Annotated in this window: 35 protein-coding genes, 3 tRNA genes and 1 pseudogene (1 of these 39 only partly in view); 17 read left to right on the forward strand and 22 right to left on the reverse strand. The window is 38.7% G+C overall.

The genetic code is table 11. The features are described from left to right. Positions 1-2757 carry the 5' portion of a multidrug efflux RND transporter permease subunit gene (locus tag AWW73_RS12910; RefSeq protein ID WP_016146203.1) on the reverse strand. Its footprint begins 339 nt before the window's first position, so 2757 of the gene's 3096 nt are visible here — the first part of the coding sequence; its start codon is at positions 2755-2757; its stop codon lies off the left edge, out of view. A gap of 263 nt (positions 2758-3020) precedes the next feature. Here AWW73_RS12910 and AWW73_RS12915 point away from each other — a divergent pair, with 263 nt between their 5' ends. Further along, positions 3021-4163 carry a glycerophosphodiester phosphodiesterase gene (locus tag AWW73_RS12915; RefSeq protein ID WP_062849846.1) on the forward strand — a complete coding sequence of 381 codons (1143 nt, stop codon included), beginning with the start codon at positions 3021-3023 and terminating at the stop codon, positions 4161-4163. A 45-nt stretch (positions 4164-4208) separates the two neighbouring features. Here AWW73_RS12915 and AWW73_RS12920 read toward each other — a convergent pair whose 3' ends face one another. Further along, on the reverse strand, positions 4209-5171 hold the full coding sequence (locus AWW73_RS12920) for an MBL fold metallo-hydrolase (protein ID WP_062849847.1): 963 nt from the start codon (positions 5169-5171) through the stop codon (positions 4209-4211). 106 nt (positions 5172-5277) lie between these two features. On the opposite strand from AWW73_RS12920, the gene AWW73_RS12925 reads away from it, so the two are divergent. Continuing rightward, positions 5278-5652, forward strand: a complete 375-nt coding sequence (locus AWW73_RS12925) for a diacylglycerol kinase (protein ID WP_061875296.1) — start codon at positions 5278-5280, stop codon at positions 5650-5652. A gap of 173 nt (positions 5653-5825) precedes the next feature. On the opposite strand, the gene groL is transcribed toward AWW73_RS12925, so the two are convergent. The 5 genes from groL to AWW73_RS12950 all read right to left on the reverse strand — a co-directional run bounded on the left by groL (position 5826) and on the right by AWW73_RS12950 (position 19619). Then, positions 5826-7460, reverse strand: a complete 1635-nt coding sequence (gene groL / locus AWW73_RS12930) for a chaperonin GroEL (protein ID WP_016146207.1) — start codon at positions 7458-7460, stop codon at positions 5826-5828. Positions 7461-7518: 58 nt separating this feature from the next. Further along, positions 7519-7809, reverse strand: coding sequence for a co-chaperone GroES (locus tag AWW73_RS12935; protein WP_002120604.1), 291 nt, complete (start codon positions 7807-7809; stop codon positions 7519-7521). Between the two features lie 240 nt (positions 7810-8049). Then, positions 8050-17637 carry a biofilm-associated Ig-like repeat protein Blp1 gene (gene blp1, locus AWW73_RS12940; RefSeq protein ID WP_062849848.1) on the reverse strand — a complete coding sequence of 3196 codons (9588 nt, stop codon included), beginning with the start codon at positions 17635-17637 and terminating at the stop codon, positions 8050-8052. 304 nt (positions 17638-17941) lie between these two features. Then, positions 17942-18700 (reverse strand): metallophosphoesterase family protein, encoded by a 759-nt coding sequence (locus tag AWW73_RS12945; protein WP_062849849.1) that lies wholly within the window; start codon positions 18698-18700, stop codon positions 17942-17944. Then, a complete protein-coding gene (locus AWW73_RS12950) occupies positions 18681-19619 on the reverse strand; it encodes a diacylglycerol/lipid kinase family protein (RefSeq protein ID WP_016146209.1) in 939 nt (312 codons plus the stop codon). The genes AWW73_RS12945 and AWW73_RS12950 overlap by 20 nt, the downstream gene beginning before the upstream one ends. A 391-nt stretch (positions 19620-20010) precedes the next feature. Here AWW73_RS12950 and AWW73_RS12955 point away from each other — a divergent pair, with 391 nt between their 5' ends. After that, positions 20011-21843 carry a phosphoenolpyruvate carboxykinase (GTP) gene (locus tag AWW73_RS12955; protein ID WP_002115528.1) on the forward strand — a complete coding sequence of 611 codons (1833 nt, stop codon included), beginning with the start codon at positions 20011-20013 and terminating at the stop codon, positions 21841-21843. A gap of 41 nt (positions 21844-21884) precedes the next feature. On the opposite strand, the gene glpD is transcribed toward AWW73_RS12955, so the two are convergent. Beyond that, on the reverse strand, positions 21885-23402 hold the full coding sequence (gene glpD, locus AWW73_RS12960) for a glycerol-3-phosphate dehydrogenase (protein ID WP_062849850.1): 1518 nt from the start codon (positions 23400-23402) through the stop codon (positions 21885-21887). A gap of 153 nt (positions 23403-23555) precedes the next feature. Then, positions 23556-25064 carry a glycerol kinase GlpK gene (glpK, locus tag AWW73_RS12965; RefSeq protein ID WP_062849851.1) on the reverse strand — a complete coding sequence of 503 codons (1509 nt, stop codon included), beginning with the start codon at positions 25062-25064 and terminating at the stop codon, positions 23556-23558. Between the two features lie 370 nt (positions 25065-25434). Between glpK and AWW73_RS12970 the strand changes: the two genes are divergently transcribed. After that, entirely contained in the window at positions 25435-26766 is a 1332-nt protein-coding gene (locus AWW73_RS12970) for an MFS transporter (protein ID WP_079748503.1), read from the forward strand. A 117-nt stretch (positions 26767-26883) separates the two neighbouring features. After that, the gene (locus AWW73_RS12975) at positions 26884-27306 is read left to right on the forward strand and encodes a hypothetical protein (protein ID WP_061875302.1); all 423 of its coding nucleotides are present in this window, start codon (positions 26884-26886) and stop codon (positions 27304-27306) included. Positions 27307-27329: 23 nt separating this feature from the next. Here AWW73_RS12975 and AWW73_RS12980 read toward each other — a convergent pair whose 3' ends face one another. Both AWW73_RS12980 and folD read right to left on the reverse strand, forming a co-directional pair. Continuing rightward, positions 27330-27998, reverse strand: coding sequence for a class I SAM-dependent methyltransferase (locus AWW73_RS12980; RefSeq protein ID WP_025470246.1), 669 nt, complete (start codon positions 27996-27998; stop codon positions 27330-27332). Positions 27999-28254: 256 nt separating this feature from the next. Next, positions 28255-29103 carry a bifunctional methylenetetrahydrofolate dehydrogenase/methenyltetrahydrofolate cyclohydrolase FolD gene (gene folD / locus AWW73_RS12985; RefSeq protein ID WP_016140185.1) on the reverse strand — a complete coding sequence of 283 codons (849 nt, stop codon included), beginning with the start codon at positions 29101-29103 and terminating at the stop codon, positions 28255-28257. 152 nt (positions 29104-29255) lie between these two features. Here folD and AWW73_RS12990 point away from each other — a divergent pair. Both AWW73_RS12990 and AWW73_RS12995 read left to right on the forward strand, forming a co-directional pair. Beyond that, positions 29256-29329: transfer RNA gene (locus tag AWW73_RS12990), tRNA-Cys, on the forward strand. Between the two features lie 11 nt (positions 29330-29340). Next, positions 29341-29426: transfer RNA gene (locus tag AWW73_RS12995), tRNA-Leu, on the forward strand. Positions 29427-29530: 104 nt separating this feature from the next. Here AWW73_RS12995 and AWW73_RS13000 read toward each other — a convergent pair. Then, on the reverse strand, positions 29531-31333 hold the full coding sequence (locus AWW73_RS13000; protein WP_062849852.1) for an alkaline phosphatase D family protein: 1803 nt from the start codon (positions 31331-31333) through the stop codon (positions 29531-29533). A 196-nt stretch (positions 31334-31529) separates the two neighbouring features. Here AWW73_RS13000 and AWW73_RS13005 point away from each other — a divergent pair. Together AWW73_RS13005 and AWW73_RS18970 are read left to right on the forward strand one after the other, a co-directional pair. Next, a tRNA-Leu gene (locus tag AWW73_RS13005) sits at positions 31530-31615 on the forward strand. A 40-nt stretch (positions 31616-31655) separates the two neighbouring features. Next, positions 31656-32033: a hypothetical protein gene (locus tag AWW73_RS18970; RefSeq protein ID WP_240491656.1), complete on the forward strand. Its 378-nt coding sequence runs from the start codon at positions 31656-31658 to the stop codon at positions 32031-32033. On the opposite strand, the gene AWW73_RS13015 is transcribed toward AWW73_RS18970, so the two are convergent. From AWW73_RS13015 to rlmE, 4 genes are all read right to left on the reverse strand, one after another. Continuing rightward, entirely contained in the window at positions 32034-32348 is a 315-nt protein-coding gene (locus AWW73_RS13015) for a DUF5713 family protein (protein WP_062849853.1), read from the reverse strand. Positions 32349-32482: 134 nt separating this feature from the next. Then, on the reverse strand, positions 32483-33334 hold the full coding sequence (gene folP / locus AWW73_RS13020; protein ID WP_062849854.1) for a dihydropteroate synthase: 852 nt from the start codon (positions 33332-33334) through the stop codon (positions 32483-32485). A gap of 133 nt (positions 33335-33467) precedes the next feature. Then, positions 33468-35363 carry an ATP-dependent zinc metalloprotease FtsH gene (ftsH, locus tag AWW73_RS13025; protein WP_005803954.1) on the reverse strand — a complete coding sequence of 632 codons (1896 nt, stop codon included), beginning with the start codon at positions 35361-35363 and terminating at the stop codon, positions 33468-33470. A gap of 133 nt (positions 35364-35496) precedes the next feature. Beyond that, positions 35497-36147: a 23S rRNA (uridine(2552)-2'-O)-methyltransferase RlmE gene (rlmE, locus tag AWW73_RS13030; RefSeq protein WP_016146218.1), complete on the reverse strand. Its 651-nt coding sequence runs from the start codon at positions 36145-36147 to the stop codon at positions 35497-35499. Between the two features lie 199 nt (positions 36148-36346). Between rlmE and yhbY the strand changes: the two genes are divergently transcribed. Together yhbY and AWW73_RS13040 are read left to right on the forward strand one after the other, a co-directional pair. Then, positions 36347-36670, forward strand: a complete 324-nt coding sequence (gene yhbY / locus AWW73_RS13035) for a ribosome assembly RNA-binding protein YhbY (protein WP_002115576.1) — start codon at positions 36347-36349, stop codon at positions 36668-36670. A 16-nt stretch (positions 36671-36686) separates the two neighbouring features. Next, positions 36687-37223 carry a DOMON-like domain-containing protein gene (locus AWW73_RS13040; protein ID WP_062849855.1) on the forward strand — a complete coding sequence of 179 codons (537 nt, stop codon included), beginning with the start codon at positions 36687-36689 and terminating at the stop codon, positions 37221-37223. A gap of 58 nt (positions 37224-37281) precedes the next feature. Here AWW73_RS13040 and AWW73_RS13045 read toward each other — a convergent pair whose 3' ends face one another. Both AWW73_RS13045 and AWW73_RS18730 read right to left on the reverse strand, forming a co-directional pair. Continuing rightward, positions 37282-37869: a hypothetical protein gene (locus AWW73_RS13045; protein ID WP_005072962.1), complete on the reverse strand. Its 588-nt coding sequence runs from the start codon at positions 37867-37869 to the stop codon at positions 37282-37284. A gap of 29 nt (positions 37870-37898) precedes the next feature. Further along, positions 37899-38057 carry a hypothetical protein gene (locus tag AWW73_RS18730; RefSeq protein WP_079748505.1) on the reverse strand — a complete coding sequence of 53 codons (159 nt, stop codon included), beginning with the start codon at positions 38055-38057 and terminating at the stop codon, positions 37899-37901. 124 nt (positions 38058-38181) lie between these two features. On the opposite strand from AWW73_RS18730, the gene carA reads away from it, so the two are divergent. The 5 genes from carA (at position 38182) to AWW73_RS13070 (ending at position 44399) form a co-directional block, all read left to right on the forward strand. Then, on the forward strand, positions 38182-39321 hold the full coding sequence (gene carA / locus AWW73_RS13050; protein WP_016146221.1) for a glutamine-hydrolyzing carbamoyl-phosphate synthase small subunit: 1140 nt from the start codon (positions 38182-38184) through the stop codon (positions 39319-39321). A gap of 14 nt (positions 39322-39335) precedes the next feature. Next, a complete protein-coding gene (carB, locus tag AWW73_RS13055) occupies positions 39336-42566 on the forward strand; it encodes a carbamoyl-phosphate synthase large subunit (protein ID WP_016146222.1) in 3231 nt (1076 codons plus the stop codon). An 88-nt stretch (positions 42567-42654) separates the two neighbouring features. Further along, positions 42655-43131, forward strand: coding sequence for a transcription elongation factor GreA (gene greA, locus AWW73_RS13060; RefSeq protein WP_016146223.1), 477 nt, complete (start codon positions 42655-42657; stop codon positions 43129-43131). A 75-nt stretch (positions 43132-43206) separates the two neighbouring features. Beyond that, positions 43207-43839: a CatB-related O-acetyltransferase gene (locus AWW73_RS13065; RefSeq protein ID WP_062849856.1), complete on the forward strand. Its 633-nt coding sequence runs from the start codon at positions 43207-43209 to the stop codon at positions 43837-43839. 122 nt (positions 43840-43961) lie between these two features. After that, positions 43962-44399 carry a universal stress protein gene (locus AWW73_RS13070; RefSeq protein ID WP_062849857.1) on the forward strand — a complete coding sequence of 146 codons (438 nt, stop codon included), beginning with the start codon at positions 43962-43964 and terminating at the stop codon, positions 44397-44399. Between the two features lie 174 nt (positions 44400-44573). Here AWW73_RS13070 and AWW73_RS13075 read toward each other — a convergent pair whose 3' ends face one another. After that, complete coding sequence (locus AWW73_RS13075; protein ID WP_079748510.1) at positions 44574-44903, reverse strand: MGMT family protein; 330 nt, start codon at positions 44901-44903, stop codon at positions 44574-44576. Positions 44904-44984: 81 nt separating this feature from the next. Here AWW73_RS13075 and AWW73_RS13080 point away from each other — a divergent pair, with 81 nt between their 5' ends. Further along, positions 44985-45701: a zinc metalloprotease gene (locus AWW73_RS13080; RefSeq protein WP_062849858.1), complete on the forward strand. Its 717-nt coding sequence runs from the start codon at positions 44985-44987 to the stop codon at positions 45699-45701. Here AWW73_RS13080 and AWW73_RS13085 read toward each other — a convergent pair. The 3 genes and pseudogenes from AWW73_RS13085 to AWW73_RS13095 form a co-directional block, all read right to left on the reverse strand. After that, complete coding sequence (locus tag AWW73_RS13085; RefSeq protein ID WP_062849859.1) at positions 45698-47428, reverse strand: CapA family protein; 1731 nt, start codon at positions 47426-47428, stop codon at positions 45698-45700. The two genes, AWW73_RS13080 and AWW73_RS13085, sit on opposite strands and share 4 nt — an antisense overlap. Further along, on the reverse strand, positions 47425-49080 hold the full coding sequence (locus AWW73_RS13090; RefSeq protein ID WP_062849860.1) for a glycoside hydrolase family protein: 1656 nt from the start codon (positions 49078-49080) through the stop codon (positions 47425-47427). The genes AWW73_RS13085 and AWW73_RS13090 overlap by 4 nt, the downstream gene beginning before the upstream one ends. A gap of 145 nt (positions 49081-49225) precedes the next feature. Further along, positions 49226-54043: pseudogene (locus tag AWW73_RS13095) on the reverse strand (beta strand repeat-containing protein); the annotation flags it as partial. Positions 54044-54250 lie beyond the last annotated feature (207 nt).

A 54250-nucleotide genomic window follows, 5' to 3' on the forward strand; every position in this document is an offset into this window, starting at 1 on the left:
ATACACATCATTGGGTAGTCCAAAAATATAAGAGAAAATGACACTCCCTCCCACACCAAGCGGAATAGAGGTCATTACCGCTGCGGGGATGCTTAAACTTTCATAGAGTGCAGCTAAACATAAGAAGATAAAGCCTGCCGAAATTAAATATAACCAGACGGCCTGATTTGTCGACTTCTGTTCTTCAAAGGATAACCCTGTCCATGCCAAGCCAACATCCTTTTGCTGATTTACAAGTTGTTCAACATCTTTCATTGCCTGCCCCGAACTGCTACCACTCGCCACATCGGCTTGTAACTGTAAGGCGCTATAACCCATATAACGTTTTACGATTTCAGGAGCACCGCCCCAACTGAAGTTAGCAAATGAACTAAAAGGTACCATTTGATTTTGGTTGTTACGCACAGACCAATTATATAAATCTTCCGGTTTTGATCTGAACTCGGCATCACCTTGAATCATAACGCGCTTGATACGGCCACGGTCAATAAAGTCATTTACATACGTTCCACCCCATGCACTCGACAAGGTATTGTTAATCGCGGGTAACTCTAATCCATTTGCTAATGCTTGTTTCTGATCAATCTTAATATTGAGGTTTGTTTTACTATCAGTTGATTGCTTATCAAAGTTTTCAAAACTTGAATAACCTTTGCTCTGTGTTTGCAACTGACGGAAGGTATTATCTAGAAAATCTTGCCCTTGCCCATTCAAATCTTGAATCCATAAATCCAGACCATCGGTTTGGCCTAAACCATTGACTGAAGCAGGTAATGTCACATTAATTTGTGCATTATTGAATTGACTAAAATATTTCATCGCACGCTTTTGTATAGCATCCGCCGAATTTTCTTTACCAGTACGCACATCCCAAGGTTTTAAAGCAATAAATCCTTGTGCCAAGTTCTGCCCTGTACCAGAATAATTTCGGCCATAGCGAATCAAAACCAGATCCACATTCTTATCTTCTTGAGTTAAGAAATATTGACGGACTTGTTCTCCAATTTTCTGACTTTGCGAGATTGGAGCGCTATCAACAAGCTTAATTTGAACACTTAAAATGCCTTGATCTTCTTTAGGAATAAATCCACTTTTTAAACCACTATAGAACAGTGCAAAAACAGCAATCAAAGCCACAAAAATTACGATAACCGATTTACTGTAACGAATGCTTGTCTGGACGATTTTTATATATTGATTTTTAAGTTGGTCAATTTTTCGATTAAACCAAATTGCCCAACGCTTAGGCTTTGGATTCGGTTTTAAAATTAAGGCACACAAAGCGGGTGTGAGGACCAAGGCAACGACGAGCGATAACGCCATAGCGGCAACTAAAGTAATGGAAAACTGACGGTAAATCACGCCAATTGAACCACCTAAAAATGACATTGGAATAAAAACAGCAGTTAAAACCAAAGTAATTCCCACTAAGGCACCACTAATTTCTCCCATCGACTCAATGGCTGCTTCTTTTGGCGTTAAATGCTGCTCATGCATAAGCCGCTCAACATTCTCAACCACCACAATCGCATCATCGACTAACAAACCAATGGCAAGCACTAATGCAAATAGCGTTAAGGTGTTAATACTAAAACCGAGCACATATAAAACAGCAAAAGTTCCTAAAATAACAACAGGCACGGTAATACTCGGAATGAGTGTAGCGCGCCAACTTTGTAAGAACAGGAACATCACCAAAATAACTAAAATAATCGCTTCAATAAGTGTTTTAACAACTTCTTTAATTGACTCTTGAACAAACGGCGTATTATCTCGTGGATAAACAATTTTATAGCCGGCAGGTAATTTAGTTGTAAGCTGATCTAGAGTTTGATGGATGAGTTTAGAAGTCTGAATTGCATTTGCACCCGAAGATAGCGAAATACCTAAACCAGCGGCTGGATAACCATTAATGGTGTTAAAAGACTGATAATTTTCTGCCCCTAATTCCACTCTAGCAATATCTTTTAAGTAGACATAGCTGGCTGTTTGATTTGCTTTCACTACAATATTTTGAAAATCTTCGACTGTTTTTAGTCGAGAACCTGCAGTGACTTTAGTATTTAAATATTGTCCATCAATGACGGGTAAATCACCGATTGCACCTGCGGCAACTTGGGTATTTTGAGCAGTGATTGCATTCGCTACATCACTTGGCATTAGATTATATTGTTTTAATTTCTCTGGATTTAGCCAGATTCGCATTGCATATTGCGAACCGAAAACATCAGACTCACCCACCCCTTCAATACGGTTTAGGTTATCTACTACATGCGTAGTTAGATAGTCTGATAGCTCAATATTTCCCGATTTACCTGTCGAATCATATAAACCTACCACCATAAAAGTATCGCCGAGTGACTTACTCACGGTCACCCCTTGGCGTTGTACTTCATCGGGTAAACGTCTTATGACGCCACTAATACTATTTTGTACTTGGACCTGTGCTGTATCTGGATTTGTTCCATTATCAAAACTAATGGTGATTCGGCTACGTCCTGATGAATCACTGGTAGAGCTGAAATAAAGTAAATTATCAATACCTTGTATTTGTTGTTCTAAAATCTGAGTAACACTTTGTTCAACCGTTTGTGCATCTGCACCACTATAACTTGCCGATACTGTAATTTTAGGAGGAGCAATATCAGGATAGCGCTCTACGGGTAAATTCAGCACCGAAAAAATACCAAATGCCATAACAATAATTGCGAGTACACTGGCAAAAATGGGACGCTGAATAAAAAATTTAGATAGCATGGCTGCTCAGAATTAGGTCGTCAATTAACAAATGGCAATACCAAATTTGCCCTCTTGATCATCAACGAGCGATATAAAAAAGACAAGTAGAATTAACACAATAAATGCAATTAGAACAAAAACAAAGCAAGAACTCGTATTTCCTACAAACCCATAAACAAGGTTTTAACAAGTGTCACTGAAAATTCATGAATTCTTCATGATCATGTCAAGTTCAATCATCAGACTAAATGCGTTTCGACTAAAACAATATGAGTAGAATTATGTTTAAAAGAGCACTTTTATGCTTAAGTTTAATTAGCTTGGTTGGTTGTAATGATGACGATAAAACTGAAAACTCACCAACCACACCAGAATATCAACTTCCTAAAATTTTAGTGGTAGGCCACCGTGGCGCTAGCGCTTTACGTCCAGAACACACATTAGCTTCATATCAAAAAGCCATTGATGATGGTGCAGATTTTATTGAACCTGATCTAGTCTCTACAAAAGATGGCGTATTGGTTACTCGCCATGAAAATGAGATTGGTGGAACAACCAATGTAAGCACTTTAAGCCAGTTTGCAGATCGTAAAACAACAAAAAATATTGACGGTAAAGATTTAACAGGCTGGTTTACAGAAGACTTCACATTAAGTGAATTACAGCAACTTAAAGCACGCGAACGTATTCCTGAGTTCCGCCCAGCAAACACAGCCTATAACAACCTCTACCCTGTCCCGACGCTAGAGCAAGTAATTGAACTGACTGAAGCAAATTATAAGAAAACGGGGAAAATTATTGGTTTATATATTGAAACCAAACATCCGACTTATTTTAAAAACCAGAAGCTGGAAATAGAAGATACCCTGCTTAAAACCTTAGCTAAATATGAATATACACGTGATATTGCACCTGTCTACTTACAGTCGTTTGAAGTGAGTAATTTAAAATATTTAAAAGACCAGCTCGACCTTCATAAAACGATTAAACATGCACAAATCATTCAATTATATGATGCTAAAACCTCTCAACCAGCCGACTTCGTTGAATCTGGTGAAACTAAAACTTATGCCGATTTAGCCACAGCACAAGGCTTAAAAGACGTAGCTAAATATGCAAACGGTGTAGGGCCAAGTAAAGGCTACATTCTGAACTTTAATGACAATGGTTCAGTTCAGACGACTTCGTTTATTTCTGATGCACATACGGCTGGCTTAAAAGTACATCCTTATACTTTCCGCCCAGAAAATAATTATTTACCAAAGCCTTTAAAATGTAGTCAAGATAAACCAGCTGAACGCTGCCCATCTGGTGCTTTAAAAGAGTTTGAAGCCTATTTCAAAGCTGGTGTTGATGGCGTCTTTACAGATGACCCAGCACTTGGCCGTGAAGCCGTTATTAATTTTGAGAAAGCCGCAAAATAAATAAAGTTAGTAAGAAAAAACAGGGCAATAAATGCCCTGTTCTTTTTATTTCTCTACGACATTATCGAAATAGAGAGGAATCCACTGATATTGCTGTGCATTTACTTTGTAAACGTGACCAATGCCTGGGAATGGTAAATGTGGTGCTGCAACCCATTGCTGTTTATTTGAAATTTCAGCAAACATTTTTAGACGGGTATTAATTGCCTGCTCAGAATTCACATCAAAATCTACCCCAGTTTTTGGAGCATCAAATTGCAAAGAATGTGAATGAACGATGTCTCCAACAAAAATGATTTGCTGATCATTACTTTTTAAGCGAAAGCTATGATGGCCTGGTGTGTGACCACGAGTATCAATCACCTCAAAACTTTGAATAACATCGCCATCTTTAAATGTCTTAAAAGCTTTTTTTGCTTGATATGGAGCAAGAGCAGTTTTTACGTTTTTAACGGTGCCCAAATAACTTTCTTTTTTGTCTGCTGGCACTGTTTTTTCAGAAGCAGGATTTAACCAGTAATCAGCTTCACGCTCATGGGCATATACAGTTGCGTTAGGAAATACGGCTTTTCCATTTTGAGCAATCCCACACACATGATCTGGGTGTAGATGAGTAAGCAAAACAGTTTTTACATCAGCAAGCTTATAACCTGCCAATTCAATATTTTTTGCAATCGAACCAAGTTGAGGACCAAAACAACTTGCTGCCCCACTGTCTACAAGCGTTAAGCTTTTACCATCATCTACTAAAAATGCATTTACCGAGGTCTGAATCCCTTTCTCATTAACAGCAGCATATTTAGTTAAAATTTTAGTTTTCTGAGCTTGATTTAAATTTTTGAATAAATCAGGCTTTAAATAAATTGTACCATCAAGCAAAGAGGTAATGCGGTAGTTGCCAAATTGATGGTGATAATATCCCGGTACTTGCGAGGTTGCAGTTGGCTCAGCATAACTTGCATGTATGCTACCAATTGCAAGGCCCAAAGCGACACATAATTTTTTCATCTATTCTTCTCTATTCAGTTATAAAGTCGAAATCTTTAAAAAAGATTTAATAATTTTTTAAGACCCAAATTATATAATGCATGAAAAGTGTCAGAAATATAAGTAAATGAATAGCTATTCTCCTTATAAGGGTAAAAGTGGTCTTAAGCGTATATTGAATGCGATGGGCTACTCTATTTCAGGATTTAAAGCAGCTTATAAAAATGAGGCCGCTTTTCGCCAAATTGTTTTAATTAATATTATTTTGATTCCAGTTAGTTTTTTTCTAGATGTGAGCCGTAGCGAACATATATTACTGATTATCGTATGTCTTTTTGCAATGATCGTGGAGCTATTCAACTCGGCTATTGAGGCAGTAGTTGATCGAGTCTCTCTTGAAAAACATCAGCTTTCCAAAAATGCAAAAGATATGGGAAGTGCTGCCCAATTTGTTGCACTTTCTATCATTACTATTACATGGTTAATTATTTTATTAGGCTAAAAAAAACCATGCCTACAAGTAAATAAGCATGGTTGTAACAAAAGAGGAACTTCTAGCTGCTGTTCCTGTTTTTTAATATAAATAGTTAAACTTAATTATTTCTTAAAATCACATGAAAAAATAAAAAAATCCCTGCATAAGCAGGGATTTTTGGTTAAAGCGTTGATGCGTTATTACATCATTCCGCCCATACCACCCATACCGCCCATATCTGGAACAGCTGGTTTATCTTCTGGAATGTCAGTAATCATACATTCTGTAGTTAACATTAAGCCAGCAACAGAAGCTGCATGCTCAAGTGCAGAACGAGTTACTTTAGCTGGGTCAAGGATACCCATTTCTAACATATCGCCATATTCACCAGTTGCAGCGTTGTAACCAAAGTTACCTTCACCACCTTTAACAGCATTAATCACTACAGATGGCTCATCACCAGCATTTGCAACGATCTGACGAAGTGGAGCTTCGATCGCACGGCGTAAAATATTGATACCTGCTGTTTGATCTTCATTAGCGCCTTTTAAGCCATCTAATGCATTTACCGCACGTACTAGAGCAACACCACCACCAGCAACAACACCTTCTTCAACTGCTGCACGAGTTGCATGAAGTGCGTCGTCTACACGGTCTTTCTTCTCTTTCATTTCAACTTCAGTCGCTGCACCGATTTTAATTACAGCAACACCGCCTGCTAATTTAGCAACGCGTTCTTGTAATTTTTCACGGTCATATTCTGAAGTAGATTCTTCAATTTGAGCACGGATTTGCTGAACACGCTCAGCAATACCAGCAGCATCACCAGCACCATCAACAATAACAGTGTTTTCTTTAGAAACAGTGATCTTGTGCGCTGTACCTAAATCTTGAAGAGTTGCTTGCTCTAAAGACATACCAACTTCTTCAGAAATAACAGTTGCGCCAGTCAAGATTGCGATGTCTTGAAGCATTGCTTTACGACGGTCACCGAAACCAGGAGCTTTAACAGCACATACTTTGATAATACCGCGCATGTTGTTTACAACAAGCGTAGCAAGCGCTTCACCTTCAACATCTTCAGCGATGATAAGAAGTGGCTTACCAGTTTTTGCAACTGCTTCTAAAACAGAAATCAATTCACGGATGTTGCTGATTTTCTTGTCAACAAGAAGAATGAATGGGTTTTCAAGTTCAGCAGTTAAAGTATCTTGCTTGTTTGCGAAATACGGAGAGATATAACCACGGTCAAACTGCATACCTTCTACAACATCTAACGCGTCTTCGAAGCCAGAACCTTCTTCTACAGTAATTACGCCTTCTTTACCTACTTTTTCCATCGCTTGAGCGATAAGCTTACCAACAGTAGTATCAGAGTTAGCAGAGATAGAACCTACTTGTTCGATCGCTTTGAAATCGTCAGCTGGTTTTGAATTTGAACGAATATTTTCAACTACAGTTTTTACTGCGATATCGATACCACGTTTTAAATCCATTGGGTTCATACCTGCAGTTACAGATTTGATCCCTTCATTCAAAATTGCTTGAGCGAGTACAGTTGCAGTTGTCGTACCGTCACCAGCGATGTCATTAGTTTTGCTAGAAACTTCACGAACAAGTTGAGCCCCCATGTTTTCAAACTTGTCTTTTAATGAAATTTCTTTAGCAACAGTTACACCGTCTTTAGTGATGTGCGGAGCACCGAAAGAACGGTCAATAACAACGTTACGACCTTTAGGGCCTAAAGTCACTTTAACCGCATCTGCAAGTACGTTTACACCTGCAATCATTTTTGAGCGAGCTGAATCACCAAATTTTACGTCTTTAGCTGACATATTAAACTCCGAATCTTTTTAAATACTGAATCTGATAATGAATTGAGTTATGGATTGATTAGCCTTCCAACACAGCTAAAATGTCTGACTCTTTCATGATTAAGAGTTCTTCACCACTTACTTTCACTGTTGTACCTGCATAAGTACCAAACAATACTTTGTCACCAACTTTAACATCCAAAGCACGTACGCCATTCTCAGTGATTTGACCATTACCTACTGCAATTACTTCACCTTGAGATGGTTTTTCAGCAGCAGAACCTGGAAGTAAAATACCACCAGCAGTTTTGGTTTCTTCTTCTACGCGACGAATTACAACGCGATCATGTAATGGACGAATGTTGCTCATAATTAACTCCATCAGACTAAGTCTTTTTGATTAATCGTTATTGCTTTAATCCAGAGCAATAACAAAATATTTAGATGTCACTTTTGTGGGGATGAAAAAAAAGGCTTCAAGGGGAAAATGAAAAAAAACTTATCTTTTTTGGTCATTTTTTAACAGGTTGTGAAGAGTTTTTATTAAATTTAAAGCACAAAATAAAAGAGGCTATTTTCATAGCCTCTTTTATAAAGATAAATTTTAATGTTAAACAAAGAGTTGCTGATTATTCAACAATTCATCTAATGTTGTATTTACCTGATTTAAAGTTATCAATGAAACACTACTAAACATTGCACCTTCTCCATCTCGGTCAAGACTAATAGTCGTGTTTCCAGCATCTTGCTCTACAGTAATAAATTTCGCTAATGTGCTCACATCTTTAGAATAGTCAATTAATAGTTCACTTAAATCAATTTTGTCTGCTTGAGCATCGGTTCTTACATCACCTAAAGTAAAATCTAACACCGTGTCATGTCCATTCCCGCCAGTCGCATCTTGGTTATTTAGCAATTTGAACAAAATGGTATCAGCACCTTCATGAATCATATAGGTATCGTTACCTTCACGCCCATTTAACACGTTATTACCAGAGTTACCTGTTAAAAGATTATCTAAAGTATTGCCTGTTGCATTTAGATGAGCAGAGCCAACTAACTCCAAGTCTTCAACATAACGACCACTTTCTATATTTGTCGACCAATCAGAATATCCAACCAGACTATAACTCACAGAGCTAATTATTTTATCGTGTCCACCAAAATCGGCATCTCGGTAGCCTGATTCGACAAGCTGGTTCTCCCAATAGCCACTTTCTACCCAAACATCTTGATAGTGGCTAGTATCTACCCAAATATCTTCATAACGACTTGTATCAATATAAACATCTTGATAATGGCTGAATTCAATATAAACATCTTCAAAATGACTAGTATCAACCCAACCTTCCTCTGAGCGGATATAAGTCAGTTCATAGCCTTCTTGCCATTGCTTATTTACAGCATCATAATGTTGTTCTACATATCGACTATAGTCGCTCTCTGCCGTGCCATTATCTATATAAGTTATATTATCTTGATTTACATATATTTTTTGTATAGTCGAATAACCACTTATGATCCACTGCTTTTCATAATATACATCTGTTATTAATTGTTGTTCATAATATCCATCAACAAGCCATATTTGTTCATAATGCCCTTCATTAACCCATTCTGGATACATATAGCTATTATCAATCCAGACATCTTTATATATTGCATACGGCTCAACAATATATTCTTGAACAAAATCACTTATATGATCAACTATATAAATATTATCAGTAGCATCACCTATAAACTGATCAACAGTGATGGTAGGTAAATCATTAATCGCTTTGCTGATAGTTTCACTACGATTTCCTGCACGATCAATAACAGTAATATCAAATGATGTCGCATTCTCATACATATAAGTAGAGAAAGTTCCATCTGCCATGACCGTAGTACTCGTTACAGAAGGTTCTTGATTGGCAAAATAATAAGTGACTTCAACAGTAGCATTGCTTTCGGCATGTCCTACCAGCCAATTACCCCATTCATTTATGGCAAGCTGGGTGACCACTTTCGGTGCTGTTGTATCATTTATAGCAACAACCGTTGTACCCACACTCACATTTTGATTGGTATCAACTACTTTTACCGTCAATGTTTCGCCATGCCAATATTGTGACCATAATTGTGTTAAGAAACTACCTTCTCTTCCGACAGTAGTTTGCCCAACCTGATTATTATTAGCATCAAAAATATTAACAATTGAATATGCTTCCGCTTGTCCTGAAAGTACATTTCCATCTTCTAACACAAGCTGAGTTGCTGCGTTTGGCGCGACGATGTCTATAGGTGCTTTAATGTCGGTATATGCACTTTGATAGCCATTTTGTTCCACAACAATGCGTAAAATTTGTCCATTCGCCTGAGGTGGGTATAACGGAATATTAAAGTGTCCTACTTCATCTACATAGCCACTGGCAATAGCATTATTATGGACATCAAAAATCCGCACCTCACTATTTAGTGAAGCTGTTCCCTCAATAAAGAAACCATTTTCAGATACAACGACGTGTTCTACGGATGGTGGTGCATTAGAGTCTGGATTAAAAGTAATATTAAGTGGGGTACTTATATTTTTGGCTAAATCGATTGCCGTGATAAATAACTGCTCTCCACGTAATAGGGGTGGATAAATATTAGCATTGAAATATCCTAATTCATCCGATTGAGATTCTGCTCGTAAATTCCCATCCTCATCCATTACCTGAATGATTGCTTTTGAATCAGTGTGGCCTGAAATTCCCTGACCATCATTGTTAATCACCACATCGTCAATCACTGGAGCAATATTGTCTAAAGGCGCAATAATTTCAGAGATTGGGCTATATTGATTTGTATTTTGGTCATAAACTCGAACTTGTAATATCTGTCCCTTTAGATAATAGTCATTTAACTCAATAGCAAAACTACCATCTTCGTTCACGACACTGTTCCACCCCCAATTAATGCTTTGACCATCCGCAGATGTAACAACAATCGTCATTCCTACTGTCGCCTTACCTGTAAGAATATGGCCATCAACATCCAATTTTAGCTCTGTTGCAGCAATTGGTGAGTTCGTAAATACAGGTACTAATTCATGAGCAACTTCACTTCGGTTGCCAGCAATATCTTTAACAACAATACTCAAATTTTGTGTCTGATATTGACTCAGATTGATCCATTGATAAAATTTTCCATCATATCCAACATACATCGTTGTGATAATTGCACCATATTGATCAATAATTTCAACAGTTGTATTTGGTTCAGCCTCACCAAAAAGCAATCCGTCTGAGGCTAATGTAATATTTGCAGCAGCTGGCGGTGCGACATCATCAATTAAAGCATTTTGTTTAACCTCAATACTTCGGTTACCTGCTATATCTACAACGATGAAAGTTAATTCCTCTCCTTGTAAATAGACTTGATTAAAATAACCTGACACATTACCAGCACCATCTACATAACCAGAACCTATCACCTCACCCGCAGCATTTTTGACTTCAATCCGAGTATTTACTTCTGCTTGCGCCGTAAAGTTTTGACCGTGTGAGTCGAGCACAATATTCTCAATCGGATTTGGTGCGATATCATCAATCAAAGCATTCTGCTTGATCTCTGTACTGCGGTTACCCGCTCGATCAACGACAACAAAAGTGAGCTCTTCGCCATGTAAATAGACCTGATATAAGTAACCAGAAACATTACCCATGCTATCGGTTGAACCAGATCCCACAACCTCACCAACAGCATTTTTAACTTCGATTCGACTATCTGCTTCCGCTTGCGCTGTAAAGTTTTGACCATTTTCATTTAAGACGATGTTTTCAATCGGATTTGGTGCAATATCATCAATCAAAGCATTTTGCTTAAATTCAACACTTTGATTACCTGCTTTATCTATAACGATAAAAGTGAGTTCCTCACCTTTTAAATAAACCTGATTGAAATAGCCCGTCACATTACCAGTGCTATCGACATAACCATAACCGACAAACTCACCCGCAGCATTTTTGACACCAATAAAACTATTGGCTTCCGCTTGTGCTGTAAAATTTTGCCCATTTTCGTCAAAGATGATGTTTTCAATTGGATCTGGCGTAATGGTATCCACCAAAGCATTTAACTTAAGTTCGACACTGCGGTTACCCATTCGATCTATGACAACGAAAGTTAATTCTTCTCCATGTAAATAAACTTGATAGAAGTAACCTGTCACATTACCTGCGTTATCTGCAGAACCAAGCCCTATTAACACACCCTCAGCATTTCTGACTTCTATATGACTATTTGCTTCCGCCTGCGCTGTAAAGTTTTGACCGTTTGCATCAAGTACAATATTTTTAATCGGATTTGGCGCAATATCATCAAATGGAGCTTTTATTGAAACAACATCACTCACATTTCCAGCTCGATCTTTAACAATGACTGTGAATTCTTGTCCATGTAAATTAGAGCTACCCAAGGAAATAGTGAATGTACCATCAACATTTACGCTATGGTCCCACGTATTCACCGGTTGACCATTTTGATCAAAAATCTGAATGAACGTATTCGGTTCAGCTACACCAGAAAGGGATGAACCATCTTCACTAAACGTGAGATTACTTGCAGCCACAGGAGCAACATCATCAAGCGGTGCTTTTACAGTAACCCCACCACTCAAATTACCAGCCCGATCTACTACAACTACCTTAAACTCTTCGCCATGCAAGTAGTTACTGTATAAAGAGATGTTAAATGTTCCATCCCAATTAACATTATTATTCCACTGATTTACCAATTGACCATTCTGATCAAATATTTGAATCGTAGCATTTGGCTCAGCCATACCAGTTAGATATGAACCATCTTCGCTAAATACTAAATTAGTCGCATTTTCTGGTGCCGTATTATCAAGAAAGGCTGCTTGTTTTACTTCAACGCTACGATTACCAGCTTGATCAATCACAACAAAAGTGAACTCCTCACCTTTTAAATAAACTTGATTTAAGTATCCTGAGACATTACCAGCACTATCTACATAACCAGAACCTACAACCTCACCTGCAGCATTTTTAACTTCAACTTTACTATTTGCTTCTGCTTGCGCTGTAAAGTTTTGACCATTTTCATTAAAGATGATGTTTTCAATCGCGTTCGGGGCAATGTCATCAATCAAGGCATTCTGCTTGACCTCTGTACTGTGGTTACCCGCTCGGTCAACAACAACAAAAGTGAGTTCCTCTCCATGTAAATAGACTTGATATAAGTAACCTGAAACATTCCCCATGCTATCGGTTGAACCAGATCCTATGACTTCACCAGCAGCATTTTTGACTTCAATTTGAGTGTTTGCTTCGGCCTGAGCTGTAAAGTTCTGTCCGTTCGCATTAAGTACAATATTTTCAATCGGATTTGGTGCAATATCATCAGTTAAAGCGTTTTGCTTGATCTCTGCACTGCGGTTACCAGCTCGGTCAACGACAATAAAAGTGAGTTCTTCTCCATGTAAATAGACTTGATATAAATAACCTGACACATTACCAGCGCCATCTACATAACCTGAACCGATGACCTCACCTGCAGCATTTCTAACTTCAACTTGAGTATTTGCTTCTGCTTGTGCCGTAAAGTTTTGACCATTTGAGTCAAGTACAATATTTTCAATCGGATTTGGTGCAATATCATCAATCAAAGCATTCTGCTTAACTTCTGTACTACGGTTACCCGCTCGATCAACGACAACAAAAGTAAGCTCTTCGCCATGTAAATAGACCTGATACAAGTAACCAGAAACATTGCCTGTGCTATCTGCTGATCCATAACCAATAATGTCACCATTGGTATTTTTAATTTCAATCTGACTATTTGCTTCAGCCTGAGCTGTAAAGCTCTGTCCATTGATATCTAATACAATATTTTCAATCGGATTTGGTGCGATATCATCAGTTAAAGCACTCTGCTTGACCTCTGCACTACGGTTACCCGCTCGGTCAACTACAACAAAAGTAAGTTCCTCACCATGTAAGTAAACTTGCGGGAAATAACCAAATACATTACCTAAGCTATCGGTATAACTAGTAGTAATCTTATTTCCATCCTGATCGAATACATCAATAGAGCTTCCCGCTTCTGCCTGAGCTGTAAAGCTTTGGCCATCTTCGTTGAAGATGATATTTTCAATCGTATGGGGTGCAATGGTATCAATTAAAGCATTTTGCTTAAATTCGACACTTCGGTTACCAACTCGATCTATGACAACAAAAGTAAGTTCTTCACCATGTAAATAGATTTGACTGAAAAAGCCTGAGACATTACCAGCACTATCTGTAGAGCCCCAACCCGTCTGATTACCTAATGAATCAAAAACTTCAATCTGACTATTTGCTTCTGCTTGTGCTGTAAAGTTTTGACCGTTGGCATCAAGTAAAATATTTTTAATTGGATCCGGTGCGATATCATCAAGTGGAGCATTTATTGAAACAGTTTCACTCACATTTCCGGCTTGGTCCTTAACGGTGACCGTGAATGCCTCTCCATGTAAATTATTGCTGCCTAAGAAAATAGTAAATGTACCGTCCGAGTTTATGGTGTTATTCCATATATTCACGAGCTGACCATTATGATCAAAAACCTGAATCGTAGTGTTCAGTTCTGCTATACCTGTAAGATATGAACCATCTTCTGAGAAAACTAAATTACTGGCTGGTGCAGGAGCAACTGTATCAGCTGTAATTACAGTATCAGGGCTTACTTGCCCACGAGCATCCGTAATTGATAAGAAAAACTGCTCCCCATCAACAAGAGTACGGTCAAGTTGGAGTTTAAAGTAACTTGATCCATTCCAGCCGTTATCTTCACCGACTTTAATTTCGGCTACGATTTCACCTTTGGCATCTTTAACAATGAGAGTACTATTATTTTCAGCTTGCCCACTTATCACTCCGTCCGAAGTAAAGCTATCTACATGGGGGGCAAAAGCATAATTAGGAGCCTGTATCTGAGCTGCTAAACTTACATTTCCATTTACATCGGTAGCCGTGACATAAACCGTCTCAGCATTAGTTAAAAACACACCTAGTTCTATCGAGAAACTTCCACTCTCATCGGTCCAGTTATTCCAGAACCATTTATTAAGAATGTTTCCTTGCCCATCTTTAACTAAAATTTCAGAGAAAGGTTCTGCATGGCCATAAACTAAATCACCAGCATCATTGAAATTTAAATCTGTTGGAACAGGTGGAGGAGTCAGATCTACAACGATATTCTGCTCAGGACTCATCAACCCTTTATTATCAATAATTTGAACGGAAATTTGCTCTCCATCAATTAAAGGTCGGTTTACACTCAAGCTAAAATGACTAAATTCATTCCAACTATTGTCATCACCTAATGTAACCTTTCCTAATTCATTACCGTCAGCATCACGCACAATTACCGTACTGTTATCTTCAGCAACTCCAGAAATTAAGCCTTCTTGGGTAATACGTTCAACATGTGGAATATAAGCAAAGTTTGGAACTTCGATTAGGGTTTCACTAACATTCTGATTTTTATCTACTACTTGTACGGTAACCGACTCACCTTCTTTTAAAAATTGGAATACCTGTAAACTTGCAAAGCCTTGTTCATCGGTAAAACCTGTAGCAATTAAATTACCTGCTCCAGAAAATGCACGAATAAAGCTGTTCGGCTCATTAACATGTACTGATAAAGTTTCACCACTAATATCAAATTGTGGAGTTTCTATAAATACTGCGGGCGTATAGTCTGCGGTAATATATTGTGGATGGCCTGAAATATTATCTTTATCTGTAGAGATAATAATTTGAGTCCCTTCCTCCAAAGGCTGATCGAGAGACAAAGTAAATGGTCTGACTTCACCTAATGCCATTACATTAAAAGGCGTAATACCTGAACCCTCAAATTCAATGGAGTTAAACTCTTGCAGAATATTTCCATTCTGATCTTTTACAATAAAATGACTGCCTTCGGTCGCATAACCAGTGATCACACCTTCTGGACTAATTCTTGTAATACTAATTGCAGGAACTTCAGTAACTAGGCCAATTGACGAATTTTCACTGCTGTATCCATTATAAGTAGCGACAGCATAAACTTCTTGATTTGAGCTAATTGAAAGGTCTTGTAAAGTAAATTTACCCTCCTCATTAGCTATTGTAGTTGCAAGCCAGTCACCATTTTTATTATAGATATCAACTTTACTTCCTTTATATACACTACCTGAAATGATAGCTCCATCTATATTGTTGAAAGTTAGCGAATCTAGAGTTGGCGAATTCGGAGTATGATCTATATTATAATTTTGGGTCTGTTTAATAATGGCTGTATTACCAGCTTGATCAGTAAGGCTAATATCAATTGACATATTGGTTTGCGATTCTTCTGACCACAAAAACTCTGCTGGAATTTCAGTAACCCATTCTTGGGTGACTTCATCAAAATGAAAGTTATAAACAACATCGTTTAGAGTCGTATTTACTGATGTCAGTGAGCTATTTAAATCTGTTGGTAGATTATCTACGTCCAGTCTTATAGAAATAACTTGATCTTTTTCAGCTAGGCTTATTGTATTGTCTTCAGTAATCGACTTTACAGTTACTGTAGTTGATTCAATATTTAAAGAATTATCTATAATTACCTTTTCCACAGCAGTTTCTGATGTGTTGCCTGCGAGGTCTGTCACTACAGCTTTATAAAGGTAACTTCCATCAGCTAAATCTTTTTGATCAGCTGTTGTTTCCTGCCAAGTTTTTCCTTCATTGGTAGAGACTTCATAGTGATCTAGTAAAGCAGCTTGTTCACCGATCACAATTGGTTGAGTTAGCTTCAAAGTAAAATTATTATCTTGTGTAATCTGATCAGTTGCTGAGACTCCTGTATCGCTCAAATCAGATAAAGTTAATTCACCTGCTTGCGGCGCTGTTGTATCCACAACGACTTTTTGTATAGCGGTTTCTGACGTATTCCCTGCGACGTCTATAACTACAGCTTTATATTGGTAAACACCATCCGTTAAATCTTTCTGAGCGACTGTTGTTTCCTGCCAAGTTTTTCCTTCATCTTTCGATATCCAGTAAGTGATTTGGCTATTTATTTCTTGTCCGCTAATCTTTAAATCAAAATTATTATCTTGCGTAATCTGATCTTTTACTGAAAAACCCGTATCAGTCAAAGCAGCTAAAGTCAGTTCACCTGCTTGTGGTGCGGTAGTATCCACAACGACTTTTTGTATAGCGGTTTCTGACGTATTCCCTGCAACATCTGTTATTACTATTTTATATTGGTAAACACCATCAGCTAAATCTTTTTGATTTACTGTCGTTTCTTGCCAAGTCTTTCCATCATCGGTAGAAACTAAATACGTTACTCGGCTGCCACTTTCCTGTCCTTCAAGCTTTAAATTAAAGTTTTTATCTTGCGTAATCTGATCTGTTGCAGAAACACCTGTATCGCTCAAATCAGATAAAGTCAGTTCACCCGCTTTTGGCGGTGTAGTATCCACAACGATTTTTTCTATAGCAGTTTCTGATGCATTTCCAGCTCGGTCTGTTACTACGGCTTTATAGAGATAAGTACCATCAGCTAAATCTTTTTGATTTACTGTCGTCTCCTGCCAAGTTTTCCCTTCATCGGTAGAAACCAAATACGTTACTCGACTACCACTTTCCTGTCCTTCAATCTTTAAATTAAAGTTTTTATCTTTAGTAATCTGGTCTGCAGTTGATCCCCCCGAATCTAATAAATTTTTGAGATTCAACGTACCTGGCTCAGGAGGCGTCGTATCTTTAGAATCTTTTCGAGACAATAAAGCAACTGTTCCCGCTCCTGCTAAAGCACTAACTACCCACGACCAGATAGGTACAGAAGATGAAGAATCTATAAACTTTGGTGTATCTTTTAATTCTAAATAATTAACAGTGGTCTGTCCGCTAACATCTTCTCCCAGATTAGCAGCCCAATAACTCTGCCCTTCATTTAAAAGAATTTGCGGATTTTCGCTAATAAAATAGTTTTCTAAAACAATTTCAGTTCCATCTTTTAGATGAACAATTGCACTGTTTCCTTCTCTTGTTATTGAAGAAATTTTTTCTGGATTTATATCGATTTTTGCGACTTCTTTAGGATTTACTACAATATTTTTTGTCTGGCCTACATTAATATCAACTGTATTATTTTTTGAAGCATTATTTGCCATTAATGATACTTGTACCATTTTTCCACCATGAAATTTTAAATATTATTAAGTTATTCTAAAATATTAAGATAAATAGATACTCATTTTAATCAAATATTATTAACTATCATAAAACACTAAACCCTTATTGTAGCTACTTTAAATCGCGGCTTTTTATATAGTTAAAAATTTTTTATGTATCCATTAATATTATTTTTAAAATGATAAAACATTTAGAATGTTTTCCTATTCCCCATATATAGAATTTAAAGCTTAGGCATTGTAATGGATAAAATTTTATCAATCTACTCTTAAGTTAAATGTCTTATAAAATTTTTATAAATTAAATTAATTGAAAAATCTTTAAATCATAATTAAACCAATAATGATTAATTTTTCCTTCGTTTGAAATGACATTAAAACTATTCGGAACATGATAATGCAAACGACTAGAGGTCGCTGTTCCCGCGTGAATATCATAAATAGGATGATCTATCTTTAATTGATAAATTTGCGTTAAATCATATACAGCAGTTTTATGTAAATGCCCATGCAACATTCCAAATAGTCCTGTCGTGCTCCATTTTTCGAGTGCCATTTTTCCTAATACAGGACAATCTTTAATACCATGTTCATCATCAGGTGGCGTATAAAAAGGTTGGTGAAAAACAACTAATTTGATTTTATTCGCTGGGGCTTGTTGTAATCGTTCATAAGTCGTCTGAATTTGTTCAATCGAAATATGCCCACGAGTATGATAACGGCGGCGGATACTATTCACCCCAACAATATAAAAATGTTCAGTTTCTAAAGTTGGTTCAAGCTGACCAAAAAAATATTGATAGCGAGTAAATGGTGAAAAAAAACGGTTCCAGACATGGTACAACGGAATATCATGATTACCAGGCACAACAAGATAAGGAATATTAAGGCTATCTAAAAACTGACGGCATTTATAAAACTGTTGATATCGAGCACGTTGGGTAATATCACCACTCACCACAATGACTTCAGGTCTATGTTGAGTGCAAAAAAGTCGGATCGCATCTAAGCATGCTTCGATTTCTGTTCCAAAATGCAGATCAGACAGGTGTAACAACATTTGGCACCATAATATTTAGAGCGTTCTTTTCTACAGAGAAATTTAAAGGCGTTTTCATCTCTATTATTTCACCATCTAATGCGACTGTAAGTTTTGATCTTTTTGCACAATCCACCACCACATGGTCTGCACAAAAACTATAAACATCTTGTGCCTCTTCGACTTTGCCCTGAATCCATTGCCACAACATGTTTAATAAACTAAGCCTATCACTTTTTGTAATGACCACTCCAGCGACCCGCCCTTGTGCAGCACAATCGGCAATTCTTAATTTCATATCACACAATTGCAATTGGTTATTACCAAAGAAAATTAAAGGTGTTTTGACTGGATATTTCTTTCCATCCACTGTCACAGAAAGCTTCATGGATTTATTTTCTCTTAATAAAACATCCAGAGCTGAGGTATAGGCATGTAAAGGTAAACGTCCTAAGTACTTATTATAAAGCTCACGTTTTTTTATAAATAATGGATACAACCCTAGGCTCGCATTATTCAAATAAACATGATCATTAATTGTCGCAATATGTACAGAGCGTGGTGTACCTGTAGCGATAACTTCAGCAGCTTCTAACAAATCTAAGGGGATATCTAAAACTTTAGCGACATAATTAAAGGTTCCCAAAGGTAAAATTCCCATAGGAATATTGGTATGTCTAAGCTTTGATGCTACCGCATTTAAAGTTCCATCCCCACCTGCCGCGACAACAACACCTAAATTTGTATTTTGACTATGCCGGTGGATCACTTGACTCATTAAATCATCAAAAGAAACATCTTCTGCCAATTCAAAAACTTGTATTTCAAAACCAAATTCGGTGAATAAAGTCATTAACTGTTCATACATATCTTCATGTTTTGACGCATGAAAACCCGATTTTTGGTTATAGATGATAGAGAGAGGTTTTAAAGTCCGCATTTTTATTATCTTAGAGGGATTCATCATAAATATTGTATATAAAAACGCCTAATAAAAGTCTCTTTATGTAAATTTCGAATGAACATCATTTGTATAATCAATAATAATTCTCAAGAAAAAATTAAGAATCAAGTATATGATTTTTAAAGAAATAAATAATATAAATAACACACATACAACATAAAAATATGACGGATAAGATATTGTAAAAAACTATAAACGTATGATTTTAATAACAAAAAAATTAAAAATCAAAATATCTATTTCTTAGTCTTTAGTCTTATTTTTTTTATGATTTTGTGCTTTAATACAGCCACTTTTTTATTTGATCTTTCATTGTACCTCTCAATGAATGACTTGTACGTTGTACATATTTTGAATAGGCCTCACCATGACCACAGTGAACGCACCAGAATTCGTTCGTCATCCTAAGCTTATCGCATGGGTTGAAGAAATTGCAAACTTAACCAAACCAGCAAAAATCGAATGGTGTGACGGAAGCGAAGAAGAGTATCAACGTCTAATCGACTTGATGATCGCTAACGGCACCATGCAGAAATTAAACCAAGAAAAACATCCTGGTTCTTATCTTGCAAATTCTGACCCATCTGACGTTGCACGTGTTGAAGACCGTACTTACATCTGCTCTCAAAATAAAGAAGATGCTGGTGCGACAAACAACTGGGAAAACCCGGCTGTTATGCGTGAAAAATTAAATGGTTTATTTGAAGGCTCAATGGAAGGCCGTACAATGTACGTTGTTCCTTTCTCTATGGGTCCTTTAGGTAGCCATATTGCTCATATCGGTATTGAATTAACTGACTCTCCTTACGTTGCTGTTAGCATGCGTAAAATGGCACGTATGGGTAAAGCAGTTTATGACGTATTAGGTACAGACGGCGAGTTTGTTCCTTGTGTACATACAGTAGGTGCTCCACTTGCTGAAGGTCAACAAGATGTTGCTTGGCCATGTAACCCTGAAAAATACATCGTTCATTATCCAGAAACTCGTGAAATCTGGTCTTTCGGTTCTGGTTACGGCGGTAACGCATTACTTGGCAAAAAATGTTTAGCTCTTCGTATCGCTTCTGTCATGGGACGCGAACAAGGTTGGTTAGCTGAACACATGCTTATTCTTGGTGTAACTAACCCTCAAGGTGAGAAACACTACATCGCTGCAGCATTCCCATCTGCATGTGGTAAAACAAACTTTGCAATGCTAATTCCGCCAGCAGGCTATGAAGGTTGGAAAATCGAAACTGTAGGTGACGATATTGCATGGATCAAACCAGGTGAAGATGGTCGTTTATATGCGATTAACCCTGAAGCTGGTTTCTTCGGTGTAGCTCCTGGTACAAATACCAAGACTAACCCTAACTGTATGGCAACTCTTCATAAAGATGTTATCTATACAAACGTAGCGGTAACTGAAGACGGTCAAGTATGGTGGGAAGGTCTTTCTAAAGAAGTTCCAACAAACTTAACAAACTGGAAAGGTCAACCTCATGTAAATGGTGAAAAAGCAGCGCATCCAAATGCTCGCTTCACTGTTGCGGCTGGTCAATGTCCTTCTATCGATGCTGACTGGGAAAATCCAGCTGGTGTTCCAATTTCTGCCTTCATTTTCGGCGGTCGCCGTGCAGATACGGTTCCTTTAGTTTCTGAAGCTTTCGACTGGGTTGACGGTGTCTACAAAGCTGCAACTATGGGTTCTGAAACTACTGCTGCTGCTGTTGGCCAACAAGGTATCGTTCGTCGTGACCCATTCGCAATGCTTCCATTTGCTGGCTATAACATGGCTGACTACTTTGATCACTGGTTAAGCCTTGGTCAACAAGTAAGCACAAAAGCTGAAGCAGCTGGTAATAAATTACCAAAAATCTTCAATGTAAACTGGTTCCGTCGTGATGCTGAAGGCAACTTCGTATGGCCTGGTTTCGGTCAAAACATGCGTGTTCTTGAGTGGATCATTGACCGTTGTGAAGGTCGTGCAAACGCTGTTGAAACGCCAATTGGTCTTGTTCCAACATATGACGACTTGAACTGGGAAGGTACTGAATTCTCTAAAGAAGAATTTGACCTCATCACAGCTCAAGATAAAGATCAGTGGATTACTGAAATTGAAAGCCACACTGATTTATTTAATAAACTCGGTGATCGCTTACCTAAAGCATTAAAAGAACGTCAAGCAGCTTTACTTGAAGCTGTAAAAACTGGCTTCTAATTGCTAAAGATAAAAAAGGTCGCTATGTGCGACCTTTTTTATTATGCAGCATCGTCTTTTTGTCGGCGCCCAGATAAATAATCTTCTAATACTTTTACTTGTTTTTCATCAAATGCTAGACCCAGTTTAGTTCTACGCCACAATATATCCTCAGCAGTACTCGCCCATTCATATTCACATAAATATTTAACTTCATGTTCAAATAAATCATGTCCAAAATTTTGGCCCAATTGCTCTAATGCATTTCGCTCTTGAATCATATTCCACACTCTTGTGCCATATGCATGTGCCCAACGATTGGCAAGTGACTCAGTAATTCCACTTATACGTGACTGAATCTGATGCGTTAAATCATCTAAGGTTGTCCAGTTTTCAGCTCCCGGTAATGGCTCGTTTGCAGTCCACTGCTCTGCCATATTACTAAAAAATGGGGATAGATCTTCTAAAGCAGCCTCTGCCAGTTTCCGATAAGTCGTAATCTTACCGCCAAATACAGATAACAAAGGTGCTTTTTCATGTTCACTCTGTAGCGCCAAAGTATAGTCACGGGTAATGGCTGAAGGATTATCCGACTCATCATCACATAATGCACGTACACCCGAGTACTGACTTACAATATCAGCTCGAGTTAACTGCTTTTTAAAATGTAAATTTGTCACTGTTAAGAGGTAATCTATTTCTACATCGGTAATCTCTACCTTTTGTGGATCACCTGTATATTCCTGATCTGTCGTACCAATCAATGTATATTTTTCTAAATATGGAATTGCAAAAACGATGCGTCGGTCTTCATTTTGCATAATAAAGGCTTTGTGACAATCATATAGTTTTGGCACAACAATATGACTTCCTTGAATCAATCGGATTTGATAAGGCGATCTTAAATTTAGATTTACACTAATAATTTCTTCAACCCACGGTCCTGCCGCATTCACTAAAGCTCTTGCACGTATCTGATAAAACTCAGCCCCACTTTGTAATTCCAAATACCACAATTCTTGTTCCCTATAAGCTTTAATACAACACGTACGCGTTACTACTTTAGCACCCTGCTCTTTGGCCTGTAGTGCATTTAACACCACAAGACGTGCATCATCTACAGTACAGTCAGAATATTCAAAGCCACGCGTGATAGCTGGTTTTAAAGGGCTATCTTCTCTGAAGTAAATAAGATTCGAACCTAATAATTTTTCTCGTTTTCCCAAGTGATCATAAAAAAACAGTCCTGCACGAATTAACCATGCAGGACGTAAATGTGGTCGATGAGGCATAATAAAGCGCATGGGTTTAATAATATGTGGAGCTTTAGCCAATAGCACTTCACGCTCGGCTAAAGCTTCTCTAACCAATCTAAATTCTTTATGTTCTAAATAGCGCAGACCACCATGGATTAATTTGCTACTAGCAGATGAGGTGTGGCTAGCTAAATCATCTTTTTCACATAAAAATACGGACAGTCCACGGCCTGCTGCATCATTAGCAATACCGACGCCATTAATACCGCCACCAATTACGGCAATGTCATATATTTTTGAATAATCATTAGCCTGTACTTTCATTTCTCATTTCTTTTTATTGTTGATCTTATAAAAATTAAAACATCAAATTGATGAAACAACAATCAAAAAAGTAGAATAATCAATTTTAAATAACCAAGTATTTAACCGTTAATTGCTTACCCTACTATTGAATTCAACTAGTTAAATAGCAGATCAATCCTCAGCCCAACTTTGACTACGCTTAACTGCCTTGAGCCATCCTTTATAAATCAGCTCGGATTGCTCAGAAGACATTTTTGGTTCAAATACCTTTTCTATAGCAGATTTATCCCTTAATTCATGTAGATCCTGCCAGAAACCCGTCGCTAGTCCAGCAAGGAAAGCCGCACCCAAAGCTGTAGTTTCTTTCATTATTGGACGTTCTACTGGTGTTGCTAAAATATCGGCCTGAAATTGCATTAAGAAATTATTTTCCGTCACTCCCCCATCAACACGGAGTGTACGCAGCTCTTCTTCTGCATCTTGCTGCATGGCATCTAAAACATCTCGAGTTTGAAAAGCAATCGACTCGAGAGTTGCACGAATAATATGTTCAATGCTGGCACCACGAGTAAGTCCAAAAATTGCTCCACGCGCAGTTGGGTCCCAATACGGTGCCCCTAATCCAGTAAAAGCAGGAACGACATATACCCCATTGCTGTCCTTCACACGTGTTGCATAAAGCTCAGAGTCTTTAGCGTTCTTAATGACCTTTAACTCATCACGTAGCCACTGTACGCAAGAGCCACCATTAAACACGGCGCCCTCTAAAGCATAGTTCACCTCACCACTCGCACCACATGCAATCGTCGTCAGTAATCCACGTTCTGAGCGGACAATCTTCTTACCTGTGTTCATTAATAGAAAACAGCCTGTGCCGTAGGTATTTTTTGCTTGGCCCGACTCAACACACATTTGTCCGAAAAGTGCGGCCTGTTGATCGCCTGCAATTCCTGCAATTGGAATACCTACTTCTTGCCCACTAATGGTATGTGTATATCCATAAACCTCAGATGAGCTACGAACTTCGGGTAGCATTGCTCTAGGAATATCTAAAGCTTGTAAAAGTTTTTCATCCCATTCAAGCTTTTCGATATCAAAAAGCATGGTTCGTGAAGCATTGGTAAAATCAGTAACATGGACCGCACCATTGGTGAGTTTCCAAATTAACCAAGTGTCTACTGTACCGAACAACAGCTCTCCTCGCTCAGCGCGTTCACGACTTCCTTCAACATGGTCTAAAATCCACTTAATTTTTGTGGCCGAAAAATACGGATCAATCACTAAACCTGTGGTTTTTCGGATGTATTCTTGCCATCCTGCTTTATGCAATTGATTGCATATTTCAGTCGTCTGTCGGCTTTGCCAAACAATCGCATTGTAAATAGGCTTGCCTGTTTTTTTATCCCAGACAATTGTGGTTTCCCGCTGATTTGTAATGCCAATTGCTGCAACTTGTTCACTCTTAATACCTGCTTGAGCTAGAGCTTCTACCCAAACAGCACTTTGCGTTGCCCAAATTTCCATAGGATCATGCTCGACCCAACCTGGCTGCGGATAAATCTGAGTAAATTCTCTTTGAGCAATACTTACAACGTTAGCATCATGATCTAAAACGATTGCTCTTGAGCTTGTAGTTCCCTGATCGAAAGCCACAATATATTTTTTCGGGCAACTTGACATCTGAATGTCCCTTTCATTATCCACACACATCTAGTTCACAATGCAAAAACATTATGCCTAACTGTATTTACTTAAAATTTTCTTTGGAATATATCATTATTTTTAAGGGATATAGTTTTTCTTCGTCCAAACATTACTCATTCTTTATCAGCTTTTTACTACTTGGAAAAAATAATATGCGAAATATGAGAATTAGATGATGAAAATATATTGATCGGCTAATTTGAAAACATATAAATATTCAATTTATTCCTTTGCTTAAATAATAAACATTGTTTTACAGACATAAAAAAAATAAAGTGAAATACTCCTCTAGAAAATATGTAAAAACGGAATAAATCTCTCTTTTAGCATTCAACCCAAGCGAAACATGGAGCGACTCATGGTTGATCAACCTTCTACCGCAACAACTCCACAATCTAATCTAGATACAAAAACCCGCCTAAAATCAATTTTGGGCGGTTCTGCCGGTAACCTTGTTGAATGGTACGACTGGTATGTATATGCAGCATTCACGCTCTATTTTGCTCATGCTTTTTTTCCAAAAGGTAGCCAGACTGCTCAGCTCCTTCAAGCAGCCGCAATTTTTGCTGTAGGCTTTTTAATGCGCCCAATCGGTGCATGGATTATGGGAATCTATTCAGACCGTAAAGGACGCAAGGCAGGTCTTACACTTTCCGTCACGTTAATGTGTATAGGTTCGCTGCTTATTGCCGTGACACCAAGTTATGAAAGTATTGGTGTATTTGCCCCTCTTCTTTTAGTTGTCGCTCGTTTAATCCAAGGTTTAAGTGTAGGCGGCGAATATGGTGCTAGTGCTACCTATTTAAGTGAAATGGCGGAAAGAAATCGTCGAGGTTTTTTCTCTAGCTTTCAATATGTAACATTGATTGCTGGCCAGCTCACCGCTCTATGTGTTCTATTAATATTACAGATGGTATTGACTGAAGAACAACTACATGATTGGGGATGGCGTATCCCATTCTTTATCGGGGCTTTACTTGCGATTGTAGTTTTCCGTATTCGTCGTGGACTATTAGAAACTCAATCTTTTAAAAATGCTCAGGCAGAGACAGACCAGCCAAAATCAGGCATGTTTTCTTTATTTAAACATTACCCTAAAGAAGCCTTCACAGTATTGTTTTTAACCGCTGGCGGGACTTTAGCTTTCTATACCTACACGACTTATCTACAAAAATATTTGGTCAATACTTCTGGATTTACCAAACCTGAAGCCACTCAAATTACAACGTTAGCGCTATTTATTTTTATGTGTCTACAGCCGATAGCGGGTGCTTTATCGGATCGGATTGGCCGAAAACCTCTTATGATTTTCTTCGGAATAACAGGTGTTTTATTCACATACGTTTTATTTGATGCACTCGCAAATACGCATAACTACTGGACAGCTTTCTGGTTATGTTTTGGAGGGCTTGTAATGGTAACAGGCTATACATCAATTAATGCGGTGGTTAAAGCTGAGCTCTTCCCTGCACACATTCGCGCTTTAGGTGTTGCATTACCTTATGCGATTGCCAATACGTTATTCGGCGGTACAGCAGAGTTTTTTGCTTTAAGTTTTAAAGAAGCTGGGCATGAATCTTGGTACTTTATTTATGTCAGTATCATGATCTTCATTTCTCTGATTATTTATATTTTTATGAAAGACACCAAGCATCACTCTAAGATTAAAGAACACTAATACTTTACTCATAAGGGCTAATATCGTTCGCCGATGTTAGCTCAAATCATGCGATTAAGCCCCAACAACCTTTGTATTTTATGAGATACTAGTTATAAGAAAATAAGGACGATACTGATGAATAGAAGTATTTTATGCTTGGCATTAAGTAGTATGTTTGTTTTAACTGCTTGTCAGACTACCCCTCGACAATATAATGGTTCAACTGGATACCAGATTGAAAACAAAACAGAAACTTCAGCGACTTTAGCTTACACTTTAGCTGGTCGTAATAACCAGCAACTCGATGAGCGTAAATTACAACGTGCTTGTCAAAATGTGCTCGGTGCTCAGAAAGTTTATAAATTGTCAGTTTTGAGCATCAACGAAATTCCTAATCCAGCGAAAGATGAGCATTATGGAATTCAACTCGGCGAAACTCGTGCTTCTTTTGGCTTATCCAATACACCTAGTTTAAATAATGGTGAAGACTATGCGACTCGCCAAGCACTTGAAGCACGTCCAAGCACGCTAAAAGTTGTTCGTTATACTTGTTCATAAAATAAAAAAGACGCTGTTCTTTTTTACAGCGTCTTATAAAAACTCACATTTCTAAACTCTTTAGCTTCATCCAGATCTGGCCATGTAGAAGCGCTTCTTTCATCAATCTTTTGATATTTAGGATGACTAAAGTTTTTAACACGGCTATCAGCTACCCAGACTTCTGGCGCAAACTTTAAAAACTCATCTAAGAAAAAGCGGTTGCATTGATCATATAAAACATCAGCTGCCAATAAAACATCAACTTGCTCAGCCTTATATAAATCATCCAAATATTCTAGCTCAACATCATTCAACAAAGCGTTTTCACGGCAAGCATTTAAACTAACTTGATCAATATCACAGCAGATGACTCGTTTTGCTCCTGCCATTTTTGCAGCAATTGCGACTACACCAGAACCCGCCCCAAAATCCAAAACAACTTTATCTTTAACATGGTGTGGCTCTGCAAGTAACCACTGGGCCATTGCTAAACCCGATGCCCAACAGAAAATCCAATACGGTGTATCATTCCAAATACGGCGAATAACTTCATCATCTAAGCGATCAGTTGGAAAAACAGGTGGAATCAACCACAAAGAAATAGGCGTTTCTGGTAACTGTTGTACCATCAATTCACAATTGGGAATAACTTCATTGAGTGCTTGAAGTAAATGTTCAGGGGCTTTGGTCAATTGAAAGGTGCAGCTCATCAGATTTCTTTTAATTCATTTTTATAACAAGCATAACAGAGTCATTCCATTATGATTTGAATTTTTAGAATAACCTTCGGTTTTGCCTACTTTTCTTTCGGGAAAAGTAGGCAAAACCATTGTCATCCGCAAAACTCGGCAGATACTCTTTAGAATCGGAATCATCGCAGAAACATTAAATTTTTAACGTATTTCTGCCTCAAACAATTGCGGATGACGGTTACGCGTATCAAATAACAGCCTAGCGTTAATTAAATTAACCTAAAGCTTTTTCAGCAGCTTCTACAGTTTGACGAATCAAAGTAGTAATTGTCATTGGACCCACACCGCCCGGTACTGGTGTGTAAGCAGAAGCAATTTCTTCAATACCTTGTAGTTGAATATCACCTACACCACCGCCATCACGTGGATGGAAACCAGCATCAACAACCACTGCACCTTGTTTAATCCAATCTTTTTGAATAAGTTCAGCTTTACCAACTGCACCAACAATAATGTCAGCTTGTTTCACAAGTTCAGGTAAGTTTTGTGTGCGTGAATGGCAGATCGTTACTGTTGCATTGGCTTGCAAAAGCATCATTGCCATTGGTTTGCCTAAAATTGCAGAACGGCCAACCACAACCGCATGTTTACCAGCAATTTCGATATTATTTTCTTTTAGAATGGTCATGATGCCCGCAGGAGTTGCAGAACCATAGGCAGCTTCACCCATAGCCATACGGCCAAAACCAAGACATGTTACGCCATCAACATCTTTAGCTAATGAGATTGCATCAAAACATGCACGCTCATCAATTTGTGCAGGAACTGGATGTTGTAAAAGAATGCCGTGTACATCTGGGTTAGCATTCAGTTTTTCAATTTCAGCTAATAATTGTTCTGTTGTCGTTTCTTGTGGCAATTCAATTTTTAAAGAGTCCATGCCTACTCGACGGCAAGCATTTCCTTTCATGCGTACATAAGTTGCAGATGCACCATCATCCCCAACTAAAATAGTCGCCAAAATTGGGGTACGACCTGTTTTAGCTTTTAAAGCTTCAACACGTACTGACAAATTTTCTTCAATTTGCTTTGCTAATGCGCGACCGTCTAAAACCAATGCCACAGCACATCTCCAAGGTAGACATGAATTTAATGTGCCAATAATACATGATTATTTGGGCAAATTTATTCTAGATGTTGCTTTTATGTTCATCTTATCTCAAAACAGTATTGTTTTTTTTGTAAAGGTTGCTAATATGTGCATCACCAAATGTAGGCGGGGTGGCAGAGTGGTCATGCAGCGGACTGCAACTCCGTGGACGCCGGTTCGATTCCGACCTCCGCCTCCAAATTTGGTAAAGCCCGGGTGGTGAAATAGGTAGACACAGGGGATTTAAAATCCCCCGCCCACAAAGCGTGCCGGTTCGAGTCCGGCCCCGGGCACCATTTTCTAGTACAGAAATTGGTGTCATAAAGAATCCAGCGAAAGCTGGTTTTTTTATGTCCAAAAAAAAGGATACTTATTAGCATCCCTTTCTCGTCCCATATATTTAAGCGGTTTTTTGCTTATCTCTTGCAGGTGTTAAATTCGCATCCAACACTAATTGATAGTTTCGACTTGAATCCACTTTATATTCTGCATTTTTAATTGAATCTACGAAAATCCAATCCGACTGTACCTGCTTATCATCCAGCGTAACCATCAAATAGCCCCGCTGATTTAAATTACAATAAGCCAATTCATCAATAAGCGTAGTAAAGGCAAATTCAAATTGTTGCAACTGAGCCAGTGGAATACTTAAATATTTTTCAAGACCTGGCGAAGAAACTGAACTCGTCGCCAGTTCCACACCGACATATTCACCCTTTTGGTTATACAAGTAAGATGTCCATGCATTATGAGTATCGCCAGCCAAAACAATAATTTTCTTATTAAACTCTGCCAACTTATCATACACAAACTCTCGCTCAGCATAGTAACCATCCCAAGCATCAAGGTTATATGGAACTAATGTTGTGACTCGCGCTTTTTCTTGAACAGTTAAAGTTGGATCACCCTGCTCTAAACGTAATTTTAATGTGACTAATTCTGTAATTTGCGCAGTCATTTTAGCTAATGTATCAGACGAAGTTCCGCCTGAAGTAATTTGCCCCAGCGATGCCAACAACTCAGCTGGAATCCACATTTTACTCATTAAGACTTGCTGTCCCACAACATTCCATGTTGCAGTTGAACCTTGTAAGACACCTACTATATTTTTCTCTTTACTACCTAATAACCACTCACGCTGAGTTTGTCCCATCAAAGTACGCTTTGGATCTGTTAAATCAGCCTGAAACTTTTGAGCATCTAAACCAGAAGCTATCATGTAGTCTTTATATTCAAGCTGTTTATCTCGCGCAATAATACGTGTATCTAACATGGTTAATTGAACCAGCGAACCAAAGTTAAACTGGCGATAAATCTTAGTGTGCTGATCATCGACAGGACGGATAGGCATCCATTCAAAATAAGCTTGTAAAGCCGCTAGCTTTCTTTCTAAAAATTTACCTTCATTCTTTGCTTTTGGAGTTTCTTCCGTATGATTTTCAGCCCCTTCACGCCAAGTATCATTTGCCAATTCATGATCATCCCAAATCACAATAAAAGGATGACGCTGATGAGCTGCCTGTAAGTCTTTATCTTGACGATACAGTGCATAACGCTTGCGGTAATCATCTAATTTAATAATTTCTTTATTATTATCTGATGGCAAAGTACGACCCAGCTTCGCAGCATCTTCCGTCGCATAGCCATCAGCCCCATATTCATAAATATAATCCCCCAGATGAATAACTACATCCACATTCTGTTTTGCCATTTCACGATAAACGTAAAAATAACCCGCAGGATAATTAGAACAAGAACATACTGCAAAGCTGACCTTATTAGTACTTAAAGGCAATGTTTTTGTTTGCCCTACTGGCGAGATTTTGCTACCAAATCGAAAGCGATAATAATAAGTCGTACCCGCTTGTAGACCTGTTGCATCCACCTTCACAGTAAAATCGTCAGTTTTAGTTGTTTGAACCATGCCAGTCTTTAAATTCTGGTTAAACTGGTCATTGGTAGCAATTTCCCAAGTTACCTTAAGAGATGCACTAAGGTCTACTGGTGTTAAACGCGTCCATAAAATTACTTTATCCTGCAAAGGGTCACCACTTGCAACGCCATGAAGGAAATCTGCTTGTGCTTCTGGACTTTCATCATCGGAACCATCGTTACACCCCGTAAAAGCTACAGGCAAAGATAGCGCCCCAAAACCGAATAGACTTTTTTTAATTAATTCTCGGCGTGAAATTTTCTCTGACATAAAATTACCTAAGTTTTAAGCAATGAGTGTCTTAAATTTAGGTAGATAAGATGAACAACTGATCTCAGTTTAATGAACAAATCATGACATAAACTGGTTAATTTATATAAATACCGACAAGAACTGATTGAAAATAAAGCAAACTCTCTGATTTTCTCTTGCCAATCGCGCACTTGTCCTCTATTATTGCGCACATGCCCGGGTGGTGAAATAGGTAGACACAGGGGATTTAAAATCCCCCGCCCACAAAGCGTGCCGGTTCGAGTCCGGCCCCGGGCACCATTTTCAAATATTGAATTTGGTGCTACAAAGAATCCAGCGTATGCTGGTTTTTTTATGCCTAATTAAAATGAATTTTATGATAAGAATATTATTACTTCTATGTATAACCCTTTCCATAACAAAGGTTTATGCCACAGATCTTTTCTCAGGCACTATTTCTTTCAAAGATAACCATTGGTATTTTTCACGTTGCTCTATTACCAAAGATGATTATTTGATTAAAGCACCTGAACACATCATAGATAAATTTAGACAATTGGAACAAAAACGAGAAACTTATTGGGTCAGTTTATTAGCAGACGCAGATTATCAAGAAAATGATATTTTAGTTTTAAAAGTTAAAGAAATAGACGAAATACATTTAAAAACATCTTGTCACTTGTTAGATGCATTTGAAGAGATTGAAAATCGAGAGTAATCACCACTCTCGATTCATAACCAGCTCTTCCATTTCAAGATCTAAATATCCTGCATTCTGTGCCACCATCATCATTGCTTCAGCAATATAGTCAGCTGCACTATCATCCAAGGAAGAATCTAGATCCTCAAACTGAGGTTTCATTTCATTAATTTCAATCACAGTTTGATGAGCATATCGATAGATATCCTGCTCAGCTAACGCAGGCTTCTGAACTTTTTTAGCAAATTGTTCAATGAGCTGCTTGAGTTCAGCGACCAAAATATCTGGATAATATTCATCATCAAACATCGGGAGAAGTAAGTCTTCGAGCATACAAAAGTTTACACAACAGCAAAAACTTGCCGCTTATAACATATTTTCAAAAGAATAACGATATTTTTCCCTGACTCAATCATCTAGCTCATTAAATTAATGGGCCACAACCTCACGTTATATAGCCTACTTAGCTAAGCTTGTATCATCGCTTTCCAAACTAGAATTGCATCAGTCATTGCTTTCACGTCATGTGCTCTGACAATCGATGCTCCTTGCTGAATACTAAGCAAATGCCCCGTAACGCTTCCTATAGCACGCTGATCTGCAGCTGCACCCTGTAATGCTTCACCAATAAAACGTTTACGAGAAAGACCTGATAAAATTGGATAACCCATTTCATTAAGCTTCCAAAATTCATTGAGAAGTCTCAAATTTTGCTGCGCATTTTTTGCAAAACCAAACCCCGGATCAATAACAATATTATGTTTTTTCACACCTGCATTCAGAGCTTCATTCACGCGCTGCTGGAGCTCTGCTATAACATCTAAGGTTACATCTGTATATTGGTCTAGCTGATTCATCGTAGTGGGTTCACCACGCATGTGCATAATTACCACAGGTATATCTAGCTCTACTGCCGTTTTTAAAGCATTTGGTCGAGTAAGCGCACGTACATCATTCCAAATATGTGCTCCTGCTTCTTTCGCTGCACGAATGACATCAGGTTGACTTGTATCAATTGATAGAATCACATCATGTTTGGCCAAAGCTTCAACTACAGGTACAACTCTTCTAATTTCCTCTTCTACACTTACCTCAGACGCCCCCGGGCGAGTAGATTCTCCACCAATATCAATAATGGTAGCACCCTGTTCTATCATGACTAGCGCATGAGCAATAGCTTGATCTACTTGATTATGTTTTCCACCATCACTAAAAGAATCGGGTGTGACATTTAAAATACCCATAACGTGAGGCTGTGATAGATCCAACTGAAGCTGTCCACACTCTAAAATTTGCTGAGGTAAAGGCATTAACTGCATAAAAAGCTCCGGTTTAAAATCTGATAAGTATTTTAGCAATTATCAGCTATCTATAGTGTTGATTTGTTTTCAGCTTTTATTAAATTCATCCCATAAAAAAAGCCACATGACTGTGGCTTTTTTTATTAACTCATTAGTTCATTGCTGGCAATGGTGGCGGTGTAGATGGACCATCTTTTGGTGGTTCAAATGCAGCCACTGGGTTTTCAGCAACATATACTTTAGGCGGTTGTGGCTCACGACCTTCCATAATGTCACGGATTTGATCACGATCAATAGTTTCCCATTCCATCAAAGCTTTTACCATCGCGTGTGCAATATCTTTATTACCTTCTAAGATATTACGTGCAACTTTGTATTGCTCATCAAGAATACGGCGTACTTCTTCATCAACTAACTGTTGAGTTGCTTCAGAAATCGTACGGCTTCCTACATTACCAAAGAAACCATTTTGGTTTTCATCTTCGTAAACCATGACACCCATTTTGTCAGACATACCGTACTTCGTAACCATTGCACGCGCCATTTTAGTAGCTCGCTCAAAGTCATTTGAAGCACCAGTAGATTGCTGTTGGATAAATACTTCTTCAGCAATACGACCACCAAACAAAATTGCAATTTCGTTTAGCATCTTGTCTTTATAGTGGCTAATTTGGTCTTGTTCAGGTAACTGCCAAGTTACACCTAAAGCCCAACCACGCGGCATAATCGTTACTTTATGAACAGGATCTGTACCCGGTAAAATCTCGGCAACAATCGCATGACCAGCTTCATGATAAGCAGTTGCACGACGCTCTTCTTCACGTAGAACCATCGACTTACGTTCTGGTCCCATGTAGATTTTGTCTTTTGCATCTTCGAAGTCATGCATGTCGACAGTGTTCTTATTACGGCGTGCAGCAAATAATGCAGCTTCGTTAACAAGGTTTGCCAACTGTGCACCAGAGAAACCTGGAGTACCACGTGATAGAACTTTAACGTCCACCCCCGTAACCGAAGGTAATTTTTTCAAATGTACATTCAGAATCTGCTCACGACCACGAATGTCAGGTAAACCTACCATTACTTGACGGTCAAAACGACCTGGACGTAATAATGCTTTATCCAATACATCAACACGGTTTGTAGCAGCAATTACGATTACACCTTCGTTACCTTCAAAACCATCCATTTCTACAAGCATTTGGTTTAAGGTTTGCTCACGTTCATCATGACCACCACCTGTACCCGAGCCACGATGACGACCTACTGCATCAATCTCATCAATAAAGATAATACAAGGCGCATGACGCTTCGCTTGCTCGAACATATCACGAACACGGGACGCACCCACACCCACGAACATTTCGACAAAGTCAGAACCTGAAATGCTGAAGAAAGGAACTTTAGCTTCACCAGCAATTGCTTTGGCTAATAACGTTTTACCAGTACCTGGAGGACCAACCATAAGTACGCCACGAGGAATAGTAGCGCCCAAACGTTTGAATTTTGCAGGGTCTTTTAAGAAATCTACAATTTCAACAACTTCTTGTTTTGCTTCATCACAGCCCGCGACGTCAGAAAAATTGACTTTGATTTGGTCTTCAGAAAGCATTTTTGCTTTCGATTTACCAAAACTCATCGGTCCATTTTTTCCGCCTGCACCACCACCCATATTACGCATAAAGAACATGAATAACAGAATGATTAACAGTACAGGGAAACTAGCAATGAGAAGTTGCATCAAAATGCCTTGACGTTGAGGAGCCGTTCCCTCTACAACAACATTTTGCTTATTTAAGCTCGGCATAAGCTCAGTGTCTTCAACTTGCGGACGAACAGTTTCAAACTGTGATCCGTTAGTTTTTTCACCATTAATATTTAAACCGTCAATTGTGACTTGCTTAATTTGGCCAGCATTCACCGCTGCAACGAAATCTGAATATTTCATCGCAGTAGGCTTATTGCGGTCACTGATATTACTGAAAATTAAAATCAGAACACCAAGTATTATTAGCCACAATACGGCATTCTTGAAGTAATCGCTCAAAGCTTTATTCCCATATCGATCTAATTTGATCATGCCCAATCTTGGCCGATCGTCATAAAAACAGCAACTGTATTGCTTGCGGATAACCTAAAAGTACAAAATGCACAATTTTTAGGAGCTTGGCAAGTAAACTTTATTGCAATGCTTTCTTACGCCCTTGTCCAATCAAAAAAACTTCCTTAGAGCGCGCCCGAGAAGCTGCCGGTTTTGCTGTCTTTAACACATCAAAACTATCAACCACTTGTTTACGAAACTCATCAAATCCTGCGCCTTGGAACACTTTAACCACAAACTGTCCATTGGGACCCAGAACCTTTTGAGCAAAATCTAAAGCCAGTTCACATAAGTAAATCTGTCTAGGTTGATCAACAGCCCTATTACCTGATGTATTGGGGGCCATATCAGAAATTACAATGTCTACTTGTCGCCCATTTAAAATATTTAACAATTTTTCAAATACAGCTTCTTCTCTAAAGTCGCCTTGTAAGAAAGTGACATCAGGCAAAGCATCCATGGGCAAAATATCGGAAGCAATTACTAAACCCTTGCTACCCACAAGTTTTCCAGCAATTTGAGACCAACTACCAGGAGCTGCACCCAAATCGACTACCGTCATGCCTGGCTTGATCAGCTTATATTTTTCTTGAATTTCAAGAAGTTTATAGGCTGCTCGCGCGCGATACCCTTCCTTTTGTGCTTTTTTTACAAAAGGATCGTCTAGATGCTCCCTCATCCACGCACGACTACTTTTCGACAATTTCTGGTTTGTAATGCGTGTTGCCATAACTCACTAAATATCAAAAAAACTTCTGATCGTTCATTGTACGTGAAAATTACTCTCATTACAGTACGGATGTAGCGTAATCTCACCAAGTTTTACAGTTTTTTTTCAATAATGTTAATCGATTATTTATACAGTTTTTCGTACATTTGAATTTAAGTTTTTTGCTATACTAAGTCGTTTTTAAAATCAGGTATTTTTAATGGCCGCTTTATCTATCCATGAACGTAAACGTTTACGTCAAATTGGTCATGTGCTTAATCCGGTTGTCATGATTGGTGGACAAGGCTTAACAGATGCTGTAATCGAAGAAACTCTTCGTGCTTTAAATGACCATGAACTTATCAAAGTTAAGGTTGCCGGTGAAGACCGTGAAGCACGTACTGCTGTAATTGATGCAATTGTAGAAGCGACTGGCGCAGAAGCTGTGCAAAAGATTGGTAAAATTGTTTTACTTTACAAAAAAGCAGCTAAGCAAAACCAGCATTTGTCTAATCTTGTTCGCCACGCTCATTTAGCCAACTAAGTTGATTTGACAAACTATGGCAAGTTACGAACTTTCAGCTTTTGATCGTTTTCATGCTGTTTCTGTTGTTGGCGCAATTGAACAGCAAGCTCCGCACACCTTAAATGTCGGTTTTTGGATTCGTGATCCAAATCAACTCATTGTCTGGCCCCAAGAAGTCGCGGCTCATCCTCGTCAGGATTTTCTGTGGGAAGAAACTTGTTTCGAAATTTTTGTTGGCGTGCATGATGAAGATTATTATCGGGAAATTAACCTTTCCCCTTCTCAAGCATGGCAGTCTTATCAGTTTGAAGAATATCGCTATCCAGAAAGTATGCCTCCCCTTGCTGCTTACGATATTGAACTGAACCATCTCAAGCGTACTCATTATGGCTTAAATGTTAGTCTTGATTTGGGACAATTTATGCAACAGCATCGTTTGAAATGGCCAAACCTTTATTTAGGTTTAACTGCAGTTTTAAAAACCAAAGAAGGTATACAGTACTATGCAATGCAGCATAGTGGAAAAAGTGCAGATTTCCATAATAAGCGTGACTGGTTACATCAGTTTTAAAAATAAAAAAGCGAGAAATTAATTCTCGCTTTTTTATAGCTCGGAAAAACTGAGACTATTAATTATCTCGCGCTTTATTCCAAGCTTCGACTGCATTATTTTTAGTACGCTTAATGCTTTCACTTAAAGAGTCTTTGTGCTTCAAAGAAATCTGGCTAATATCACCTTTAAGCTCTTTACTTACTTTGGTCAGATCTTCGATAAGTGCATTAATTTCTGCTTTCAAAGCATTTTTAAGTTCAGATAGCCCTTCCTGTGAAGTACTAAACTGAGCTTTAATCACATCAAGACGTTGTAAAATATCTTGTTTAATTTGAACAAATTGATTCTGAATATTCTTGTTTAACTCATGAGTTTCAGCTTCAATTTTTTCTTGAGTCTCGCTTAAAACTTCTTTGACCTGCTCTTGAGTTTCAGTAATTGCTTCTTTCACCTGAGTTTTCGCTTCTGTAGCAACTTCTTTAATCTGCTCAGTTTTCTCGGCAACACTTTCTTTTACTTGCGCAGTTTTAGCAGTTACTGTTCTTTTCGCTTTAGTTGTAGTAGCAGCTACGGTTTCTTTCACTTCATTCACCTCAGCTTTTACTGAATCAACTACTGCTTGAGCTTTTTCGCTCACATCTTTTGAAACTTGATCGTTACTCATACTATTTCCTCATATTGTTTATTTTTTAACTAGCAATACAATAAATCCAGTTCTAAAAATCGACCTTGCAAATTGTTAGACAATTTATCAAAAGTAACCGATTCGGATGAGCGGATAATTTTTTTGTAAAAAGCAAGCAATGAATTATGTTTTTTAGCAGAAAATAAATAGACTTTTTGAGGTTCCATGCGTATAATGCGCTGTTAAGTTACAAGCGAGCAGACCGATAGGGAGGGGCATGTTTTATCACAACATCGCCTATCTTTTTTGGGTCTACTCGCTTTTTTACAGCCGAAATTCAGGAGCTTTGGTTTGAGCACCCCCGCCATTTTAGCCCTCGCAGATGGAACGATCTTTAAAGGAACGTCAATCGGCGCAACGGGAAGTACGACTGGAGAAGTCGTTTTTAACACAGCCATGACAGGCTATCAAGAAATTTTGACTGACCCAAGTTATGCACAACAAATTGTGACATTAACTTACCCACATATTGGAAACACTGGCTGCAACGCGGAAGACGTTGAATCTGGTCGTATCCATAAAGTATGGGCGAATGGTTTAATTATTCGTGACCTTCCACTATTACACAGCAACTTCCGTGCTGAACAGTCATTGAGTGAATATCTGCAAGCGCACAATGTTGTTGCGATTGCTGATATTGATACACGTAAATTAACGCGTATTTTGCGTGACAAAGGTGCACAAAATGGTTGCATCCTTGCTGGCGAAAATATTACTGAAGAAGAAGCAATTGCCAAAGCTCGTGCTTTTGGTGGCTTAAACGGTTTAGACCTTGCAAAAGAATGTTGCGATCCAACTGGTTTTGAATGGTCTGAAGGTTCATGGACTCTAGGCCAAGGCTTCTCTCAACCTGAATTAAAATATCATGTAGTTGCATACGATTACGGTGTCAAAACCAACATCTTGCGTATGCTTGCAGACCGCGGTTGTAAATTAACCGTTGTTCCTGCAGAAACTCCGGCTGAAAAAGTATTGGCACTTAATCCGGATGGCGTATTCCTTTCAAATGGCCCTGGCGATCCAGCTGCTTGTGATTATGCAATCGAAGCTGTAAAAACTATTGTTGAAACCACAACATTACCTGTATTTGGTATTTGCTTAGGCCACCAAATCTTGGCACTCGCTTCTGGTGCAAAAACTGTAAAAATGAACCATGGTCACCACGGTGCTAACCACCCTGTACAAAATCTTGAAGATGGTACAGTGATGATTACTTCACAAAACCATGGTTTCGCTGTAGATGCAGAAACTTTACCGGCTAACTTAAAAGCAACGCATAAATCATTGTTCGATGGCACCTTACAAGGGATTCACCGTACAGACAAACCAGCTTTCAGCTTCCAAGGTCACCCTGAAGCAAGCCCAGGTCCACATGATTGTGCCCCATTGTTCGATCACTTCATCGAACTTATCGAAGCATCTAAACAGTAATTACGGAGCGAATAATGCCTAAACGTACGGATATTAAAAGCATCTTAATTATTGGTGCTGGCCCGATTGTGATTGGTCAGGCATGTGAGTTTGACTACTCAGGTGCTCAAGCTTGTAAAGCGCTTCGTGAAGAAGGCTACCGTGTTATTTTGGTTAACTCTAACCCAGCAACCATTATGACAGACCCATCAATGGCTGATGCAACGTATATTGAGCCGATTACTTGGCAAACAGTTGCTCAAATCATTGAAAAAGAACGTCCAGATGCAGTATTGCCAACCATGGGTGGCCAAACTGCATTGAACTGTGCTCTTGCACTTGATGAGCACGGTGTTCTTGAAAAATATAATGTTGAATTAATTGGTGCAACTAAAGACGCAATTGAAAAAGCCGAAGACCGTAAACTCTTCGATATCGCTATGCGTAAAATTGGCTTGGAATGTCCAAAAGCTGCCATTGCTGAAACAATGGAAGAAGCTTTAGAAATCCAGTCACGCTTTGGTTTCCCAGTAATTATCCGTCCATCATTCACAATGGGTGGTTCGGGCGGCGGTATTGCATATAACCGTGAAGAATTCCTTGAGATCTGTGAACGTGGTTTCGACCTCTCTCCTACTCACCAGTTATTGATTGATGAATCTTTAATTGGTTGGAAAGAATACGAAATGGAAGTTGTTCGTGACAAAAACGACAATTGTATTATCGTATGTGCCATCGAAAACTTCGACCCAATGGGCGTACACACTGGTGACTCAATTACTGTAGCACCAGCTCAAACATTAACAGACAAAGAATATCAATTGATGCGTAACGCTTCGGTTGCAGTTCTTCGTGAAATTGGTGTTGAGACAGGTGGTTCTAACGTTCAGTTCGGTATTAACCCGAAAGACGGCCGTATGGTTGTTATCGAGATGAACCCTCGTGTATCTCGTTCATCTGCGCTTGCTTCTAAAGCAACAGGTTTCCCGATTGCTAAAATCGCAGCAAAACTTGCTGTTGGTTATACCCTTGATGAATTGAAAAATGACATCACTGGTGGCATAACTCCTGCAAGCTTCGAACCATCAATTGACTATGTTGTAACGAAAATTCCTCGTTTTAACTTCGAGAAATTCCCGCAAGCAGAACCAGTTCTTACCACTCAGATGAAATCTGTTGGTGAAGTGATGGCAATTGGCCGTAACTTCCAAGAATCTGTACAAAAAGCATTACGTGGACTTGAAGTTGGTGTAAGCGGTTTTGATGAAAAAATCGAAGCTGGCGCAACAAATGCAAAAGAAACTATTTTAAAAGAGCTTAAAGTTCCGGGTCCTGAGCGTATCTGGTACGTAGCGGATGCATTCCGTCACGGTTTCTCTTTAGATGAAGTTTTCGAAGCGACTAAGATTGACCGCTGGTTCCTTATCCAGATTCAAGACATCGTTAAAACTGAAGCTCAAGTGAAAACTTTAGGTTTTGGTGACTTAAACGCTGACAACATCCGTTCGTTCAAGCGTAAAGGTTTATCTGACCTTCGTATTGCTCACCTCATGGGCATTTCACAAAAGCAATTCCGTAAACAACGTTGGAACTTGGGTGTTTATCCAGTTTACAAACGTGTTGATACATGTGCAGCAGAGTTTGAGTCTGGTACTGCATACATGTATTCAACTTACGATGAAGAATGTGAAGCAAACCCATCAAACCGTGACAAGATCATGGTCATTGGTGGCGGTCCAAACCGTATTGGTCAAGGTATCGAATTTGACTACTGCTGTGTACACGCTGCATTAGCTATGCGTGAAGACGGTTACGAAACAATCATGGTGAACTGTAACCCTGAAACTGTTTCTACCGACTATGACACATCTGACCGTCTATACTTCGAGCCTGTAACACTTGAAGATGTACTTGAAATCGTACGTACCGAGAAGCCTAAAGGCGTAATCGTACAGTACGGTGGTCAAACTCCACTTAAATTGGCACGTGCTTTAGAAGAAGCAGGTACTCCAATTATCGGTACATCACCAGATGCGATTGACCGTGCTGAAGACCGTGAACGTTTCCAACAAATGATCCAACGTTTACAGCTTCGTCAACCAAACAACAGCATTGTAAAATCTGCTGAAGAAGGTATTTCTGAAGCTGCAAAAGTAGGTTATCCGCTTGTTGTTCGCCCATCTTATGTATTAGGTGGTCGTGCAATGGAAATCGTATATAACGAAGAAGAACTTAAACGTTACCTTCGTGAAGCAGTTCAAGCATCTAATGAAGCCCCTGTTCTTCTTGACCGTTTCCTAGATGACGCAACTGAAGTTGATGTTGACTGTGTATCTGACGGTAAAGACGTTGTGATCGGCGGCATCATGCAGCATATTGAACAAGCAGGTATTCACTCAGGTGACTCTGCATGTTCAATTCCTCCTTATTCTTTATCAAAAGAAATTCAGGATGAAATGCGTCGTCAAACGATTGCGATGGCAAAAGAACTTGGTGTTGTTGGCTTGATGAACGTTCAGTTCGCTGTAAAAGGTGACGATATTTACGTTCTAGAAGTTAACCCACGTGCTTCACGTACAGTTCCATTCGTATCGAAGTGTATTGGTGATTCTTTAGCTAAAGTTGCTGCGCGTTGTATGGCAGGCCAATCTCTTGAATCTCAAGGATTTACTAAAGAAATCATTCCAACTCACTTTGCTGTGAAAGAAGCAGTTTTCCCATTCGCTAAATTCCAAGGCGTAGACCCTATGCTTGGACCTGAGATGAAATCTACAGGTGAAGTGATGGGTGTAGGTAAAACATTTGGTGAAGCATTCTATAAAGCTGTTTTAGGCTCAAATGAACGCTTACCAGGCTTACCAACTGAAGGCGAAGTAAAACATGCTTTCTTATCAGTACGTGAATCTGACAAGAAATACATCGCTGATATCGCTAAGAAATTAGTTGAATATGGCTTCAAGCTTGTTGCAACAGGTGGTACTTACCAAGTGCTTAAAGAAGCAGGTTTAGAATGTGAATCTGTAAATAAAGTTACTGAAGGTCGTCCACATATTGTTGACCGCTTGAAAAATGGTGAAATACACCTTATTGTCAATACCACTGAAGGTAAACAGGCTCAATATGACTCTGCAATGATCCGTCGTGCTGCCCTACAAGGCAAAGTGTATTACACAACGACAATCAATGGTGCAGAAGCTGTTTGCCAAGCCTTTGCTGTGAAATTGCCAATGGATGTATACCGCTTGCAAGATTTAACTGTAGGTTAATTTTTTTACCGATAAGTCCCGTCACCTTATCGGTGGCGGGATTTTTTCATTTTTTTAACTGTGTTTTCTCAACTTAAGAGGGACCGAAATGCAACGTTATCCAATGACCCCTGAAGGTAAAATCGCCTTAGAGAAAGAATTACAACATCTGAAATCTGTTGAACGTCCACGTATTACTCAAGCAATTGCTGAGGCGCGTGAACATGGGGACTTAAAAGAAAATGCAGAATACCATGCTGCTCGTGAACAGCAAGGTTTCTGTGAAGGACGCATCCAAGATATCGAAGGTAAATTGGGTGCTTCACAAGTCATCGATGTTAAAGACTTAGAACAAAACGGTCGTGTTGTATTCGGTGTTACGGTAACGATTGAAAACCTTGATACTGAAGAACGCAAGACTTATAAAATTGTTGGTGATGATGAAGCAGATTTTAAAATCAATAAAATCTCGGTGAACTCACCAATTGCTCGCGGTCTTTTGGGTAAAAATGAAGGTGATGAAGTAAAAATCACTACTCCTCAAGGCGAAGTTGAGTACGAAGTTGTAAGCGTAGAATATCTCTAAGATACTACTCTTGAACCCCTCTTCCTGAGGGGTTTTTATTTAATATGGGTTAGCTCATTTTTTGGATAATAGATTATGGATACGCCTCTGATTAACACACCAGTCCGTCATTGGTGCGAATTTGAGTTTATTTCCAAAACTGTGAAAAATCCCAACATCCATATTAAAGGAAATTATTCTTACTATTCAGCTTATTGGGATCAAGGCTTTGAACGTTGTGTAGTCCGTTATTTACATGACAAAGCTTCAACGCCAGAGAAACCGATTGATCAACTTTATATTGGCAATTTTGTTTGTTTTGGCGCTGAGTGTGTAATCATGATGGGCGGTAATCAGCTGCATAGACCCGACTGGATTTCAACTTTCCCTTTTGATACTCGTAGTTTCTTGGCAGCTGGCGATACTGTGATTGCTGATGGCTGCTGGATTGGTAGCCGTGCGATGATTATGCAAGGTGTCAAACTGGGTGAAGGTGCAGTGATTGCAACTGGAGCCGTGGTAACTAAAGATGTTCCACCCTATGCAATTGTCGGTGGGGTACCTGCGAAAATTATTAAATATCGCTTTCCTCAAGAACAAATAGACAAACTACTTGCTTTAAAACTGTATGATTTAGATGAGAAGCAAATTTTAAAAATACGTGAATATTTGCAAACTGACGATATAGACGCTTTATCTATACATTTAAAAAATTTACGCGATTTATAAAAAATATATCTAAAAAATTTGCTGTTATAAAATCACAAATGATTACGTGCTTGAATTTAAATCATCAAAAAATAAGTATAAAGTATTAACAAATAAGCATCATTACAATAAGGAAAATACTCATGTTATATCAACATATTCTGGTACCAATTGATGGTTCTGAAACGTCTATGGTCGCCATTAAAGAGGCGATCAAGCTGGGAAAAGCCCTAAATAGTAAAATTACAGTTGTACAGGTGATGGCACTAGATCCATTTATTGCTGATGTCTATGTAAAAACTGGCCAAACTAATGATTTGATTGAACGCACACGAACTTATTTACTCGATATTTTACAACAAGCAAAACAAGAATTTACCAATAAAGGCCTTACTGTTGAAACTAAACTGTTGGAAGGTTTTGTGGTACATGAGGAAATCATTCAGGCTGCCCAAAATTTAAATGCAGATCTGATTGTTATGGGTTCTCATGGGCGCACTGGGGTCCGAAAGCTTGTATTAGGAAGTGTGGCACAAAAAGTCTTAGGTGAAAGCCATATTCCTGTTTTAATTGTGCGCTAAAGCGAGATTGCCTGTCTGGCTAAATTGAGCAAGATAGGCTTTTATTTCTTAAAAGGTTGAGCTGAAGCCTCTCTTTTCAGCATAACTCATCTATGCCATCAAACTTAAAAATCATATTGCTCCACTAAACCGTTTATTATTTTTTTCATGTGTAATTACGCTCTAATTTGAACATTAAGGCTGCCAAGCAAACTGCTTTAAGTTAACTTTTCCATTTAACAAATAGACGCCTTCAGCTTCCAACTTTAATTGCTGAATATTTTCACCCTTTTCATTAAATTTACTTAGGCTAATTTTGCCTTGAGAATTAATCACACGATACCAAGGGACTTGATGATCAGCTTCAAGATGTTTCAAAACATAGCCCACTAATCTTGCATGTTTAGGTAATCCTGCCATACGAGCAACTTGCCCATAAGTTGCAACTTTTCCGTAAGGAATCAAAGCAATGACTTCTAAAATCTGCCGATGTAGTTCATACTGAGTTGTCAAAATGGACTCCATAAAAATTGACATAATTCATATCATATAAAAATTTTTGACTAAAACTAAATGCAATCCAAGATGGGCTTGAGGGAGATCTGCATGAAAAAAATATTATTGGTGATTACTGGAACTTTACTATGCGTTTCTTGTACTACACGTCCTCCTTTTACGTCAGGAGAACCCCCTAAGGTATCTATAGATGGTCGCCCTATTGTTCCAGTCACTTTTGTTTTTACAACCAATACTCCAGAAGCGACGAAGTTTGATAATTATCAACAGATGCGTAAGGAAATTAAAATATTAAATAAATACTATGTAGATGATAAAAATAATAAAATTTTTAAATTTAAATTACATCGTTATATCCCTTATGAAGAGTTTTCAAAATTACATTGCGATTTAAAACAACAGATTAACCAGCCTTACCCAATTACGACTGAAACCATTCCTGCAAGTGTAAATACGTGTTTTCCGAAACGAACTGCAAGTAAAGAAGTGATTGTTTTTATTTATGACGCCTATTCAACCAAATGGAAATTTGAAGATGTAACAAGTAGAGCTTTCCGTAATAATGGCAGGCCTTTTGTTTTATTAGACTGGAACCGCCTTAATTATAATATTCAGGCGGGTAGTGTACACGAAATGGGACATGTATTTGGTCTAAAACATGTCTGTGCGCCTAAAGCTACAAAACGTACGCCAACCAATATCATGGCGAGTGCTGAATGTAAATTAGGCAGTGGTGGCTTAAGAAATTTAGGATTTACTCCAATACAACTTCACACTATTTTATCGACTTACCAACAATATCCCTAAAATTTAATTTCAATATATGGCCCTAAATTATCTTGGGTAGCGATGTAATTTTCAGGGGTCAATAAAGATGTCATATAACTACTGGCCTTTAAGAAATCTTCAGCATTGACTGGATACGGCTGCCAAAATGTTTTCAAATTATTGGTGTAGATTGGATATAAACGTAGCTGATCTTTTGACAAATCTAACCTTGCTATACATCCAAATGGTAAAGCATCGTGTTTTTCATATTCGCCATTGCTATTAAATACAGCATTTCCAATACCAAACACGACTGGCTTTTGGTTGATCAGCTGAACAGGTTGAATGGTATGAGCACCATGGCCAATGACCAGGTCAGCACCCGCTTGGGTTAGAATCGTAGCAAGCTTACTCTGCTCTTTTGTAATGGGCTTAAAGTCGACACCCCAATGGCAAATAACAATAATTTTATGTTCAGGATGAGTCAGCCTATAGCGACCTATTTGTTCAAGCAAAACACCATTTAAACATGCGACGCCACTCTTATGACCTAAAGCATAAAAATCATAATCGAGATAGGCTGTGTCTCTGTGCCAGTATCCATTAAAAATAGCATAGCGCTTATTTTCAAAAGAGAGTTCAAAGTAGTTTTGAGCATCTTTTTGATTTAGGCCAGCCCCAATATAAGAAAGATTAGCTTGATCAAATTGTTGTAATGTATAAATTAATCCACGGTCCCCATAATCTTTTAGATGGTTATTTGCTAATACCACATGGTTAAGGTGAATATTTTTGAACTCTGCTAATGTTTGTTCGGCATCAGCTTTAAGAATAAATGGCTTTTTATGTACTAAAGGAGATTGATTTTCTAAAGAAAAGACTGCTTCAAAATTAGCAATATTTAGGTCATTTTCGCCTAAAAAGGCTTTTATTTTATCGAATGAATAGTCGTATCCATATTGCTGCAGAGCATCTATTTGCCCTCTAGCCCTACGTTTTTCGGTGTAGATTTCCCCAAAGTAGGTATCCCCCAAAATGTTAATAACGCCACTTGGAGCAGAACAAATTTTAGGTGTTACCTTCTGTACTTGAAAACAATGATAGTAAGGAATCAAGTGCTCAGCGCGATGAATATCATCTAAAAAAGAAAAGAAACCGATAGTCTGGTTTTCCTCAAAGAACGTCAGATAAAGTTTTCTGAATGTATTTGTAAGATATAAAACTTCTACTACATTCTGTGCCATTAATAGATTCTGTGGTAGATAAGACTTTTCTTTAAAATTCAGCTCTTTTATAAAGAATAGTTTTCTGATTTCAGCTGGCTGGCTATAAATATTTTTAACTAATAAAAACAAATATTTTAACTGGTTTACTGTACTTTCTTTTTTCAAATTTAAATTATAGGTAGCAGCTCTTTTTGACAAAATTAAATAGGCTTGCTCATGTGTACCGCAGAGCATATTGCTTAAAGCATTCTTCACATCTGCTGCTTGGGTGAAAATTAGCAACTGCAATAGTTTAATAAAGGTGTAATTTTCCAAGGGTTTTAAGCCTAGATTTTGCTGACCTAGTTGCTCAGATAGGGGTTCAGGCACCACATAGTCATCTTGAGCTTGTACATTTTTTTGCTGAAATTGCTCTAGTGCATAGTCGATTAGCAGTAATGTTGAAATATCATCATCAAATTCGAATTGCCATATAGCTTCATCGAAACTTATCGTACCGATATGTGCTAATAGCTTGATCTCAACGGGTTGATACTTCATGACTCATCACCTTTGTAATCTTTTACATAGGCGATGTAACCCGATAAGTTGTGTTCCTGGTCATCAATCCGTACCCGAAAGCGGTCATGGCGAATATAAAAAGCATGTAAAATTTTATCGGGCCGTGCCATATACATTGCCATTTCCGGATAAAAAAAGCCTGTTGTTTGAAAATCAGCTCTAAACTCAATTAGTTTTTGAAGCTCTGGCATATAAGCCTGCTCAAAAAGTGCTGTCCGCCCCTGCTCTTTTAAGCGGCGTACCATTTTATAAGCAGCCATTAACATTTCTAATAGAGTCGCATAAGTTGTTTTTCGGTTACGAATAAAAATAAAATGTTTTAAATAATTATTTAAACCAAAAATAAAATATTTATCTTCAGGACATATTTTAGTGAGTTCATTAGTACAATAACTTAGCCAATGATCATGATATTTTTCATATCTCTTTTCAATAAAATATTCAAACATTAATTTAACAGTTTCTAATAATTTAGAATTTTGGTTAATTTGGTATAACCTTAATAACGCTAAAGCAGCTTCACCATCATAATAAATAATTCTGAATTTTTCTTTTAAATCATAATCTGGATAATTTAATACATGAGTAGTTGAGCCATTTGAATCTATTAATTTTAAAATACCATTTGCAAGTTTCTCTGCATATTTTTGGTAATCAGTTTTTTGAGTAATTTCTTGATATTTAGTTAACATTAAAATAGCAGCCGCATTGGCACCTAATTTAATTTCAAATTCCCCTTCTTTACCATCAATCATAAAACTAGTTTCAGAGTCTTTTTCTTTATAAAAGTTGGTCAGCGCATATTGGATAGCAGCATGTATCTTGGGCCAATATTCTGGCTTGCTCTGCACTTCAAATGTTTCTAGCAAGGCATATAGTGAGGTACAGTGACGTACCGTATTGTAGTTACGGATATCTCTATCATAGGCAGAAAAATAGCCGTAGATAAATTTGCCATTTTCTTGAATTTGGCTGTGCAAAAATGCTGCATTTTTTTCAATTAACGTCTGAAAATGCTGTTTCTTATTGCTCGAAATCGCTCTAATACCATTCGCATCATAGCGGCTCGCTAAATTAATGAATTGCTCATTTTCATAAAATGCTGCGTAAGTATCAAAAGTCCAAATGTCTTGTAGCTCTTGTAGTTTAATCTGTGGTTTAGTGGTGTTATATTTTTGCTTAATTGCATAATTCAGATTTGTTTCATCAAAAAAGTTGGGTTTGTCATAGCTCAAACCTCGAATAATTGCTTTTCCATAAATCTCTTGCTCAAGAAATGCAACCGAACATTGTTCATCAAATCCAATACCTCGACGATAGTGGTTGTTATGAAATTGATGATGGACCTCCTGCTCTACTACTTTCCAAGCTTGTATTGCTAAATTATATGCAACATCAATTTTTATATAATCAGTAAGTGGTTCCTGTGCAAACTGATCGTTAATGAAATCTAATAATTCTTTTTTTGCTTGTGAAAAGCTTGTCTTTTGACTATGCCATACGTTACATCTTTGGTCTTTGGGGCCAAATGATATAAATAAAATCGTTTCTTTCTGAAGATCTGAAACATGGGGAGCGATATGTTCTAACCAAAGATGCAGTTGTCTTTGGAAGTTTAAAAATGCTGTCACTCGAAATCAGTCCCTATCCGTTATTTGTTGTTCTATAAAGTTTCCAATCCATCATAGCATGAACATATAAAAAGCTAAGTTAACGTATTGTTTAAACATAAAAAAAGAGCCCGAAGGCTCTTTTTTTTATAAGTCGATTGTCAGATTAGAAAATGATTTGACCATTGTTGATCAAGTCATTCAATGTGACTGGACCAGTAAGGTTAGTCAATTGAAGCAATGGTGTTTCAGTGTAAGTACCTTCTACAAGTAATCCACCATCACGATCTACGCTGATTGTCGCAGTTTGGGTACCAGCATCATAACTTACTGACACATATTGACCGATTGTTAAATTAGTTTGTGAACCAATTAACAAGTTACTTAAGTCAATCTTATCAGCCTGATCATCGGTTGCAGTATCACCTATATGGAAGTCAGTCCATACATCTACACCACCTGTTGTTGTGTTACCACCAGTTGCGTTAGTTACACTTGCAGCTGTTAATGTGTTGTAGATCAAGGTATCCGAGCCATTACCAAGAGCAAATGTATCATTTGCCGCAGTACTTACTGCAAGGCTATTCAACTCTTGACTCAAGTTAATCGTCAATGAAGAAACATATTCACTGCCATCAATCACTGAAACCAACTTGTAATCAATCACATCAACTGTCGCATTTGCAGCGCTGTCTAATGGTTTGTAGAAGTAAGAACCATCATTGTATAGATACAACGTACCTTCACCTGTATTCACTCCTTGACCAGCAGCTAATTCATATGTGCCAGTTGTTGAGTTCATTACATAAAGCTGAGTACCTTCTACGACATCATTAGTAAGGACGTTTCCAGTAATCCAATCTGTTTGACCATCTGGTGTGTATTGGTCTAGATGAGTCGCTGTAGTTGTCACTACAGAGTCTAGAGTTACAGCACCTAGAGAAATCAGACTTGATAAGCTGAATACTACACGGTAAGTCCCTTCTGACAAATGAGGTACATCTGCTGAATATGCTGGGGCACCCAACACACCTGCCAATGCTGTCGCAGAACCAGAGTAAGCTGTATTTACCCACGTTCCACCAACCAATTGCTGAATTGTATATCCAGTCGTTGGAAGAGCCGACAAGCTTAACGATGCAGTGTAGTTCAACTGTACATGTACATCACTTACTGTATTTGCAGCTATTGTAAACTCGCTAGAGGTTACTGTACTGCTTAATACAGGTAGTGGTGGGAAGCCAGCTAGGTTACCGATAGTCACGTTACCGCTCGCAACATCCACAACTGGGTCTACCACTGGTGCCATGCTGATTGTTGCATCATCTATATCAGCTGTTACTGATGGTGTTGGAAGTGTAGCATCTGCCGAAGGATCTGCTGTATTCCAAGTTACATCAACATCAGGCGAACCAACTTGAACATGTAATGTAGCAGTATCAGTTCTACCAGTAACTGGATCTGTCACTGTGTAAGTGAAGCTATCAACTTTACCTACATTCGCCATATTCGCAGTTGCCTGATAACTATAAGTACCATCTGCATTAATAGTCAGAGTTCCGTATGCACCCACAACTGTTGCTGGTGTACCTGCTGTAATTACTGCAGTATTACCATTTTCAGCTGTAACTCCAGTTACTACAGAAGTTGTCGTAATGTAATCCGGCACATAGTTTGTACCGTAAACAGCAGAGTTATCATCAGCGAGTACATTACCAGTGACAGGGTCAACATCCAGTACAGGAGGTTGAGTAATATCACCGTGATTCAGTGTGATATCCGCAGTCACGCTACCTAGAGCTGTAAGAAGAGTGTCGCTTTCCATGAACAACTCGTAAGTACCGGCACTTAAGTTATCAATCTTGAATTGAACTTCAGAACCAAAGATACCTAACAAATCAATCACGCCAGTATCAGAACTATCCGCTACTACAGTACGAGTGCCATCTGGATTTAATCGTGTTAATACCACATGTAAACCATCGACAACCGTAGCAACCGAACCAAAGTTCACTGCAATAATCGCATCAGTCAGGTTACCTGGGTCAACTGTAAATGTTGCTGTACCTTCTTTCGAACCGATAACAATTCCACCTACACCGAGTAACCAGTTATAGCTGATCGCGTTATCAAGTACTTCAGTTGTTACAGGATAAACCATGTCTATTTCAGCAGAAGCAACGTTATCCATTGCATCTACAGGAAGCGGACTAGTGATTACAGCTGGTTGAGATGGATCTGCATCGTTCCAGATCATATCTACACTTTCACTATCGAGACGAACATAAAGTGTTGCCTCAGAAGTGTTACCTGTTACAGGATCAAGCAAGGTGTAGGTAAATTGATCTACCTGACCAAGGTTTGCTCCATCTACAGTTGGGGTATAAGTGTAGTTACCATCTTGATCAATCACCAAAGTACCGTATGTGCCAGCGATTGTTGCACCAGCAACTGGATCAACCGCAACACCATTCACTTGAGAAATCACAGAACTGCTTGTTGCTGCATCAACTTCACCAGTGAGGCTTGCATCTTTGATGACATTGCCAGAGATCGGTTCAACAGAGTAACCAGCCACGATGTATGGATTATAGACATCCATCGTACCAGTTAATGTTCCGCCTAAACCTACACCTAACAAGCCTTCATATCCAATGAATGCACGATATTGACCAGCATCCAATCCTTCAAGTACAGCTGTTGGTGTTCCACCGATGAGTGATAAATCGATGAGTGATGCTTCTGGGTTAGTACCACCAATCGATACCCATTGTCCTGTTGCTTCATCAAACTTCTGAACAACAATCGCATAATCACTGAGTAGATCTGCTGTGATAATGGCATCGAATGTGAACGTTGCTGTGCCTTCACGATTTGGATCAACAGTAAACTCAATTGCATCGTTGCCTAGCAATTGTAAGTCGATACCTGCTAACGATACTGCTGCAAGGTAAGTTGAACTACCTAGAGCAACATCATCCGCAACTAGCAATGGTTCTGGATTGATCTCTGCAGTTACAACATTATCCACCGCATTCACAGAGCTCAATTGAATATTGAGATTTGCTTGAGCCGTATCACCAGTTACAGGATCAGTTAATGTGTAGACAAATACATCTGTTTGACCAACACCCGCAGCACTAGCAGTAGGCGTATAAGTGTATGTACCGTCTGGATCGATTACCAAAGTACCATACAACCCATTGATCACAGTATCCACTGCTGTAACAGGCTGACCATTTACCGCTGTCACTACAGTCGTAGGGGTTACAATATCTGTTTCACCACTGGTGTTGATATCAGTAATAACATTACCATCAGCAACTTCAGTGTAGTATCCACCTACTTGTGTCGTGTCATAAACATCCATGGTGCCCGTTAAGGTACCAAGTAAACCGATACCTGCAAGACCGTTATAAGTCATGAACGCACGGTATTGACCTTCTTCCAGACCTTCAAGAACCACGCCAGGAGTTGAACCTAGTAAAGTAAGGTCAAGAATATCAGCCTCACCACCGCCATAGACCGACGTCCATTCGCCTGTTGTTGTATCAAATTTCTGAACAACTAGAGAGTAGTCAGATAATGCATCCACTCCAATTAAAGCACTGTAAGTAAATGTCGCGTTGCCTTCTTGACCAGCGCCTACTGTAAAATCAATTGCTTCAGAACCAAGTTGTAAATCAAGTCCAGCAAGTGAAACCAAAGCTAGGTAAGTTTCGCTACCTAAAGAGGCATCATCTTGTACAAGCAATGGTTGAGGAGCCAGTACGGCTGTATCAGTGTTATCAAAGGCAACGATAGAGCTTGCAAGAGTATAAATTTGCGTATCTTGAACATTACTACTGTTTCCAGCAAGGTCTGTGAACGTCGCAGTAGCATCAACTGTTAAATCTAGATCTGCTGCAAGGTCACTACCTAATACATCAACTGTCCAAGTACCTGCTACCGCATCAACTGTCGCTGTATAGTCAACACCATTTACAGTAACCACAACACCTGTTGTAGCTGCATCTGTAGGAATGTTAGTCAATGTACCTGTTAAGGTCACTGATCCACCAGCTTCTGTCGCATCCAAGATGTTATCAGCAGTAACCGGGTCAATTGCTAACACAGTTGTAGTGATATCTGGTGGAGTAACATCAAGTGTTACTGTTACATCAGCATCAGCAGCATCTACATTACCTTGAGCATCTACAGCCTCAGCATGAATCACAATCTGACCAGTCACAGGATCTGCTGCTGTTGCAGCAAGAGTTGCTGTGATAAAGCCATTTGCAAGGTCAGCTGCTGTCACGGTGTAGTTAGTACCGTTCACATTCACCACTGTGCCATCGATTGCATCTGGTCCCAACGCCACTTGTGCATTGAAGGTGCCATCTGTACCAAGTTCTGCAGCATTTAAGATACCGTCGCCATTTAAGTCTTCAGGAACTGTAATCGCTGTAATCAGATCTTGTGGAGTTGTATCAATAGTTAAGGTTACATCTGCATCTGCAACATCCACGTTACCTTGAGCATCTACAGCCTCAGCATGAATCACAATCTGACCAGTCACAGGATCTGCTGCTGTTGCATCCAGAGTTGCGGTGATGAAGCCGTTGGTAATATCAGCGGCTGTCACGGTGTAGTTAGTACCGTTCACATTCACCACTGTGCCATCGATTGCATCTGGTCCCAACGCCACTTGTGCATTGAAGGTACCGTCTGTACCAAGTTCTGCTGCATTTAAGATACCATCGCCATTTAAGTCTTCAGGAACCGTAATCGCTGTAATCAGATCTTGTGGAGTTGTATCAATGGTTAAGGTTACATCTGCATCAGCAACATCGACATTACCTTGTGCATCTACAGCCTCAGCATGAATCACAATCTGACCAGTCACAGGATCTGCTGCTGTTGCATCCAGAGTTGCGGTGATGAAGCCGTTGGTAATATCAGCGGCTGTCACGGTGTAGTTAGTACCGTTCACATTCACCACTGTGCCATCGATTGCATCTGGTCCCAACGCCACTTGTGCATTGAAGGTACCGTCTGTGCCTAGCTCGTCTGCATTCAGGATTCCGTCGCCATTTAAGTCTTCAGGAATCGTGATCGCACCGATCAGGTCTGCAGGTAAGGTATCAACTGTTACCGTAACGTCTGCATCTGCAACATCAAGGTTACCTTGTGCATCCACTGCTTCTGCATG

It is taken from the genome of Acinetobacter lactucae (assembly GCF_001605885.1).
Classification (GTDB): domain Bacteria; phylum Pseudomonadota; class Gammaproteobacteria; order Pseudomonadales; family Moraxellaceae; genus Acinetobacter; species Acinetobacter lactucae.

Coding starts and splice junctions, on each gene's coding strand:
- AWW73_RS12970 (WP_079748503.1), top strand. CDS start 25,435: ATGGAGCGACTCATGGTTGATCAACCTTCTACCGCAACAACTCCACAA.
- AWW73_RS13080 (WP_062849858.1), top strand. CDS start 44,985: ATGAAAAAAATATTATTGGTGATTACTGGAACTTTACTATGCGTTTCT.
- AWW73_RS12920 (WP_062849847.1), bottom strand. CDS start 5,171: ATGAAAAAATTATGTGTCGCTTTGGGCCTTGCAATTGGTAGCATACAT.
- AWW73_RS13000 (WP_062849852.1), bottom strand. CDS start 31,333: ATGTCAGAGAAAATTTCACGCCGAGAATTAATTAAAAAAAGTCTATTC.
- AWW73_RS13045 (WP_005072962.1), bottom strand. CDS start 37,869: ATGAGTAACGATCAAGTTTCAAAAGATGTGAGCGAAAAAGCTCAAGCA.
- folP (WP_062849854.1), bottom strand. CDS start 33,334: ATGCAGTTAATGCCTTTACCTCAGCAAATTTTAGAGTGTGGACAGCTT.
- AWW73_RS12975 (WP_061875302.1), top strand. CDS start 26,884: ATGAATAGAAGTATTTTATGCTTGGCATTAAGTAGTATGTTTGTTTTA.
- yhbY (WP_002115576.1), top strand. CDS start 36,347: ATGGCCGCTTTATCTATCCATGAACGTAAACGTTTACGTCAAATTGGT.
- AWW73_RS12955 (WP_002115528.1), top strand. CDS start 20,011: ATGACCACAGTGAACGCACCAGAATTCGTTCGTCATCCTAAGCTTATC.
- AWW73_RS12950 (WP_016146209.1), bottom strand. CDS start 19,619: ATGCGGACTTTAAAACCTCTCTCTATCATCTATAACCAAAAATCGGGT.
- rlmE (WP_016146218.1), bottom strand. CDS start 36,147: ATGGCAACACGCATTACAAACCAGAAATTGTCGAAAAGTAGTCGTGCG.
- AWW73_RS18970 (WP_240491656.1), top strand. CDS start 31,656: ATGCTGGTTTTTTTATGCCTAATTAAAATGAATTTTATGATAAGAATA.
- AWW73_RS13015 (WP_062849853.1), bottom strand. CDS start 32,348: ATGCTCGAAGACTTACTTCTCCCGATGTTTGATGATGAATATTATCCA.
- AWW73_RS13040 (WP_062849855.1), top strand. CDS start 36,687: ATGGCAAGTTACGAACTTTCAGCTTTTGATCGTTTTCATGCTGTTTCT.
- AWW73_RS12980 (WP_025470246.1), bottom strand. CDS start 27,998: ATGAGCTGCACCTTTCAATTGACCAAAGCCCCTGAACATTTACTTCAA.
- AWW73_RS13085 (WP_062849859.1), bottom strand. CDS start 47,428: ATGAAGTATCAACCCGTTGAGATCAAGCTATTAGCACATATCGGTACG.
- AWW73_RS18730 (WP_079748505.1), bottom strand. CDS start 38,057: ATGGAACCTCAAAAAGTCTATTTATTTTCTGCTAAAAAACATAATTCA.
- carB (WP_016146222.1), top strand. CDS start 39,336: ATGCCTAAACGTACGGATATTAAAAGCATCTTAATTATTGGTGCTGGC.
- AWW73_RS13075 (WP_079748510.1), bottom strand. CDS start 44,903: ATGGAGTCCATTTTGACAACTCAGTATGAACTACATCGGCAGATTTTA.
- greA (WP_016146223.1), top strand. CDS start 42,655: ATGCAACGTTATCCAATGACCCCTGAAGGTAAAATCGCCTTAGAGAAA.
- AWW73_RS13065 (WP_062849856.1), top strand. CDS start 43,207: ATGGATACGCCTCTGATTAACACACCAGTCCGTCATTGGTGCGAATTT.
- glpD (WP_062849850.1), bottom strand. CDS start 23,402: ATGAAAGTACAGGCTAATGATTATTCAAAAATATATGACATTGCCGTA.
- AWW73_RS12925 (WP_061875296.1), top strand. CDS start 5,278: ATGAATAGCTATTCTCCTTATAAGGGTAAAAGTGGTCTTAAGCGTATA.
- glpK (WP_062849851.1), bottom strand. CDS start 25,064: ATGTCAAGTTGCCCGAAAAAATATATTGTGGCTTTCGATCAGGGAACT.
- AWW73_RS13070 (WP_062849857.1), top strand. CDS start 43,962: ATGTTATATCAACATATTCTGGTACCAATTGATGGTTCTGAAACGTCT.
- groL (WP_016146207.1), bottom strand. CDS start 7,460: ATGTCAGCTAAAGACGTAAAATTTGGTGATTCAGCTCGCTCAAAAATG.
- AWW73_RS12915 (WP_062849846.1), top strand. CDS start 3,021: ATGTTTAAAAGAGCACTTTTATGCTTAAGTTTAATTAGCTTGGTTGGT.
- AWW73_RS12945 (WP_062849849.1), bottom strand. CDS start 18,700: ATGTTGTTACACCTGTCTGATCTGCATTTTGGAACAGAAATCGAAGCA.
- AWW73_RS12935 (WP_002120604.1), bottom strand. CDS start 7,809: ATGAGCAACATTCGTCCATTACATGATCGCGTTGTAATTCGTCGCGTA.
- blp1 (WP_062849848.1), bottom strand. CDS start 17,637: ATGGTACAAGTATCATTAATGGCAAATAATGCTTCAAAAAATAATACA.